Source organism: Bacteroidetes bacterium SB0662_bin_6, assembly GCA_009839485.1.
Lineage (GTDB): Bacteria > Bacteroidota > Rhodothermia > Rhodothermales > VXPQ01 > VXPQ01.
On sequence record VXPQ01000032.1, the window covers coordinates 1 to 57,671 of the forward strand.

A 57,671-nucleotide genomic window follows, 5' to 3' on the forward strand; every position below is an offset into this window, starting at 1 on the left:
GTGAGCGTGGTGGAGGATCCCGTAGCCACATCCCACAGCCTCACGGTTCCGTCATCGGACGCGGACGCCACGGTACTGCTATCGGGCGAAAAAGCCACCGAATTGACGTTCCCGGTATGCCCCGAGAGCTTTGTGGAGGATCCCGTAGCCACATCCCACAGCCTCACGGTTCCGTCATAGGATCCGGATGCCACGATGCTGCCATCGGGCGAAAAGGCTACCGAACTGACCCAAAATGTATGTCCCGATAGTATTGTGGAGGATCCCGTCGCCACATCCCACAACCTGACAGTATGATCACCGGACGCGGATGCCAGAACACCGCCATCGCGCGAAAAGGCTACTGAAAGGACATCCCCAGTGTGTCCCACAAGCGTTGCGGTGGTAGAATCGGTAGCCAGATCCCACAGCCTGACAGTTCCGTCATAGGACGCAGACGCCACGGCACTGCTATCGGGCGAAAAGGCTACCGAACTGACCCCGGACGTATGCCCCGAGAGCGTTGCGGTGTTGGCCCCCGTAGCCGCATCCCACAGCCTGACGGTATGATCATCGGTTCCCGAAGCCAGCATACTTCCATCCGGTGAATAAGCGACCGATAAGGGGATGATTCCGGGTCCGAACGTAGAGGTAAGATTTCCTGAAATCACATCCCACAACCTGACGGTTCTGTCATAGGACGCGGATACCACGATACTGCCATCGGGCGAAAAGGCCACCGAACGGACCCGATCCGTATGCCCCGGAAGCGTTGTGGAGGATCCCGTAGTCACATCCCACAGCCTGACGGTCCCGTCATCGGATGCGGACGCCACGATACTGCTATCCGGCGAAAAGGCTACCGAATTGACCCGATCCCTATGCCCCACGAGCGTTGTGGTGTTAGATCCCGTAGCTACATCCCACAGCCTGATGGTAAAGTCATAGGACGCAGTCGCCACGATACTGCTATCGGGCGAAAAGGCTACCGAACTGACCGAGTGCGTATGTCCCACGAGCCTTACGGTAGTGGATTCCGCAGCTACATCCCACAGCCTGACAGTAAAGTCGGTGGACCCGGATGCCAGGATATCGCCATCGCGCGTAAAAACCACCGAAGTAACCCAGGACCTATGCCCCGGGAGCATTGCGGTGATGGATTCCGTAGCCACATCCCACAGCCTGACGATCCCGTCATAGGACCCGGAGGCCACGACACCGCCATCGGGCGAAAAGGCTACGGAAAGGACCCCGGACGTATGCCCCAATGTTGCGGTGGTGGACTCCGTAGCCACATCCCACAGCCTGACGGTCCCGTCATCGGACGCGGACGCCACGATACCGCCATCGGGCGAAAAGGCTACCGAACGAACTTCGTGAGTATGCCCCGAGAGCGTTGCGGTGGTGGATCCCGTAGCCACATCCCACAGTCTGACGGTCCCGTCACGGGACCCGGATGCCACCATACTGCTATCGGGCGAAAAGACCGCCGAATGAACCCAATGCTTATGCCCGACACTGGTAGTAATCGGCCAGCCTCTTACCGGTTGCCCAAAGCTCCTTCCGTGTACAAATGGTGCAACCGCTAACAAAAGACCCACAAGCACATGCCTGCCTATCCTGGAAGCAGGAAGCACCGTATCATGCTTATGCTGTCCGGCGCGAAGGCAGCCTGCGCGAATCGATTGGAACCCGCAAATACGAAATGGAGGGTACATCATCCCCGAAACATAACAAGTTCAAAATTTATACACGGGTCTCATAACCAAAGTTAAACTTCCTGAATGAAAATCGCTCTTCTCGGTTTCGGTACCCGCGGGGATGTGCAGCCGTACGTCGCCCTCGGCAAGGCGCTGAAGGCGCGCGGTCACGACATCCTGCTGGGCGCTCCCGACAATTTCAATGACTGGGTTGAAGAGCACGGGCTGAAGTTTCACGGTCTCGGAATCGACATGGAGGCATTCCTCCAGTCTCCTGAGATCCGCCGCGTCATGGCCGGGAATTGGTTCGCGCTCGCCAAAATCTGGCGGCAGACGATTCACCCTATGGTGTTGAACCTCCTGGAGAATACCTGGGAAGCCGGAAAGGACGCAGATGTGATCGTCTACCACCCCAAAGTCGTCGGCGCCACAGATGTCTCGGAAGCCACCGGTGCGCGCCTCGTGTGCGCCGCCCCGATCCCGCTTTTCCCGACCGGAGAATTCCCGCTTCTCATGCCAAAGCGGAATTTCGGCGCCCGGCTTAACCGCTTCACCTACAACGGGTATTACCTGGCCCGACCCCCGTATCTGAAAATCATCAACCGCTGGCGCTCGGAGTCTCTGGGACTCGGCAAAGGACCGGCGCTCGCTCCCCTTGGGGGCCACAAGGGCGGCATGGCGACACGGATATGCGCCGTTTCCCCGTCCGTCATACCCCGCCCGGACGATTGGGGCGAGAACATGCACATGACCGGATACTGGTTTCTCGACGAGGGGCATGGCTGGAGCCCGAACCCCGCCCTCGCCGATTTCCTCAATGCCGGTGATCCGCCCGTGTATATCGGCTTCGGATCCATGACCACGCAGCGCCCCGGCCATCTCGCGCGACAGATCGTCGAGGGAGTGCGGCGCGCCGGCGTGCGCGCCCTTCTGGCCACAGGCTGGGGCGGCCTGGAGGAGCTCGATGTCCCCGGGACGGTGCATGTGATCGAGGGAGCGCCGCACGACGCCTTGTTCCGGCACGTCAGCGCAGTCGTCCACCATGGCGGAGCCGGCACGACAGCCGCCGGTCTGCGCGCCGGACGGCCGACTCTGGTGTGTCCCTTGTCCGTCGATCAACCTTTCTGGGGGCACCGTGTGTGGGCGTTAGGCTGCGGCCCTGAACCGCAGCGACTCAAGCGCCTGACCGCCGATTCCTTCGCGCGCGGATTGGAAGGACTGGTCCAAACCGATTCGTACCGCACCCGCGCCGCCGACATCGCCCGGTCCATTGCCAACGAAGACGGTATTGGCCGCGCCATCGAGATCATCACCGGCGGGTAGTCCATGTATTCTATATATTTAGCCCACCAAGGACGCGGCCTGCATCCCTTTCGATAGGAACCACGAGGCGCGCCCATGCATCATTTTCGCAAGCAAACCATCGTCCCATGCGTAATCCCGTTCACAAACCAGCACTCTTTCTGGCGCTTTGCGCCCTGATTCTGGCCGGCGGCTGCGCCGGAGAGGAAGACGCTCCGGAAGCTGCCGATACACAGCCGACTCCCGCCATACGCATCGTCTTCTTCGGGGACTCCATCACCGAAGCGGGCGTCTTTCCGGGAGGATATGTCACCCTGGTGTCGGAAGCCCTGACGGAACAATACCCCGGGGGCACGGTCGAGGTGATCGGCGCGGGCATAAGCGGGCATAAGGTGCCCGATCTGCAGGAACGACTTGATCGCGATGTGCTGGTCCACGATCCCACGCATGTGGTGATCTATATCGGCATCAACGATGTCTGGCATTTCTATGAATTCGATCATGTCACGGGCACGGAACGGGAAGTGTTCGAGGAAGGATTGCACGATCTGATCTCGACCATGCAGCGTGCGGGTGTGCATGTCTCCCTGTGTACCCCCAGCGTGATCGGGGAAGACCCGGCCAGCGACACGGAGGTCAATCAGGCACTCATGGAATACGCGGATATTTCACGCGCTGTGGCGGAGGCTTCCGGAGCTACCCTGTGCGACTTGCGGGCTGCGTTCGAGGATCATCTCGCAGCACACAATCCCGACAAACACTACGAGGGCGTGCTGACGACAGACGGCGTGCACCTCAACGAGGAGGGTAACCGGTTCGTCGCCGACCTGATGCTGCAACACCTCGAACGGCTACTCGAGCAGTGAGGCGCAAAGCCGGCCGGACTGCACGCTACCGGGGATACTTTTTCATGTCCTTGCGGGCCTGCACCAGTTCCGCCGAGTATTGCTTGCTGCGTTCCCGGAACGAAGCGATCCGGGCTGCCTGCGAGGCGTCCTCAATCAGGTTGCGCTCCTCCGCGGAATCGTTGACCAGATCGAACAACTGCTCGAAATCCGGCGCTCTCCCTTCGAAATCCACATCTTCCGCGGTGTACTGTGACGTATCGCTACGGAAATAACGGACATACTTCCAGTCCTTCGTCCGAACCGCCTCGATAAACGGTCCCGTACGTAACAGAAAGAGGCTTTCAAGGAATATCTCGTCCCGCCATGCCGCCTCGGGATCCTCGATAAGCGGGCGCAGGCTGCGGCCCTGCATGGTCTGCGGCACATCGAGACCGGCGTAGGAAACGATGGTCGCGGGCACATCGATGCTGAGTGCAAGCTCGTCGATTGTGGCGCCGCGCCCGCCTGCCGGTGTTCGGGGATCGTACACGATGAGCGGAACGCGCGTAGCCACATCGTAGAGCAGGGATTTGCCGCCCATCGAATACTCGCCCATCAACAAACCGTGATCGCTCGAAAAGATGATGATCGTGTTGTCCGCCAGACCCCGTCGCTCGAGGCTCTCGCGCAGTTTGCCGACCGCGATATCCAATCCATGGATCAACTGGTAGTAACGAATATGGTACTCACGCAGCACATCGTCGCCGGCGTAGCTATAGGAATACGTCGTCATCCGCCCTTCGCGCGGGTGCACGTCCAGCGAAATATGCTGCGCCGTATCGTCTCCCCGGGAAGCCGGAAGCACAATCCCCCGATCCCGGTACAGGGAGCCGTACACCGGGTGATCCGCCAGTTCGGGATGCGTGTTCGCAGGCGTGAACATACGGTTGAGACCCTGTTCGTCCGGATAAAGCATAGTGCCGGAAATGGATCCGTGCGGGGCCGAAAAACTGACCGATAGCATAAACGGACGGTCGGCGGGCGCCTGATCGAGAAAACGCTCGATGCTCTCGCTCATAATCGGGGTCACGATCTCGCCTTCCGAGTCATGGTAGATGGCGAGATGATCGAATTCCCTGGGCCAGAACCGCGCCCAGTCGTCATGGCCCCGCCAGAAATCGAACTTTTCGAGCGGGCTGCCGCGAAACGAATACTGCTGGAGACCGATTTTCCCGACGAATCCGACGTGATAGCCCGCTTTGCGCAAGAGCGCGGAATAGGTCTGATTCCACTGGGTTTCCGAAAGCACATTTGGCGACGAGAAACCGATCTGATGCACGCGCTCGTACTGGCCGTTCATGAAACTTACGCGGCTCGGCATGCACACCGGCGCCACGACATGGGCTTCGGTGAACCGGGCGCCGTCCCGCGCAAGCCGGTCGATGTGGGGCGTCTCAAGCACAGGGTGACCGGCAATCCCGAGAGCGTCTGCCCGCTGATCGTCGGTCAGAAGAAAAATGATGTTCGGGCGAGATGCCTCGGGTGCAGACGAAGGCGTTTGCGCCTGGCAGAAAGCGGGCGACCCGGAGAAAAAAAGCAGGGCAAAGCCCGCAAATAGATAGACTGAAAAAAAACAGGTGAAACGCATAGCGCATTCGCTTTTATGACGATACCCGGACAGGCAGATGGAACTATTACCCTTGAGCGCCGGACCAGGAAATAAACTACACAGGGAGAGTATTAATAATTAAAGTTATGTTTGCGGCGGTGCAAGCGCCGGAAAGGACTGCGGATCCATAGAGAAAACCCGCCAGTGAATGGCCGGGAGCAAACTTCAATCTGGTCCATATAGCATTTTTTTGTAATTATGCATTCGAAATGCATAATTGCAACGCACATATAGCTGGCATCCCTCGTCGCTGATGACCCCGCTCCGCTTAGGTATACTCGCACCCATCGTTTCCTTTGTCGCCTTCGCATTCGTCGGCTGTGGCAACGCAAACGACCCTTCCGGGCCGAATCCGGCCCCGCTCCCCAATATCGTCTGGATCATCTCCGACGATCAATCCTTTACCGATTTCGGCTTCATGGGGCATGACGTGGTGCAAACCCCGCAGATCGACGACCTCGCCGCGCAATCGCTGGTCTTTCGCCATGGCTACAATCCGACCAGTCTGTGCCGTCCCAGTCTGGCTACGATGATCACGGGCAGGCACCAGCATGAGCATGGACTGACCTTCAACGACCCCGAACCCGGAGTACGCAGAGGCATAGCGAACCAACTCCTTCTGCAGCAACGCCCCGCCCCCTCGCTCCTGGCGGAAGCAGGCTATGTAAGCCTGCAGACCGGCAAGTTCTGGGAAGGCTCCTACCGGAACGGCGGCTTCAGCGAAGGCATGACCGTCGGAGAACGCCACGGCGACCTCGGGCTCACCATAGGCCGGGAGGGGATGGAGCCGATTCGCGATTTCGTGCAGCGGCACAAGGACGAGCCCATGTTCATATGGTATGCGCCGTTCCTGCCGCACCTGCCCCACAACGCCCCCGCCGAATACGAGGCGCCGTTCGCCGACCTCGGCCTGCACGAATTAACGTTGCACTACTATGCGAGCATTCTCTGGTTCGACACGACCGTGGGCGAACTGATCGACCTGATGAAAGAGGAAGGCGAATATGAAGAAACGATTTTTATCTTCATTGTCGACAATGGCTGGGTGATCGCGGAAAACGAAGCGGATCGGTTGGTCGACCGCAGCGATGGGACCATCCGCCCTCCACACTGGAAAAGCAAGCAGTCCCAGTACGACCTGGGCGTGCGCACACCCGTCCTGCTGCATTGGCCCGGCCATATCGCACCCGGAATTTCCTACGAACTTGTCAGCTCGATCGACTTATTACCAACAAGCCTTGCAGCGGCAGGACTCGATATCCCCGAAAGCCTTCCGGGATTGAACCTCCTGCCGAGAGCCTTGCACGGCGAGCCGCTCGCGCGCAACGCCGTATTCGGCAGCATTTTCAGACATACGGCCAAAGAATGGGACCGTCCGGACGCCAACCTGTTCTTTCGCTGGATCCGTGCCGCAGACTGGAAACTCATCCTCCCGGAAATCGAGAACGAGCCGCTGGAACTCTACCACATAGCGGAAGACCCGCTGGAAAACATGAATCTGGCGCATCATCCCGAACAGGCCGAACGGATCCGGGAGTTGCGGGTTCGCTTGGATGCCTGGTGGAGCCCTGTGGCGGAAAGTAAAGACAAATCCAATAAATAAAGAAACCCCTTACATGCCGTTCATGCCTTCGCGCCAGCGGCGGACCCCGTGCCGCGTACTTTGCATCCTGCTCCTTTGGGGGTGTCTTGCCCTCCCTGCCCCACTGGCAGCCCAGGACATCTCGGCCGATACGTTGCATGCCGCCCTTCCGGCAAGCAATGCGTTGCGCGTTTATCTGGATTGCGACCGCTGCGACTTCAATCACATCCGCAGCGAAATCACCTTCGTGAACTACGTGCGCGACCCGGAACAGGCCGACGTGCACGTATTCATCACCGATCAGCGTACAGGCAGCAACGGGAGGCAGTACCAGTTTTCGTTTCTGGGGCGCGGCGATTACGCCAGCGTCGAGTACACGTTCGAGCACACCATAGACCAGAACGCAACGAACGACGAGGCCCGCGAGGCTGTAAATTCAGCGATCCGGCTGGGCCTCGTGCCGTATGTCGCGCAAGCGCAATCCATCTCCGGATTCTCGCTCGACTATTCCAGAGAAAATATGGGAGCGGGCGACACGCAAACGCACGATGCCTGGAGGCACTGGATCTTCACGGCCTACGCAGGAGGCATCGAACTGGAAAAAGAATCCAACCGGACGGTGTTCGACTCCCGCTGGGGCTTTTTCGCCGATCATGTAAGCGAACAGTGGAAAATACGCCTGCGCCCCTACTTCAACTACGATCTGGTGAAGATCAAGCGGGAGGACAACCCCGATGTCAGAAGCAGCATCTCCCGGCACGGCTTCGACAGCTACGCCATCCGGAGCCTCGGCCCGCACTGGTCGGTGGGCCTCTTCGGGGACTACGTGACCCGCAACGACCGGAATCTCCGGCACTGGGGCGAAGTAGCGCCGGGCATCGAGTACAGTGTGCTGCCCTACGAACAGGCCACGCGCCGCGCCATAACCGTCGTGTACAGACTCGGGGCCTCCTACGTGGATTACTTCGAGCGAACCATCTTCGACGAAACCAAAGAAACGCTCCTGCAACAGCGACTGGAAGCCTCCGTGGCGATCCGGCAACCGTGGGGCGATATCTACGGAGGCATAGAAGGGTCCCATTATTTCCACGACACAACCAAGCGCAGCGCCGAATTCTTCGGGTACGTTTCGGTGCGGCTGCTGGAGGGGTTATCGCTCCGCATACAGGGAGATTTTGAAATGATTCAGGATCAACTGGCGCTCCCGGCCGGTAATGCCTCTCTGGAAGAAATCCTGCTGCAACAACGTGAACTGGCGACGGACTTCGAACTCTCCGGGTCCATTGCCCTTTCGTATACGTTCGGATCCGACTTCGCCAATATTGTCAACACGCGATTCTGAGCCGTTTCGCGCAAGACCGCCATGGAGAAGCGCACACATCCTGAAATGCGGTACATTATGCGGAGTATGTGACCGTCACCGATCATGTCATGAAGATCGTTCCGGGCAATATGCATAAACGTCCGCTTGCGATAACACCGGAAAAGGTACCATGAGCGTCCAGCACGACACCTCCGGCCGCCGATGGATCCAGGTCGAGGTGGAGACACCGGGAAGCGCAGTGGACGTCTGGAAGGCTGTCGCCACCGGGCCGGGAATTTCTTCCTGGTTCCTCCCGAACACGACCGAGGAATGGGTCGGGGGCTTGATCAGTTGGGACATGGGACCGGAACTGGAAATGAATGTCGTCGCCACCGTGACCGTCTGGGACCCGCCGCACCGGGTCGTCAACCTGGAAAAAGACTGGCGCCCCGGAGCGCCGCCCATGACCAGCGAGTGGACGATCGAGCCGCGCCCTTCGGAAATGTGCGTGGTGCGCGTAACGCATAGTGTGTTTGCGGACGCCGACGAGTGGGACGAGGAACTCGAGGGCATCGAAAACAACTGGCCCTGCTGCTTCCAGGTGCTGCGAAGCTACATGGCGCATTTTCGCGGGCAGCCCGCGTCGATTGTCCGGGTCACCAGTCCGGCGCCCGGCTCACTGGACGATGCCTGGAATGCGGCATGCAATGCGCTCGGCATTGCGGGCATATCCGAGGGAGAGCGTTTCCGTGCTCCCGATGGTGCGCCGGGGCTTGCGGGTATCCGGGAGCGCGTCCCGAAAGGACCGCTGCCCTATGCGATGCTGCGGCTCGACGATCCGGAACCGGGCATTGGATCCGTGACCGTTTTTCCCTTTGAGAATCAGGTGCTGGCTTCCGTCGGAATCTACCTGTACGGCGACGAGAGATCCGCCATCGCCGCCCGCGACGACCCCGCGTGGCAGGAATGGATAAACGTCTGCCTCCAGTGACGCTGGAGCAGACATCATGAGACATCAGAAACGTATCGAGCAAACATCATGAGCGTCAAACGCGATGCATCCGGCCGCCAGTCGATCCAGGTCGAGGTCGAGGTACCCGGCGCCGTAGAGGAAGTCTGGAAGGCCGTCGCCACCGGACCGGGGATCTCTTCCTGGTTCTGCCCCACCGAAATCGAAGAGAAAACGGGGGGCGTAATCCGAACCATGATGGGGCCGGGAATGGAAAGCCTGGCCAGCGTCACCGTGTGGGATCCGCCGCGCCGGCTTGCCGCCGAGGGACCGGGCGCGGGCCCGGATGCGGCGCCGATGATCACCGAATGGATCGTGGAACCCCGGTCCGGAAACGCCTGCCTCGTCCGGGTAATCCACAGCATGTCCGGGGGAACCGACGAGCAGAGAAAACAACTCGAAGGCATCGAGTGCGGCTGGCCGTACTTTTTCGCTATACTGCGGGTCTATCTCGCGCACTTTCGCGGGCAGCCCGTTTCGATCATACGGACCATGCAACAGGATTCCGGTCCGGTAAACGATGCCTGGAGCGCCCTGACCGGCACCCTCGGGATAACCGGCCTCCGGAAAGGCGCCCGCTGGACCTCGCCCCCCGGTACGCCCTCCCTGACAGGCGTCGTGGAACAGGTGGACGGTGACAAGCAGCCGTACGCCGCGATCCGGCTGGACGGGCCGATCCCCGGAATCGCCTCGGCGTCCGCGTTCGCGATGGGCGACTGCGCCATAGTTACCATGGGCATCTACCTGTACGGCGACGAAGCACCCGCCATCGCGGCCCGCGACGAACCCGCGTGGCAGGAATGGATGAAAGAACTTTTTTCGTAGCCGGCAGCCCGCAGCCCATACACTACCGCCGGGTCGTTGCGACTGTTTTGGAAATATCCTGATCCATCCCGGACACACCGGCGTGCAAACGCAGCACCTTGACCGTATCGTCGCTGCGGGCGACGAAAAGAAGCAGACCGCGCTCGTGCGGAACGAGGCGCAAGGCGCGCACTTCCCCCTCCAGCAACAGGTGGCTCTCGACAGGATCGACCGCCTCGAAACCGCCCTTGCCGTCTCCCCGGAGCAGGAGGCCGTAGCTGGCGTCGTATCGTCCCCGCGAGGGCCGCACCCCGTAAAAATTGCCGCCGAGGATCAGGTCCTTGTGCCCGTCCCCGTCGAAATGACCCGGGAGGATGGCGTATACCGGCGAAAACTGGGCCTCTTCGGGCAGTTCATGCAATGTGAATGACCCGTCGCCGAGGTTTTCCGCCCATGCGCTGGCGAAGGTGTTCGCCTGCCTGACAAGGGCGTCCGCTCGCTCGTCCTCCGTGAACAGGTCCTCATAGCGTCCTTCCCCGAAATCGGCATACGTGGGAAACGTGCGCAACAACGAAGGGATATGGAGAATGATTTCGTCGCGGGTGGCAATGGGGTATCTGTCCCCGTCCCGCATGACCGTCAGGATATGATCCGTATTCCCGTCGCCGTCGAAGTCCCGGATGTACATACGCGCCGGCGCTTCCCGATCCGCCCGCACGGACGAGTTGCGTCCGAGGTTGCCCAGGATCAGATCGGGATCGCCGTCGTCGTTCATATCCTCGACCGAAATGCTCTGCCACCAGCCTTCGGAACCCTCTAATCCCGGGGCTTCCTGTTCCACGAACCGTCCGTCCCGCTGCGCAAACACGCGCACGGGCATCCACTCGCCCACTATGATCAGATCGTCCCGCCCGTCGCCGTCGTAGTCGGTCCAGGCGGCCCCGCTCACCATACCGGCTTGCGAAATATCCGGAGCCCAGGTCTCCGTGACATCGGCGAATACCCCGGACCCGTCGTTCTCCAGAAGATAACTGCGCGGAATCGCCCCGTAATTATTGGCCTCTACCCGACCCCCTGTAAACAGGTCCATATCTCCATCCCCGTCGAAATCGCCGGGCGCCACGCAACATCCGTTGACGTACGTAGACGGCAGCGCCCCGGAGTCACGTACAAAGCCGCCCGTTCCGTCGCCGATATACAGACGGTCGAGCAGCGCCTCGGCCTGTCCCCAGTATTCGTTGCCCCCGCTCACGACGTACAGGTCCAGAGCCCCATCCCCGTTCGCGTCGAAAAAAGCGGCATCCACGTCTTCATGCAGGCTGTCCGCCCGCCACACCGCGTCGGAAACGGAAGCAAAACGCCCGTCGGCCTGCTGCAGGAAAAGGCGCGCAGCCTGCCTTTTGGCGCCGCCTGCGAAAATATCCGCGCGCCCGTCCCCATTCACATCGCCCACGGCAAAGGCGGGCCCTTCCGTCGAGATTTTGTGGGGCATCAGCCCTTCCCGGTTGAAATCGAAGTACACATTTTCTTCGTGCCGGAAGTCAACATCCAGCGACGAGGTCACGTCTTCGAAAAGCGGAGCGGGCTGCGGGGCGGGGCGACAGACTTCCGCAGCATCCTCCTGTCGGAGCACAATCATCCGGTCCGCCGCCACGTCGGTCAGGGTCTGGCGGCGGCCGTCGGGCCAGACCACAAACAGACTGTCCACGCGCGTTGCGGCGCCGAGGCCTATGTGCAGGCGGGGATCCACAGAAGATTGCCATCCCCGGACCGGCATGTGCTCGCGCACCTGCATGCCGCCCCCAGCGTAGAGCATCACTTTCGCCCCGATGCCCGCCGTATTCGGTCCCTGCCCTTCGAGGCGCACCTGTATATAATGCCGATCGGACAAACGATCCGCACGATTCTCGTAGACCGCCGCAGGCTCATCGATATTGTTGACGACAAGATCGAGGTCACCGTCGTTGTCGAGATCCGCGTATACGGCCCCGTTGGAAAAACCCGGGTCCTCCAGGCCCCATGCGCGCGTCCGGTCGGCGAAGGCAAGCCCTCCGTCGTTCCTGAAGGCGTAATTGGCAATGCGCACTTCCGGCATGCGTTCGACCAACGCATACGTTTCCGGCGTGATTTCTCGCGCAAGGGCGGCCTGTACCCCCGGAGCCGCCGCGAATTGCGCATAATCCATGTCGTTCGGACGACGCGGAATGCCATTGGTCACGAAAAGATCCTGCCTGCCGTCGTGGTCGAAATCGGCGAACAGGCTCCCCCAGCTCCAGTCGGTGGCTTCGATCCCGGCCAGATAGCCGATTTCGCTGAAGCGGCGCAGACCCCGATTGAGTTGCAGCGTATTGCGCACCACCTGGTGATGGTATCCGAAGCGGCGCTTGAGATCGTATATCTCCCGGGACTCTCCGATATCCGACCGGTTGCGGTATTCCTGGCGCGCCGGCAGCATGTCGAGCACCACGATATCGATCCGTCCGTCGTTATTGAAATCGGCTGCATCGTTCCCCATGGAAGCGCGGCTGGTATGCCCCATGGCTGTCCGGATCGACTCCGTGAACGTGCCGTCGCAGTTATTGTAGTACAGGTAATCGTGCTCGTGAAAATCGTTGGACACGAAGAGGTCCGGACACCCGTCGTTGTCAAGATCGCTTGCCACCACGCCCAGCCCGTAGCCGATCCGCCCGCCGTATATGCCGGCCGAATCGCTGACGTCGGTGAAAAAGGCTCCGTCGTTCCGAAAAAGCTTGTCCCCCGCCCGGGGATGGCGTTCGTATCGAAGCGTGTCCGGGCCGTAGGTGTCCTCGACATGCAGGGAATGATTGAGGAGATACATGTCGAGGTCTCCGTCCCCGTCGTAGTCGAAAAAGACCGCCTGCGTGGAAAATCCCTCATGCGCCAGGCCGTATGCGGCGGCCTGATCCGTAAACGTGCCGTCGCCGTGGTTGATGAATAGTTCGTTTCGCCCTTGCTTGTCGAGAAAAGCCACGTTGGACACGTACAGGTCGAGCAACCCGTCGCCGTTCATATCCGCCATGGCGACCCCTTTCGTCCAATCCCCTTCGCCCGCTACGCCTGCCTGATCGGTCACATCTTCGAACCGGAAATCGCCCCGGTTCAGGTACAGTCGGTTGGGCAGCGCACTCGCCGTGAAATACAGATCAACGAGACCGTCTCCGTTCACATCGCCCGCAGCCACGCCGCCGCCGTCGTAGTAATACAGATAATTGAGAATGTTGAACGACGTATCCGCAGGCAGATCGTTGCGGAACCCGATGCCCGTATCCTGTGGCGAAAGCCGCTTGAAAAGCGTATCCCGGGTACAGCCCGCAAGCAGGACGGCAAGGACGACCGTGATCCATGCGCCGGAAACCCGAGCGGTCGCACCTCCATGCATAAGCGATCGTATGAATACCGCAGGGCGCATCAGCGTACCGAAATCACCTGCACGGGGCCGTCGTTCACAGCGATCGCAATGAGGCGGTCAGCGACCAGGGCCATGTCCCGCGCCTGCCCCGGCACGCGAAAACCGCTGTCCGCGATCGGAACCGGAGCGAACGCCCCCGTGCCGTCGCCCCGAAGAAACAGGCCGTACCCCGCGTCCATCCGTCCGATCTCGGGCTTCGCGGCATAAAAATTGCCGGCCATGAGGAGGTCCTTGTACCCGTCCTCATCGTAATCTCCGGAGAGCAACGCATAGACGGGCGTAAGCTGCGCCTCGAACGGTAGAGGGTGCAGGGAAAACGTCCCGTCGCCCCGGTTCTCGATATACGATGTGGCCAGCGTGTGGGCATGCCGGACCACCGAAGACGAGCGTTCCTCCGGCGTAAAAACCTCTTCAAGGGGCGTGCCGGCATAGTCCGCAAAACGGGGAAAACGCGCCTCGAGCACCGGGAGCTGCCGGAATAGATCCTGGCGAAGAGGCATCGGGTACAGCACCCCGTTCCGGTACAGGGAAATGACCTGATCAATGCGCCCGTTCCGATCGAAATCGTTCACATGCATCGTGAGCGGTTCCTCGTCCGAAGCATGCAATACGGTGTTCAGCCCGAGGTTGCCTGCTACAAAATCCATATCACCGTCCCCGTCCATATCCCCGGCAAGCAGGCGGTTCCACCACCCGTGACTCTTGTCCAGGCCGTTTTCCGATTGCGGAACCAGCCCTCCTTCGTTCAGAAATATGGTGATGGGCATCCATTCGCCCGCCACGACAAGGTCCGGCCTCGCGTCGTCGTTCACATCGGCCCACACGGCGTCCGTCACCATGCCGACGCGCTGCAAAGCCGGAGCTACCTCCTCGGTCACGTCGGTAAAGCGCCCCTGCCCATCGTTACGGAGCAGCACGCTCGAGGGATCGAGCCCGTACTGCCAGGGAATCAAACGCGCCCCCACAAACAGATCCATGTCCCCGTCCAGGTCGTAGTCGGCGGGGACCACACAGGCGCTGCTCGCATACAGGGAGGGTAACGCATCCGGCGCTTTGACGAAACGCCCGGCGCCGTCGTTCAGATACAGACGATCCCGGAAAGCCGGGGCCAGTTCCGAATATTCGCTGCCCCCGCTCGCCACATACAGATCGAGATCGCCGTCTCCGTCCGCATCGAAGAAGGCGGCATCGACATCTTCGGAGATGGCGTCGGCGGCAAACGGCGTACTATCGGAAGCCGCGAAAACGCCCCTGGGCCGCTGCCTGAAAAGCCCTCCCGGCGAGTCCTTTGCGCCGCCCACATATACGTCGTCGAGGCCATCCCCGTCCACATCGCCCACGGCAAAGCGCGGACCTTCGGTGGAAAGCATGCGAAGCGGGAGTAATTCCCGGTCGAAATCGACGAAGTCGTTTTCCGCATGCACGAACGCCAACCCGGACGTTTCCGTCCCATCCGCAAAACGCGGCGGCGTTCCAGTGCGCGCAACAGGCGGTACGGCGCCCGCTTCCTCCTGCCGCAGGGTGAGCAGGCTGTTTATCGCGGGCTGTTCGAGGACCTGCCGCCGGCCATCCGGCCACCGGACCTCCACCGAATCGGCCACACCTTCCCCGAGCCCGAAGGTCAGCACATGGTCCACCGTGGACTGGAAGCCGCGCGAGGGCATCTGCTCCTGAACGAGAGGCGTTTTGCCCTGCCATACGGTGACCCTGGCGCCCACGCCGAAGCGGTTGGCGCCCTGCCCTGTTAGCGCAATCTGCAAAAAACGATGCGCATGCAGCGTATCCGCTTCGTTCCGGTATATGAAAACCTCTTCATCGATATTGTTGATCACCAGATCCGGATCGCCGTCGTTATCCAGATCCCCATATGCCGCCCCATTGGAAAAAACAGGCGTATCCAGACCCCATTCCACCGTCTTGTCGGTGAACGTGCGATCCCCGTTCCCCTGGAAAACCACATTGGGGATCGGCTTCGAAGGCATGCGTTCCAGCAATTCGAGGTAATCGAGTTTGTCGGTGCGCTCGCGCACCATACGCTGGATTTCCGCGGCGAAGAACGCCATGAAATCCTGATCGATCACGTCCCGGTATACCCCATTGGTGACCAGGATGTCCTTGTGCCCATCCATATCCAGATCAACGATCAGGGTGCTCCAGCTCCAGTCGGTGGCCGCCACGCCCGCAATGGGGCCTATATCGCTGAACGCGCCGTCGCCGCGGTTGTACTGCAACGTATTGCGGGTGAACTGGTGATAAAATCCATTCTCCACCTTTTCCCGGTAGATATTCCAGGACTCGTGGCTCCCCGTGGTCTTGAGCCGGTAATCGTCTGCCGGAAGCATATCCGTCACATACAGATCCGGACGGCCGTCGTTGTCCATGTCGGCGGCGTCGTTTCCCATGGAGGAAAGACTGATAGAGGGAAAATGCCCCTCCAGCGCTTCGGTAAATGCGCCGTTCCCGTTATTCCGGTAGAAGTAATCGCGTTCGAAGAAATCGTTGGACACATACAGATCGAGCCAGCCGTCCCCATCGAAATCACTGGCTATCACATCGAGTCCGAACGCGATTTCGCTTCCGTACATACCCGCTTCGACGCTCACATCGATAAAAACCTCCCCATCGTTCCGATACAGTTTGTCGCCCCCGCCCTCATGGCGGCTGTCGCGTATGTTGCGCAGGCCGAAACTGCTCACTTCGCGCGGCGAATTGTTGACAAGGTACATATCCAGATCCCCGTCCCCGTCGTAATCGAAAAACGCCGCATGGACGGAAAATCCCGCGTCGTCGAGACCATAGGCAGCGGCCTGCTCCTCGAAACGGGGTACGCCGTCGTCGTTCGGTCCCTCGTTGATAAAGAGAAGGTTGGCCCGATCGTCCCTGGATGCATCGCCCGCACGGCAGATATAGATGTCCGGCAAACCATCCCCGTTCACGTCGGCGATGCTCACGCCGGTGGACCAGCCGCGTCCGCTTTCCATCCCGGCCCGGCCCGTCACCTCTTCGAACCGGAACGCGCCCCTGTTCAGATACAGCCGGTCGTCCAACTGATTGGCGGTCAACACCAGATCGCGCAATCCGTCGCCGTTCAGGTCGGCAATGCCCACTCCACCGCCGTTGAAATAATTTCGATACGTAAACACATTGAAGGATTCGGTGGGGCGCAGTCGGTTTTCGAAACGGACGCCGGACCAGGAAGAAGGGATCAGGGTGAAGAGACGGTTGCCCGAAGGCACTTCCTGCGGGCCGGAACACCCGGCGAAAAAGCCTGCGGCGACAAAAATAACAAAAGCAAGTGCGACGCGTACCTTTCTGTGGATATGTTTTATCATGTACAAGTATTGAAGAAGTGCGCGCGCACAAAAATTTTCCCGTACATGTCCCCGTACGAGACGAAAATATAACCTCCGGCATGTACATTACGTTGCCCTGAAAATACGAATCGTCTCCTAATTCATACACCATTGCGGAAACATGGAACGGACGGCTTGGATGCTTGCAGCCATCCTGTTTCTCTTCGTATTCGGAATCGGGACGGTTCGCGCGCAATCTTCCTCCGTTTCATCGAACCGAAACGATAGCGAGGGGACCGTGCGCGGGATAGTCACCGACGCCTCGAACGGATTGCCCCTCCCCGGCGCCAATGTGCTTCTCCGGGACAGCACAGGTAGCACAATGGGGTCCGTGTCGAACCGGGACGGCTTTTATCTTATCTCCGGACTGGCGCCCGGCGCGTATCGCCTCCAGGCAAGTTTCATAGGCTTCGAGGCGTATACGGATACGCTGATCGTCGAAGCAGGAGCAAGGATAACCCGCCATATCGCGCTGGTCCCCGCCACGGGAGAACTGAATGAGGTCGTCATCGCCGCCGAAAGCGGAGCGGGGCGCATGAGGGCAGGTTTGCAGACAGTCCGGGCCGCAGGGATCCGGCGAATCCCCGCACCCGACGCGGGCGGCGATCTGGCCTCGTGGCTGCAAAGCCTTCCGGGCGTCGTAGCGCTCGGAGACCGGGGAGGGCAACTGTTTGTCCGTGGAGGCACACCCGCGCAGAACCTGGTGCTGGTCGATGGCCTGCCGGTCTGGCAACCCTTTCATATCGTCGGATTCTTTTCGGCGTTTCCGCACGACCTCGTGTCCAACGCCGATTTTTATGCGGGGGGATTCGGAGCGCGCTACAGCGGGCGTATTTCTTCCGTGGTCGACGTAACCATGCGGGAAGGCAATGCACAACGCTTCGCAGGAGCTGCTTCCATCAGCCCGTTCCTTGCAAGCATGCGCATCGAAGGGCCTCTCCGCAAGGAAAAGGTGTCCTTCCTCGGATCCGCCCGGATGTCCGTCATCGAACAAGCCGCTCCGGTGTTCCTCGCAAAATCGCTGCCTTTGCGTTTCGGCGACATGTTTTTGAAACTTACCTCGTCGGGGAGCACGAACAGCCGGTGCAGTCTGTCGGCGCTGCATACCTTCGACCGGGGGGCCATAGATGTGGACAACGACGATCCGGGAGATGTTTTTCGATGGAGCAATACGGTCGCAGGAGGACGCTGCATCGCGTTTCCTGCAAACACCTCCTCCGTTTTCGAACTGGTCGGCGGCGTGTCGTATTTCAACAACGCCGTGGAGCAATCCATGACCCCTGAACGCGCATCCGACGCCGTACAGATAAGCACGAAGGTCAACCTGACCACCCCCGTGCGGGGCAGACAACTTCGGGTAGGGGCATTCGCCCGGGCAAACTGGCTGGAGTATACGCTGGGCGAACAGTTCCAGAACGTACGGGCGGACAGCGATCTGCTCATAAGCGCAGGGGCGTATGCGGAACTGGAAACAACGATCGGCAACAGCATATCCGTCACGCCCGGCCTCTCCGCCACATTCTATCCCACTCCCTACAAATCCGTCGTAGAACCCCGACTACGCTTCTCCTGGCGCCAGCATGCAGACCAAACATTCCATGCAGCACTGGGCCTCTACCGGCAGACGATCACGGGCATAAACGACGAACGAGACGCCGGATCGGTGTTTACGGCATGGGTGCCGGCCCCCGTGGACGGCGCACAGGCGAAGGCGGTGCATCTGCTGATCGGCTGGGAACGCCAGATCGGGAATGCGCTCCGGCTGGCCGCGGAGGGATATCACAAGCGATTGCGCGACATACCGGTGCCCATCCTGAGTGCGATCGCCCGCTTCACGACGCCGCTCACGCTTGCCGATGGAACCGTGTACGGCACGGACATCCGGCTGGAGTTCCAGCGCGGCCCGCTCTACGGATACGCAGGCTACGGACTGGCGAATACGTCCTACCATGCCCCGGACGGAAGCTTCGGAACATGGTTCGACGAGAATATCGCGCGCTACAATCCGCCCCACGACCGGCGCCACCAGGTGAGCGCGGTCCTCGGCATGGAGATACGCAAATTCACCGCGAACATCCGGTGGCAATTCGGATCCGGGCTACCCTTTACCCGCGTACTGGGCTTCGACGACATTATTGCCTTGCGCACCCTCGTGGATGTGCGTGAAGCGGCCCGGCGTCCCCGCGTGCTCTTCGAACGCCCGTGGAACGCACGCCTGCCCACGTACCACCGTCTGGACCTGTCTCTGGAACGGCGCTTCGATATATCGGGCGCCCCGCTGAGCCTGCAGGCCGGCGCCATCAATGCGTACGACAGAACCAACCTGTTCTATTTCGACGTATTCAGAGTACGCCGCGTCGATCAATTGCCGATCGTCCCGTTCGTAGCCCTGAAGATCGAGCGTTTGTAATGCGAACGAATATCCGGAACTTCTTACTTGCCGCGTGCCTCGCCGGAGGCCTGATCTTCGGAGGATGCACCGAAGCCTTCGAGCCTTTTCAGGAAAACGATCTGTACTTTTCGATCTACGGCTATCTGGACGCAGCCGCCGATACCCAGTTCGTCGCCGTAACCCCCTTGCGAAAGCTCGTGTCCGCCGATGCGGGGCCCATCGACGCCGCCGTTATGCTGGAGCACCTGGAAACGGGCCGGACGACCAGTTGGCGGGATTCGCTGTTCCGGTTTTCCAACGGCAGCATGGGGCATGTCTTCTGGTCGAAGGAGCCGGTGGAGCCGGGTCACAATTACCGTTTTACGGTAACCCGTTCGGACGGGGCAACCACTGCGACGACCGTTCGGATGCCTGCATCCTTTCCCGACCCGGAACTCCGCACCAACCTTATTCCGTTTTCTCCGCTTCCCCCGCCCCGGCTGCAGAACATCGGGCTTCTCGGAATAGAAAAACTGGTCGATCTCCGCATCGTGTACACGCTGCGTACGGAAGAAGGGGGCGTCAGCGATCCGGTCACCCTATCGTACGTGGACAAGATGCGCCGCAGTTCCGAAAATCGGCTGGGCCTCGCGTTCGACGCCTACGAAGACGTCAACTCGCTTTTTGCGGGGAGCTGCCCGCAGGTACTGACCGCCACGGTCATCGTAGGCGGCGGCACCTCCGACTGGCCGGATTTCTTTCGCCTGGACGACGAGATGCTGGCCGATCCCGATCTTACCGGCGACATCCGGAATGGCATGGGCTTCCTGGGCGGCGCGATCCGATGGGAGCGGCCGTGGTCGGGCCTGGTCGTGCTGTTGGGCGGCAGAAGAGGCCAGTGTCTGAGCCGAAGAAGGTAGCGACGCCGCATATCCAGGCGTCCTTTCGCTATCTGCCTTTTTTCGTTTTGATCTCGATCACTCCGTTCGCCCCCCGCGACCCGTAGATTGCCGTGGACGCCGCATCCTTGAGAACATTGATCGACTGAATGTCGTGGGGATTGATGTACGACATGAACGGATCGATGGCGAGAGGAATACCGTCCAGCACAATGAGCGGTTCGTTGCTGCCCTGAATTGAACTCACCCCTCGAATCCTGATGCGCCCGTTGATAACCTGCACGCCCGCCACGCGTCCCTGAAGCATCTCTGCAATGGTCGCCGTGGGATTATCCTGCAGAATTTCAGAAACGTCCAGCGTGGTCACAGCCCCGGTAGACGCCTCTTTTGCAGAATCTCCGAGCGTACCACCGTCCTGCGCACCTCCCGAAGCAGCACACCCACCTATACCCAAAGCACCCGTCAAAAATAGAACGAGCACTGTGTTCGTTCTTATTGCCATGGTTTCGCCTCGTATGTGACGCAAAGCTTTTGCAACACTATCAGGATACGCTGACTAAGCCCACTTCGCTCAGAGTATCCTGTACCATTGAGACGTTGATGCGATCATAAGGTTGTCTAAAAAAACAAAAAAACGCCAACGAACGCACGAATGCCCCCAAATGCAAGAAGCCCACCCGAAGTGACTCCGGATGGGCTTCCGCCTTACAACCTGACTGCCAAAGCGTTTAGTAACCCGGATTCTGCGTCAGATTCGGATTCGCATCGAGCTGGGTCTGCGGAATCGGGAAAAGCACGAGGTGCCCGTCAAGCCTCTCCTTGAAATCCCAGGGGGCGGTAAACTTGCCCGCGCGGACCAGATCCTGACGGCGACGCGCCTCGTAGGTCAACTCGAAAAGCCGTTCGTTCATGATACGATCGCGCATGGACGCCTTGTCCGGATAATCGCTAAGCGCAATGGGCTTATCCGGGTCGAAGGCGCGCTCGCGCACGAGATTGATCAGATCGACGACCTCCTGAGTCGGGCCGTTTATTTCGTTGAGCGCCTCGGCCTTGATCAGATACATCTCGGACAAACGCCACCAGGCATAGTCGTGGCCATGATTTCCGCCGTCGTTATCCACGTCGAAGGGGAATTTCAGGATGCGAATGCCCTCTCCTTCCGTGGCGTTGGTGACATCATTGATTTCCGGCGTGAAAATTAGCGGCTCGCCCTGCCGGTTGTCCACCTCTTCGCCCGTTTCGTAATTGACGGCCTGCCCGATCAGGAAGATATCCCTCCGCGCATCGTCTTCGTCGAACGCATTGTACACATGGGCAAGCGTCGAGAAGCCGTTCCATGGACTCGGGCTGCCCTGATTGTAATGCAAGGCGCGGTGCGGGAAGTTGACGCCCAGCCCCGGCTGGTTCAGGTGCTGCACTTCCATCACGAACTCGGGAGAGTTTGCGTTCGCCACCGCGAAATTTCCGTGGAAATCGGAAAGCAGGCTGTACAGACCCGAGTTGATCACCGCGTCCGCCGCGGCGATCGCGCTCTGGCAATCGCTCTGACCGCAGGGATTCGGGCCGGACGTGTTGATCTCGGAACTGTTGTTCGTGAACACGTTCGCATTGAGATGCAACGTCGCCAGCATAGCGTTGGCGGCGCCTTTCGTAAGGCGTCCCTGATTCGAGCCGCTCCACTGGGCGGGCAAATCGGGCACGGCAGCCGTCAACTCGCTTACCACGAAGCTATGCACCGCGGACCGGGATTCGGTCGCAGGCGGATTTTCCGCATCGATCACGAATTCGTCGTCGCCTACGATGGGCACATTGCCGAAAAGGTCGAGAAGCACGAAATAATAAAACGCCCGGAGAGCGCGGATTTCCGCATTGAGCGCCGCGTCCGTATTGCCTGCTTCTTCCAGAATCTGGAGCAGGCCGTTGGCGCGGGCGATGCCGGTGTACGTATCGATCCAGGCGCCGTTCAGGTCGGAAAGGCCGGGATCCCACGTGTGCCGGTGTATGGCGAGCCAGCGTCCGCCGTCGAACCAGTCGGAGCCGCGAGTGGGCACCAGCGTTTCGTCGGAACTGACCTGACTCAGGTTGTGGTAGCTCCAAAGCAAGGACCGGAACTGGGAATAGACGGGCGCAAGCGCCGAGATGATCTGCTCATCCGTCTCGTAGAACTGATCCGGCGTGACGATGCCGAACGTATCTTCGCCGAGGTCCGTACACCCGTGCAGCACAAAGGATGAGGGAATAAGGAGCGCGAGCACCAGGATTCCCTTAAGCAGTCGTGGTCTGCGGGAAATGAAATCTTTCATCGGTATTCGGTGGCTATGCGTAGTAAAAAGATGGACATGGCTGCAATCGACCGGGGATTGCAATCACCGTGATGCTCAGAACCCGAGCGCTACACCCACTGTAAAGGTGCGGGGCCGGGGGTAATTCGTGTAATCGATGCCGATCGTGGCCAATCCGGCGTTTGTATTCACTTCCGGATCGTATCCCTCGTAGTCGGTAATGGTCAGCAGGTTGTTGGCCGAGAAATAGATCCGGGCGCTGGTCAACTGACTCATCATCTGCGCCGTATCGATCGTGTAACCGATGGTCACATTGTCGACGCGAATGAACGAGCCGTCTTCGATCCAGCGCGAGGAGTATTTGGCGGCTTCGGTCGTTCCGTCGGGATCGTCGAGCGCTGCAGCCAGGAAGTTTTGCCCCTGGGTAACCGCGCTCTTCGTCTCGTAGACGAGTCTCGTGTTATTGAAGATGTCTACGCCCTGAACGCCCCGGATAAAGAGGCTGAAATCCCAGGATTTCCAATCCACGTTGGCGCGAAACCCGTACGTGAAATCGGGCTGCGCATTCCCGAGAATAGCCCGGTCGTCGCCGGTCGGCTCGATCTGGCCGTCTCCGTCAACGTCCTGGAATTGCTGTACTCCACCCTCGACGCCGGTAAAGATCGGACCGTAAAACGTGCCGAGCGGCTCGCCGGGAAGAATCAACTGGGCGAAGGCGTCGGATTGCCCGCGTCCGCTGATCGCGCCCGTGATGATCTGATCCCGAGTGCCCAAACTCACCACTTCGTTCTGGTTGGCGTTGAAAACGCCCCCGAAGGTGACATTCAGATCGGTATCCTGAATCGCCGCGTAATCCAGCGAAAACTCGATGCCCTGATTCTGTGTCTCGCCCACATTTTCGATGCGGGTCGGCACGGGAGCCGGCTGCGGCACGGGGATTTCCAGCAAAAGGTTGCTGGTGTTCTTGACATAGTACTCGACGGAACCCGAGAACTTGCCCGACAGCAGGCTGTAATCCAGTCCCACGTTGATGGAGGAGGTCTCCTCCCACTGCAGGTCCGGATTGGCGAAATTGACCGGCGCAACTCCCGTAATGGGCACTCCGCCGAGCACCGCGCGGTTGCCCGGATCCGCGCCAAGCTGCGCAAGTGACAGGTAGTTGGCAATTTCCTGGCTGCCTACTACACCCCAACCGGCCTTCAGCCGCAAGTCGTCGAACAGATCGTTGCCGGCAAGGAACGATTCCTCGCTAATCCGCCAGGCGCCGGAAACAGCGGGAAACATGGCCCACTTGTTGCCATCGCCGAACCGGGAAGACCCGTCACGGCGCAGCACGCCGGTAAGGTAGTACCGCTGGCGATAATTGTAGTTGACCCGACCGAAGAAGGAAATCAGACGGCTGGTTTCCTTTTGCGAGGTCGGCGGAATCAGCGAGGCGCCGGCTTCCAGCGAATTGTAACTCAGGGCGTCGGTTACGTAATCCCTCGTCTCCGCGCGAAATTCCTCGAACAAAAATTCGTTGTGCTCATAGCCTGCGAGAATATCCACCGTATGGTCGTCGGCGAAAATCTCGTTGTAGGTAAGGTAACTCTGGAACGTCTGCGAGGTGCGTTCCCTGTTGGCCTGAATCGCACGCCCTCCAAATTCGTAGCCGACCGGGCTTCCTTTCGGCAGGTACGTCCGGCGCGTGGCTTGCGACCTGTCCGCTCCGTAATTCATTCTGAACGTCAGGCCCTCGACAAGATCGATATCCGCCGATACGTTGCCGAGGGTTCGGGTCATCTTCGAGAAGTCTTCCACCTGATTGGCAAGCGCTACCGGGTTTCGCACGGACTGCCTGCCGGCTCCGGTTTCATACCAGGACCCATCCGAATTGGTAACGGGAAACGTGGGGTTGTACGCAAATACGTTGGTGAAAAGCGCACCCTCGAATCCGCCCGTCTCACTGTACTGCACGAAATCGTCCTGATTGAACGAACTCGTCAGATTGATGCCGAGACGAATCCGGTCGTCCAGCACCCCGGTATCGGCGTTGAGACGCGCCGTCAAACGCTCGAGGCCCGAACTGATCACGGCGCCCTCCTGATTCAGGTAATTGAACGAAGCGCGATAATTCGTGCTGTTCGCGCCCCCTGCGAAGGACAAATTATGCGAATGCGAAACGCCCGTCTGCGTAACCTCGTCCTCCCAATTGGTATCGCCGCTGCCGAGTGCGTCAAGATTGGTCTGGTTAAGTACGCCGGCGCTGACCTGTTGCTGCACGAACGACCGGTACTCGGAGGCCGAAAGCAGATCCAGCGACCGGGAAGCCTGGGAAGCGGAAACGTACCCCTCGTAATTGACGGAAAGACGTTCGGAAGAACCGCCTTTCGTGGTAATCAGCACCACGCCGTTGGCCCCGCGCGAGCCGTAGATCGCCGTGGCCGAGGCATCCTTCAGGATGGTGATGTTTTCGATATCCCCGGGATTGAGCATGTTGAGCGGGTTGCGGCCCGGAGCGGGAGCGCCCCCCACGCCCACGCCTCCCGGCGTAATGGGGCTGTTGTCGATGGGCACGCCGTCAATCACGTAAAGCGGGTCGTTCGAAGCGCTGATGGATGTCCCGCCGCGAATACGGATGTTGAACCCCGCGCCCGGCTCCCCGTTGTTCTGCGTAACGTTCACGCCCGCCACGCGGCCGCGAATGAGCTGGTCGGGGGCCGTAACGAGGCCCTTCCGGGCATTGGTCACATCAATGGTGGCCACCGAACCCGTTACGTCCTCCCTGCTCTGCGTGCCGTAGCCCACCACGACGATTTCTTCCAGTAGAATCTCGTCCAGTTGCAACTGCACATCGATTACGGTAGCGTCACCTACCGGAATGGACTGGGAAAGGTATCCGACAAAGGAAAAAACGAGCACGTCTCCCGAGCCGGCCTCGATGCTGTAGGAGCCATCAAGTCCTGACGTGGTGCCCGTAAGCGTTCCGTCAACGACGATATTGACGCCCGGCAAGGGAATATCCGTTCCGGCTTCTGTGACGGTTCCGGTGACCTGTGCAAAAGCAATGTTCGCTCCAAAAAGCGCCAATGCCATCGACAGCAGTAGTTTCCTGAACATGTTTCTACGCAAACCAGTTGGGAAGGAATACAGGTGAAGGATGCAAAAAACTGCAGGGCGCAATATACGCATTGGCGGGGTTCTCTCACAATCACACAAACATACCCCTTTTTTTCTTTTGACAAAAATTTCATGCATTTTCGCCCGCTTCCGCATGAAGCCGCTCCTCAAGCGCTTCCAGCTCCGCTGTGCCGATGCCCAGTTTGACTTCCAGTTCTTCCAGCGACAACCCTTTCGTTTCAGGCATTATCTTCACGGCAAAGAACAGTTGGAGCACCATCATGGCGCTGAAAAAGGCGAAGGCGAACCCGCCGGACGCCTCGGCCACCACAGGAAAAGTCCAGGAAACCGCAGCAGCCATGAACCAGTGCGTGAACGAGCCGAGGGATTGCCCTTTCGACCGCACTCGGTTCGGGAAAATCTCCGTAAGGAACACCCAGATCACCGCTCCCTGAGACAAGGCGAAGAAGGCAATGAATCCGAGCAGGCCGATCAGCACGGGAGTCCCCATCTGGTCGCCCCCGACGAAAAACGCCCAGGCCACCAGCGCAAGGCAGCCCGCCGTGCCCGCGGAGCCCACAATCATCAGCGGACGGCGCCCGAACCGGTCGATGATGAAAAACGCCGCAATGGTGAAGATGAGGTTGGTGCCGCCCACAGCCACTGATCGCAACAGCGCGTCATCGACGCCGGCCCCCGCCATGCCGAAGATGCGCGACGCGTAGTACATCAGCGCGTTGATCCCGGAAAGCTGGTTGAACATGGCAAGCCCCCACGCCAGCAGAATCGGAAAGGTATAGCGCTTCTGGAACAGTTTGCCGCCCGTCTGACCGGTCGCGGTCTTCAGCGAAGCGACGATTTCCGCCATTTCGTTATCTATCTCCACTTCTCCAAGGCGCTCCAGTACGGCCCGGGCTTCCTCTGAACGCCCTCGCTTGACCAGCCAGCGGGGGCTTTGCGGAATGAAAAAGAGCAGCGCGAAGAACAGTGCGGCAGGAGCCGCCTCCACGCCGAACATCCACCGCCAGGCCGTCGCATCCGCAATGATCTGGGCCACCACGTAATTGGAGAAAAAGGCCAGGAGAATCCCCGTGACCACGTTGAGCTGGCTGACGGCCACGAGCCGTCCGCGCAACCGGGCCGGGGCGATTTCCGCAATGTACATGGGGGCTACCACGGATGAACCGCCGACGGCCAAGCCGCCGAGAAAACGGTACAACAGAAAGGCAATCCAGTTATCCGCCGTAGCGCTCCCCAGCGCGGAGACGAAGTAAAAGACCGCCAGCACAATGAGCACACGGTTCCGCCCGTAGCGGTCGGCGGGAATCCCGGCGCCGAATGCCCCGACAATGGTGCCGATAAGCGCGGAGGCCACCGTAAAGCCCAGCCAGAATTCGTCCAGTCCGAACACCGATTCGAGCGCCTCGGTCGTGCCGGAAATCACGGCCGTATCGAAGCCGAAAAGAAGGCCGCCGAGGGCGGCCACGATGGTGCTGAAAAAGACGGTGCGACGGTTCATAATGGTCAGAACTCTATGGCTCGTTGATCGAAATACCGTTAAAGGGAGATGAAGCGGATAAAACCCGGCGGGGCCAGTCGATTACCAGACGGAAGCCAGTGTCCACATGTCGAGCGACACGAGGCGGGCGGCGCCGCCTTCCGCATAGATACTCACCCCCTCACTGTCCGGAGACGGAAACACCTGGCTGGTGAACACAATGGCGCCGTCATCGGCAAAAACCTCCACGGACGACCAGTCCACGAACACATGCAGTTTTACGCGCCCCTCCGGCGCTTCCATAGACGCCTCGAAGAGGTCTGCATAGGTCGGGTGAAATTCCTTTTCGCCGGACCGATACCGGTCCACGAACACCTCCTTGCGAAGCACGTCATACCCGATCACCGTTTCCTCCCCTTCGCCCTGACGCACTTTCAGGCCGACTTCCGCGGCGTCGCCGACCTCCAGTTCCACCACGAGTTCAATCGCCTTGCCGGCGATCCCTTCGCCGGTCAGGTCGTGTTCTCCTTCCGCAATGGCGCGTACGTCGAGGCGGCGATGCGTTTCGCGCAGCGTCTTCAATTCCTCGACAGGCTTCTGGACCAGCCACACATCGCCGAGCGCGTTGGCCCGCAGCGACAGGGCGCGCGGCAGACTCTGCGCACTGCGCCAGGGGTCCGTCGGAATCTCTCCGGCATACAGCCAGTTGTTCAGCCAGCCCACCCACAGGCGGCGGCCGTCTTCTTCCGGTACGTCGGACCAGGAAATGGCGGCGTAAAAATCCTTTGCGTAATCTACCCAGCGGGTATCCGCGTGCTCGGCAACAAAGGTGGTTCCGTCAAAATGCCCCACGAAGTACTGCCCGCCCGAGCCGCCCGCGACGGCGCCCCCTCCATTATCCACGTCCAGCACCCAGCGTGTCTCCCCGGGCCGGTTCTCGATGGGCAGTTCGAACAGATCGGGACATTCCCAGATGCCGGTCACGTTCCCCGCAGGGCCGAACTCGCTCAGAAACGTCCAGGATTTCAGGTCCTTCGAGGAATAAAAATGCACCTTCCGGTCCACGGACAGCGCCACGACCATCACCCATTTCTCTTCCGGCGCATACCAGAACACTTTGGGATCGCGAAAATCCGTAAGACCGAAATCGAGCACGGGATTGCCCTCGTAAGGCGTCCAGGTGCGCCCCCGGTCGGTACTCCATGCGATATACTGCGCCTGCAGGCGCCGCTCCCGGTAGTGCCCCGTATAAATGGCGATCATCGGGGGGTTCTCATCGGTTCCGAACCCGCTCGTGTTGTTCCAGTCCACCACCGCGCTCCCGGAGAACGCCATGACGCTGTCCGTCTCAGGAATAGCGACGGACAAGTGCTCCCAGTGAAGCAAATCGGGGCTCACCGCATGCCCCCAGCTCATGTGGCCCCAGCGCGTACCGAAGGGGTTGTACTGGTAGAACAAGTGGTACTCGTCGTCGAACCAGACCAGCCCGTTCGGATCGTTCATCCAGTTGACGGCGGGCGTAAAGTGGTATTGCGGGCGGTAGCGCTCCGTGTAGGTGGGTTCGGGCTGCGCACTGGCGCGGTGCGCCGGGACGGTGGCCAGCAGCACGGCAAGGAGAACCGGCGCGGTCCATACAGCGCAGCGCAAACGCAGGGAAGAAAAAAGCATGGGTTTATCCGACATGATCACAGGGCTGGTTTGGAACGCATGAAATATAGGATATTCGAAGAAATACGATATCGCTCGATACCCATCCCGGTACAGGGTAAAGGGATCATGCCCCTTGCCGATACGTAGCATGCTGGTTCCATGACAAATGTCGCTCTGAGAGAAAGTATGCGGCATCTTCCACGCCATTCGCAAACCGGCACGCCACGGCGCTCCGTTCCCCACCCTCTTCCGCAACGATGAATACAGGACGCATAAGGCGAATCCTTTTGCTTGTTGTCCTTGCCTGCATCGCGGGCGGTTGCGATACCGGCATCAACGAAGAACCGCCCCCGGTGCTCGTTCTGCTGCCGCGCGAGGTAGAAGAAGACGAATACATAACGACCGGGAGCGGTTTGCAATATCACGATTTCGTGATTGGCGACGGCGAAGAAGCCGATTCCACCCACCGCGTCATAGTACATTATGCCGGATGGCTTACGGACCAAAGACTGATAGGAACTTCGTACCTTACGAATGCGCCGATCACTGTCACTCTTGGTTCCGATACGATCATCGACGGATGGAGCGAAGGGATTCCGGGCATGCGCGAAGGAGGCGAACGCCAGTTGGTTGTTCCCCCGGAACTCGGTTATGGAGAGGACGGATTCGACGGAGCAGGCATTCCTTCGAACGCCACGCTTATCTACGAAATCGAACTCCTCAGTATAGAATCCGAAGAATCCGATCAGTAGCCGACCGGTTCGTCATCCGGAGCCCTGACCTCTGTCCCCTCCCTTCATGATCGAAACAAGCATCATCGGCAGTTACGCCTGGCCATCCTGGTTTTTTACCAGCCTGGAGGCCATGAAAGAGGGCAGGTACGGCGTCCGGGATATCGAAGAAACACTGGATGACGCCGTCGATCTGGCGATCCGGGACCAGGAGGATGCCGGCGTAGACGTGATTTCCGATGGCGAAATGCGCCGTATCGGCTTCTTCACCGCCGGTTTCTACGGGCGGCTGAAAGGGCTGGGAAATATCGAACCCAGCCCCCGGCGCATCGGCCCGGCGGGACACGACCAGCGGGAACGGTACGAAGCGCTGGAACCGATTACGGCGCCGGACGGCTTGGGCCTCGTCGCCGAATACCGGTATGTCCGCAAACGCACGCAACGGCGGATCAAAATGCCCTGTCCCGGCCCGTATACGCTGGCCGGACGCATCAAAACCCCCGGAAAACACTATCGGGACCGCATGGAAGTGGCCCACGCGTTTTCCGATCTCATCCGGGCCGAATTACAGGAATTGGTCAAGGAAGGCGTGGATTTCATCCAGTTGGACGAACCCTCCTATGCGGTCCATCCCGACGCGCCGACCGAATTCGTCGACCTCTTCAACCGGACCGTCGAGGGCGTCGACGCCCGCATAGGCATTCACCTGTGTTTCGGAAATTTCGTGGGGCGGCCTGTGGCGCACCGTACATACGCTCCGTTGTTTCCCCATATTCTGGATATGCATGCGGACGAATTCGCCATGGAATTCGCAAACCGCGAGCTTGCCGAAATCGAACTGACTGCACGCCTTGTGGAAGCCGGAAAAGATGTGGCGGCGGGCCTCGTGGACGTGAAGAACTACTTCGTCGAACCGCCGGAACTGGTGGCGGAACGCATCCGGGCGCTTCTTGCATACGTTCCCCCGGAGCGTCTTTCCATCACGCCGGATTGCGGATTCAGTCAGACGGCGCGCTGGGCGGCCCGCGCCAAACTGCACACCATGGTGAAGGGGGCGCATATCGTGCGGGCGGAACTGGGGTAACGAACCGCTACCCCATCAGATCGCAACTCCACCGCCCCCCGGCGGCAAGCTGCACTGTGCGCAGCCCAAGGCGCGCCGCCTCCTCGAAAAACGGCTCCGGTGAAGCCGTATTGAAAGCAAACATCTCGTAGTGGCACGGGATGGCTGCCCGCGCCCCGATATCGTGCGCCAGATGCGCCGCTTCCTCGCCGGTAAGGTTGCCGGGCACGCCGCGCGCCGGATCCCGCCCGTTGACGGGCAGCATGCAAACATCGATATGGAACGGACGCAAAAGATCGGCCATGCCCTCGTACCGGATCGTATCGCCGCTGTGATACACGGTCCACGGCCCGAATTGCACCACATACCCGAGGTGCGTATGACGCCCCGCTCCGTCCGTTGCGAGCGTCTCGTGCGCTGCCGGCACGGCCATGAACCGGAACGGCCCGACTGTATTTTCCGCCCCGACCGTCATGCCGACGGGCCATGAAGGATCGCACCGAAGACGATCCGCCACAAAGGACCGGTTCGCCTCCGGAATGACCAGTTGCAGCGCATCGTTCGCCTGCATCAGCGGCAGAAGGGTTTCCGCATCCAGATGATCCGTGTGGTTGTGGGTGGAGGTCGCCGCATCTATGAAATCAAGGCGCTCCGGCGCGATGACGCGTTCCGTGATCCGTACATGCGGCTTGGAGGTGCCGTCATATTTCTTCGTCAGCGAGTCGGACAGGTACGGGTCGAACAACAAGTGAGCGCCCTGCCATTGCAGCAAAAAACCGCTTTGCCCCAGCCACCAGAGGTGGAAGGGTTCGGAACGGCGATGCGCTGCGCGCACATCCGCAAGAAAGTCGTCGCCGGATCGTTCGGGTTGGATCATGGAATACGTACTACAGAATGACACGGATCGGGAATGGCAGGCCATGCCCGACAGCAAAAATAAGCCGCCTGTATTGTCGGCACATCGACTGGCGTATCTTTCCAGGCGGATACGCCCCCAAAGGTACGAAAAGACGTTTTCCCGCTGCGAAATTTCCTACATTGGCAACCTTCTCGCAGTACATAGTAACCGCAGCGGTTTTGCCAACCCCCATCCCCTCCTCATGCGACGACGCACAATCTTCCCGATGCTTTCCCTCCTGCTCATGGCTTCCTGTACCGGCGCGCCGGATGAGGCGGAAGCGCCGGAACCTGTTCCCGGCGTACAGGTCGCCCCGTTCGGCGAGGTGGACGGCATACCCGTAGAGCTCTTCACGCTGGCGAATGCCCACGGCATGGAAATCCGCCTCACGAACTATGGAGGCATCGTGACCCATCTGTTCGTGCCGGACGCAGAGGATACGCCCGGCGACATCGCGCTTGGTTACGACACGCTTGAAGGGTATCTGGAGCAGTCCCCATACTTCGGCTCCCTCATCGGGCGGTACGGAAACCGGATCGGCGGAGCCGCCTTCACCCTCGACGGGGAAACCTGGACGCTTGCCGCCAACAACGGCCCCAATCACCTGCACGGAGGCGAACGGGGATTCGACAAGGTGGTCTGGGCAGCGGAACCCTTTGAGGAAGCCGGCCGGCGCGGCGTGCGGCTCGCCTACACCAGTCCGGACGGAGAGGAAGGCTACCCGGGCACGCTCGATATGGAAGTGACGTATACGCTCACCGACGAAAACGCCTTCGAAATCGACTACCACGCCACGACGGACAAGGCAACCCCCGTCAACCTGACGCAGCACACCTATTTCAATCTGGCCGGAGTGGGCAGCGGAGACATCCTCGGTCACGAACTCACGCTCCATGCGGACCGGTTCACGCCCGCTGACGAAACGCTGATCCCCACCGGAGAACTGCGACCGGTCGCAGGAACCCCCTTCGACTTCACGGAACCGACCGCCATAGGCGCGCGCATCGACGCGGATAATCTCCAGATCGAGTACGGGGGCGGCTACGACCACAACTTCGTACTGAACGGAGAGCCCGGTGTCCTGAGACTCGCGGCCCGGGTCGCGGATCCTGTCACCGGGCGCGTCATGGAAGTGCATACCACCGAGCCGGGCATACAATTCTACACGGGGAATTTCCTGGACGGATCCATTACCGGCAAGGGCGTATCCTATGAGAGGCGCAGCGGCTTCTGTCTCGAAACGCAGCATTTTCCGGATTCGCCGAATCAGGACGCGTTCCCGTCGACGATTCTGCGACCGGGCGAAACGTATACTTCCCGCACCATCTATTCCTTCGACGTATTACCATGATGGAACAGGCTACGCTCGGAGGAGGCTGCTTCTGGTGTCTTGAAGCCGTCTTTGAGCCGCTTCGAGGGATACGCAAAATCGTCCCGGGCTATGCCGGCGGCCATGTCCCCGACCCGACCTACCGGCAGGTATGCACCGGACGTACGGGGCATGCTGAAGTCGTGCAAATCGACTTCGATCCTTCCGAAATCTCCTACCGGGATGTTCTTAATATTTTTTTCACAATGCACGATCCGACGACACCGGACCGGCAGGGTGGAGATGTCGGACCGCAATACCGCTCCATCATCCTGCACCATGACGAAGCCCAAGCAACCGCGGCGCAAAGCGTGCTGGCCGAGTTCGACGGCAAGGGTATCTGGCACAACCCCATCGTGACCGAAATAGAGCCGCTGGACACCTTCTATCCTGCGGAAGAGGAACACCATGCGTACTACCGGGACAATACCCGGCAACCTTATTGCCGCATCGTCATTGCTCCCAAGGTCGCCAAGCTGCGCAAGGAATACGCGGCTCGCCTGAAGTAACCCGTATGAAGTAGGACCTGTTAACACTATGTCTCTCGATACACGCCCCCTCGGATATACCGGAGAACAACTTACCGGCGTCGGCCTCGGCACCTGGGCCATCGGCGGCGGCGACTGGCAATACGGATGGGGGCGCCAGGATGACCGGGACTCCATCGCCGCCATCCGCCGTGCGCTCGATGTGGGCATCAACTGGATAGACACAGCCCGCATCTACGGCCTCGGACATTCCGAAAAGATCGTGGGGGAGGCCATTGCAGGCCGCCGGGACGAGGTTTTTCTGGCCACGAAATGTGGACGCCTATGGAACGACGACGGCGCCATCTACGGAAGCCTGAAGGCCGCCGATGTACGCATGGAATGCGAATCGAGCCTGAAACGCCTCAAAACGGACGTGATCGACCTGTACCAGATTCACTGGCCCGATCCTCTCGGAGAAATCGAGGAAGGATGGACCGAAATCGCAAAATTGGTCGAGGAGGGCAAGATCCGCTATGCCGGCGTATCCAACTTCACGGTGGAACACCTGCGGGCCGTGCAGACCATTCACCCGGTGGCGTCACTCCAGCCGCCCTACAGTATGTTGCGGCGCGGCGTCGAGGATGCCCTGTTGCCGTATTGCGCCGAAAACAACATCGGCGTGATTGTCTACAGCCCCATGGTATGCGGTCTTCTGACCGGTAAATTCTCCAAAGCCCACCTTGCCGGGCTGCCTGCAAACGACTGGCGGCACGGGAATGTCGAGTTCCGGGCGCCGGCCTTCGAGGCGAATCTTACCCTGGTCGATGGCCTGAAACCGATCGCCGAGCGCAACGATCTGACGCTTTCTCAACTGGCCATCGCATGGGTGCTCCGGCGACCCGAGGTGACCTCCGCAATCGTGGGCGCCCGGAAACCGGACCAGATCGAGGAAACCGCCCGGGCAGGCAACGCAGCGCTTTCAGAAAACGACGTGCACGCCATAGAAAACCTGCTGGCGCAACGGCAGGAAACGATCGCAGCGGCGGCCTGATTCCAGGCGGATCGCGACTCCATCCGCCCGAGGTCTGCGCGCCGACCGGACAGGCTACCCTTCTTGCGGAACCGGCAATCCCAACTGGTCGGCAGCATCGAGAATCAGCGCATGAGCGCGTTCCGGCGTTTCCGCTTCGGCATAGACGCGGAGCAACGGCTCTGTCCCCGAAGGCCGTACCAGCAGCCAGCCCCCTTCGACATGGTGCTTGAACCCGTCGAAAGGATCCACCCGCAGCACGGCAGAGCCTGCAATCGCTTCCGGCCCGTCGCCCTTCCGGAGCCGCTCCAATATGCCTGCCTTTTTCGCATCGGTGGTGCGAAAATCAATGCGGCGGTAGGCTTGTGCGCCGAACTCGTCGTGTAACTCCGCTACAAGTTCCGACAGTTGTTTGCCCCGTTGCGCCATCATCTGCATCACAAGCAGACCAATGTACAGACCGTCCCGATCCGGAATATGCCCCTGTGCGGCAATGCCCCCTGATTCCTCACCTCCCAGAAGCACATCCCCCTTCACGATATGCCCGGCAATGTACTTGAAACCGATCCGGGTCGTCTCGACGGGAAGCCCGTATGCTTCCGCCATGCGATCGATGATCGAGGTGCTTGAAAAGGCTTTGACAACCCGGCCCGACATCCCAAGATCCTTGTGAAGATATCTGACGAGCAACGCCAGGAGGGTATGCGAATCCACAAACCTTCCCCGTTCGTCAAAGAGGGCCACCCGGTCCGCATCTCCGTCGTTGGCAATGCCCGCAGCGCATCCCTCGGCGACAACAGCCTCGGAAAGCATTTCCAGATTGCACTCGATCGGTTCCGGCGGCTGCCCTCCGAACCCCGGATTGTGTGTACTCCGCAACGCCGCCACCTGCCCGGCGCCGAGCAATTCGGTGAAAACGCCCTGCCCGGCGCCGAACATGGCGTCGTGTGCGACACGCAGACCGGAAGCGCGGATCGCCTTGATATCAAGGCGGCTCCTGAGGCAATCCAGATAGCCTGTCGTGAAATCCTGCGCTATAATTCCTCCGCTTCTCCGCAACATATCCAACGGCTTCGGAGCAGGCAGAATATCATCGTCGGCAGGTATCCGGGCCTCTACCTCAGCGATGCCGTCCGGCAGCAGGGGTCCGCCGAAATCCGCCTTCAATTTGAACCCGTTATATTCGGGCGGATTATGACTGGCCGTAATGACGATACCGGCCGCACACCCGAATTCCCGTGTAGCCCAGCTTACGGCGGGAGTAGGTACGAACGATTCCGGCAACAGCACCTCGATGCCCGCCGAGGCCAGTACGCGGGCGGCGTATTCCGCGAAGGAACGTCCGAGAAACCGCGTATCGTACCCGACCACGACCTTTGGGGCTGCAGGGGATTGTGCAAGAACCCATTCGGCAGTCGCATGGGCCACTCTGTGCAGATTGCGGAACGTGAAGTCCTCTCCGATCACGGCGCGCCAGCCGTCTGTTCCGAAACGAATATCCGCCATTATGCCCCTCCCTTGCGGCTGGCTTCCATTAAATCCTGTGCGCTTTGCAGCGCCGCATCCGTAACATCGGCCCCGGCCATCAGTCCGGCCAGATGTTCTGCCCGCTGATTTTCGACCAGTCGCCGTATGCGCGTTTTCGTACGATCCCCTTCTACATATTTCTCGACCACAAAGTGCGTATCCCCTTGCACCGCAATCTGGGGCAAATGGGTAATCGCGACAATCTGATGGTTTGCGGCCAGCACGTGCAGGCTTTGCCCTACCTTGCTGGCTACCGCTCCTGAAATGCCTGTGTCGATCTCGTCGAACACCAGAATCGGGAACGCCTCGCTTCGCGCCAGTACGGTCTTCAAAGCCAGCATGATGCGGCTGATTTCCCCGCCGGAAGCCACACGGGCAAGCGGCCGCAACGCTTCCCCCCTGTTCGTCGAGATGTAAAACTCGACGCGATCCATGCCCGAGGCATGCGCCGCCATGCGCCGATCCCCGGCAAGAATCCAGCCCTCGGGGTCCTCGTCCACCGAAAACCGGACCTCGAACCGGCAATCGACCATGCCGAGTTTGCTGCACTCCTCCTCCACTGCTTCCCGGATAGCATCGGCCACCTCCTGGCGCCGGGCGCTCAGGCGTACGGCGGCTCCCGACAAAGCCTCCTGTGTCGTCGTTATACGATTCGCCAGGGCATCGAGCGCTTCGTCGAAACGCTCTGCCTCGTCTCGGGCCTCACCGATCCTGCGCCGGTGTTCAAGAACCGCTTCCAGCGTACCTCCGTATTTCCGGGCCAGTCCCCGTATATCGACGAGCCGGGTTCTGATTTCTTCGAGCCGCTCCGGGTCGAACGCCGCCTGCTCACCATACTGCTTCAGAAACGAAGACGTCTCCGCCGTGACGATACAGGCGGAATCGATCTCGCCAAGTATTTCCTCGAAACGGAGATCGATCTCCGCCAGTTCGCGCAGTTCGTCGCGTACGGCAACCAGTTGGTCGTGGATGGAATCCCCGCCTTCATACAAGGCGGAACTCAGCCGGACGGATGCCTCGTGCAGACGTTCCGCATGCTCCAGCACCCGCCGCTCGTTTTCGAGAAGTTCTTCTTCCCCTTCCCGGGGCGATATCCGATCGATCTCCTCGATCTGAAACGCATGGAGCGCCCGCTTTTCCTCCATATCGCGCTGCCGGGCCGTCAGCACGTCCCGTTCGGCAAGCAGCGCCGAGAAACTTCGGAAATGATCCGTGTATGATTCGCACGCCTCTCCGAGCCGTCCAAAATCATCCAGCAGACCGATATGCGTGGAAACATTCAGCAGCGACTGATGCTCATGCTGCCCATGCAAATCGATGAGGCGGGAGGCAACGGCTCGCATTGCCTGTAGCGTAGCGGGGGAGTCATTGATGAAGCCGCGGCTATACGACGGCGTGATTTCACGGCGCAGGATAATCACCGGGGCCGGATCCACCGCATATTCCTGAAGCAAAGACGCCACGGACGGATCGTCCGCCTGGTCGAACATCCCCTCTATTACCGCCTTTGCAGCCCCGGATCGGATGGCGGAAGGCGATGTCCGCTCTCCCAGAATCGCCTGCAGCGCCCCGATCAGAATGGATTTGCCGGCGCCCGTCTCACCCGTAATGACCGTAAGCCCCGCATCGAACTCGACACGGAGCTCCTCGATGAGTGCGTAATCGCGGACGTAAAGAGACTTCAGCAAGGGAGCGCGAAATGCTTAAACGAGGATCTCCGCAGAAACAGACAAGAAAACACCCCAGAACATAACCCCGGTTCAGGAAACCAGCACCCATCCCTCTGCAATTTTTCGCTCCGCAAGTTTGTACTTGAGCGTTTGCGTTTGCCCGGTAGACGGATTCTGGATGGTCACTTTCTCATTGCGTCCGATTTTATGATCCACTACGACGGTTTCCTTTCGGGCGGTCGGGTCCCGGTCGGCAGATGCTGTCTGCCCCCCACCCGACTTGACGCCGTAGGTGGGCTCCATGGAATCGTGGCGCGCCCGCGCCCGCTTCGGATCGAGACGGCGACGTGCAGGAGCGGAACGGGCAGACCGGGCGGATTGCTCAGCGACAAGCGGCCCCGCCTTGAACACGAAAGAAACAACCTCTTCGTTGATCGTCTCCATCATCTCCGCGAAAAGCTTGAACGCTTCCATCTTGTACTCGACGAGCGGATCCCGCTGTCCGTACGCGCGAAGCCCGATCCCCTCCTTTATTTCATCGAGTTCCCGCAGGTGCCCCATCCACTTCTCGTCGATGATATTGAGCATGGCGGTCCGCTCGAGGGTATTGTTGATGATACGCCCTTCCGTACCTACCGCCTCCTCCACCTTCACCACCGCCCGCAGCAAACGGCGCCCGTCCGTGAAATCCACGAATACGCGGGCCGGGCGGCGCTCTTCATCCTGCTCCATCACCTGTTGCATGCCCTTGTGGAACGGGCGCGACAAGGCATCCTGTTTGCGCCGGTAAAACGAGATGGCCTCATCGTAGATCAGCTGCCCCACGCCGTCTTCCCCAAGTTGCACGAATCTTTCCCGTTCGAGCTCGAATTCGAACGCCAGTTTGCGCAGGATTTCCTCATGCAGTTCATCCAGCGTGCCTTCCCCATAGTGCCTTTCCACCACCTTCGAGATGACATCCTGAAGCATTTCCAGAATCTCCCCGTGAAACCGCTCCCCCTTGAGCGCATGCAGGCGGCGGTCGTAGATCACCTGCCGCTGCGAATTGAGCACATCGTCGTATTCGAGCTGGCGCTTGCGAATGGAGAAATTGTTTTGCTCGACTTTCTTTTGCGCCCGGGTGATACTCTTGTTCACCCACGGATGCGTAATGACGGCGCCCTCTTCCATGTTCAGGCGGTCCATCACCCTGGCAGCGCGATCCGAACCGAACAGGCGCATCAGATCGTCTTCGAGGGATACGTAAAACTGGCTTTCGCCCGGATCCCCCTGCCGGCCCGATCGGCCCCGCAATTGCAAGTCGATCCGCCGACTCTCGTGCCGCTCGGTACCGAGAATGGCGAGTCCTCCAGCCTCGAGCACGCCGGGCCCCAGTTTGATGTCCGTACCGCGTCCGGCCATATTCGTGGCGATCGTCACAGCCCCGCGCTGCCCGGCTTCGGCCACAATATCGGCCTCTGCTTTCGCCCGGTCGCGGCGCGCATTCAACACATTATGGCCAATGCCCGACCGCTTGAGCATCCGGGACAGGGTTTCCGACACATCCACGGAGGTGGTTCCCACCAGGACAGGCCTGCCTGCCTGATTGTACTCGGAAATTTTTTCGATGGCGGCGCGGTACTTCTCACGCTTCGTTCTGAACACCAGATCGTCGAGATCGTCTCGCGTGATAGGCCGGTTCGTCGGGACGACCACCACATCCATCTCGTAGATTTTCCAGAACTCCTCGGCTTCCGTTTCGGCGGTGCCGGTCATGCCGGAGAGCTTGTCGTACATCCGGAAATAATTCTGAAGCGTGATGGTGGCGTACGTCTGCGTCGCCGCCTGCACCTGCACCTTTTCCTTGGCTTCGATCGCCTGGTGCAACCCGTCGGAATACCGCCGACCGGAAAGCACCCGGCCGGTATGTTCGTCCACGATCTGAACCCGTCCTTCCTGTACGATGTATTCCACGTCTTTCTCGTACAGGGTATAGGCCTTGAGCAACTGCTCGATGGCGTGCAGGCGCTCCGCCCTTTCCGAATACAGCGTGTAGAGCGTGCGTTTCTCCTCCTCCTCTTCCTTGGCGAGAAGACGCACATCGTTCATGCGTTTGTTTTCCTTCTTCTCCTCATCCAGTGAATCGTCCGCCTCGATGTGCTCCTCTACCTTCCGCCGCCGTTCCGCGTAGCGGCCTTCTATGGAAGCAATCTTGTCGCCCATGTCCGGGAGCACGAACAGATCGGTATCTTCCCCGGCTGTCCGCGCCGCAAACTCGCGCCCCTGCTCCGTCATTTCGATAGCATGCTGCTTCTCCTCCAGGGCAAAGAACAACGGCTCATCCACAAGCGGCATATGCTTGGCATTATCCTGCAAGTAGAAGAACTCCGTCTTGCGCAGCAACTGCGCCACGCCCGTTTCCTGAAGCAGCTTCTGGAGCTTCTTGTTGCGGGGAAACCCGCGGTTGGCGCGCAGGAGAGCAAGGCCGGCTTCGTTCTCGATCTCCGAGGCCGTCTTGCGGTCGCCGGCCTCTTCGGCCCGGTCCCGTTCGCGTAACCGCCGCTCCGCTTCGGACGCAAATCCGGCTACAGCCTTCTGCTGGGCATAGACCAGCTTTTCGATGACGGGCTGCAGCTCCATAAAACGGCTGTCGTTCGCCTGCGGTACGGGACCGGAAATAATGAGCGGCGTGCGCGCCTCGTCGATCAGCACGGAATCCACCTCGTCCACGATCGCAAAATGGTGGCCGCGCTGCACCAGTTGCTCCTGCTCGGATACAAACGAATTATCCCTCAGATAGTCGAAGCCGAACTCGTTGTTCGTGCCGTACGTGATGTCGGCGCGGTATGCCTTGCGGCGGCCTTCCGAGTGCGATTCGTACTTGTCGATGACATCCACGGTCAGACCGTGAAACTCGAAGACCGGGCCCATCCATTCCGCATCGCGCTGCGCCAGATACGGGTTGACCGTCACCACATGCACGCCGCGGCCCGCCAGCGCGTTGAGATAGACCGGCAGAACGGCCACGAGCGTTTTCCCCTCGCCCGTTTTCATCTCGGCAATACGCCCCTGGTGCAGCACCACGCCCCCCAGCAACTGGGCGTCGTACGGGACCATATCCCAGGAAATGCGGGTGCCTCCGGCTTCCCATTCCTTGCCTAACAGGCGGCGGCACGTTTCCTTGATGACGGCAAACGCTTCCGCAACCATACTGTCGAGCACTTCCTCGACAATCTCCAGCCATTCTTCTTCCAGCCCATCGAGTTCGTCGAAGAGCACCCGATGTTCCTGCGGTGAAAGTTCCTCGCTTTCATCGGTCCCGACCCCGTTTCCCGAAAATGCAGGAAGCGTCGTTTCGTCTGCAGCGGATGGATCCTGCTCCGGCACGGGTACGGCGCCCCCCAGACGGGCGCGCAGCGCTTCCTGGCTTGCTTCGTTGTCTGCTACGGCTTCCCGGATGCGTTGCCGGAAATCGTCCGTTCTGGCCCGCAGTTTCTCGTCCGAAAGGTCGGACAGATCCTCACAGGCATCGTTGATGCGCTCGACAACCGGCCAGAGCCGCTTCAGCTCCCGTTCGTTCTTGTCGCCGAACAGCGATTTGAAGAAATCTATCATGGTGCGCAGGGCGCGGAAATAAAGGGAATAATCGGTTTGCCGGAAGAAATGTCCGACAGACTGGCAGGGAACAGAATATCACGCCGAACTGCAAAAACCGTTCCTTGCCAAGATGATGACAAAAGCCCCTGCTTTCGTATCTCCAAAGGCAACATCAGACCGCAATCTCCGTTCATGTAGTATGCGTACTCCTTATGTCCGCCCCTTCCTCCTTGCGGCAATCCTTGTCCTGACCGGGACGGGCGCCCTTCCGGCGGCGGCCCAGTCCGGATCGGCCACCACCTTCTCATTCCTGCGGCTTGCCCCTTCCGCACGGGCCGCCTCGCTGGCCGGCGCATTCTCCGCCGTATACGATGAAGACGTCAACGCCCTCTTCTATAACCCGGCCCTGCTCAATCCGGACATGCACCGCACGCTCTCCGTCACCTACCTCAACCATCTGGGGGGTATCCATGCGGGATTCGTATCGCATGCCCGGCATTGGGAAGGCATCGGCACACTTGGCGCGGGACTGCGCTACGTAACCTGGGGCAACATCGATGGATACGATGCGACCGGCAACGCTACGGAAAGCTTCGGAGCAAACGACGCGGCGCTCACCGCATCCTGGGCCCGCGCCCACGACGAACGCTTGCGGTACGGCGCAAACCTCCATGCCGCGTTCTCCAGGATTGAAACAGCCAGCGCCTCGGCCTTCGCCGCAGACGCCGGCGTGCTCTACCATTTCTCCGAACAGCAACTGGCCCTGAGCGCCTCCGTGCATAACATAGGTATTGTGGTGGATGCGCTCGGCTCGTCCAGGGATACGCTGCCGCTCGATCTGCGCATAGGGGTCTCGAAACGCTTGCGGCATCTGCCGCTACTCATCGCCTTGTCGGGCTATAACCTGAACCGGATAGGCGAAGAAAGCGAAGGCCGAAACGCGGTGTCGGGCGTGCTCCGGCACGTAGCCCTCGGGTGGGAATTCTTTTTCAGCGATGCGTTCCGGCTCCGCCTGGGATACAACCACCGGCAGCATCAGGACCTGAAAATGAAAAACAGGCTGGATCTGGCCGGTGTGGGCGTGGGATGCGGAATCAGGGTGGCAAGCTTCCGCTTCGACTATGCCTTCAACTCCTGGTCAACTCTCGGAGGCCTGCATCAGATCACCGTACGCACGAGTATCTGATTCTATACGATCTCCTTTCCCTATTCAGGATTCTCCTGTAGCAGGCTTTGCTTCCTGGAGTAAATCAGGGTCGTGTCGCGCGTACCGTGCCGCATGCGCTTCATGACCTCTTCGATACCCATGCCCTTGTTCAGCCAGATGAGAGGCGCCGTGTGCGTGAGGCTGTGCGGACTGACGCCGCTTCGTTTCAGGTTGGCCGCCGCCAGACACCGGTTGATCCGGCTTCGGACGGAACGCGTATTCAGGCGTTGCCCGTTCGATCGATGGCCGTGTGACACGAATAACGGATGTTCGGGCAGCACGGAATCGCGCGCTTCGAGATAGCGCTCTATTTTTTCGATCACCGGAGGATCCAGTGGCGCCTGCCGATCCTTGCCGGCACGCCCCTTGCCCTGCACCCGCAGGAAGGTTCCGTCCAACATGCGGTCGATGTCCCGTACATCGGCCCGTACGACCTCGATCTCGCTGAGCCCTGCGTACAGCATCAGGTACACCATGGCCTGATCCCGTTTCCCAAGCAGGGTCGTATCGTCGAGCACACGCAATAACTGCCGGATGTCCGCTTCCGTAAGCACCGCGCGGGAGTGCGACAACGGACGGCGGTTCCCCTTGACTGCCAGAGCCGGGTTCTTGTCCATCAGCCCGATGACGACAAGATATTGACAGAACTGCCGGAAAGCGGTGAGATAGGTGGATACGGACGCTTCGCTCAGCGAGCGCGTCTCCATCAGATAGGTTTTATACGCCCGGACCCCGTCCTCCGAGAAACGAAATGTGTCCGCCTGTTCGGCAAACCACCGTTCGAATTCGCGGAGCGCCCTGCTATAGGTCCCCACCGTATCGGCGCTCTTTTCCCTGAGGTACTCCCGCTGAAAATCCTGCAACCGCTTTGCAAGCTCACCGGTTGTCAGTTTGAGGGGTTCGATGTGTGACAAAGCCATTATTGCCCATGATGAAGTATCCTGCGATACACCACAGAATAGCCTCCCGGAAGATTAAATGCAATAACGGAATTATAGAGATTTCAGGAACCGGAACCCATCGATTCCACAATGCGGACAAAACTGGTCAGAAATGAAGAGGCCATGGCCCCGTCGATAATGCGGTGGTCGTAGGAAAGAGACAACCAGGCCATCTGCCGCACGGCGATCACGTCGCCGAGCCTGGGATCTTCGATCACCACCGGACGCTTCTGAATTCGCCCCACGGCAAGAATAGCCACCTGGGGCTGGTTGATGATGGGTGTCCCCTTGATCCCCCCGATCGGGCCGATGTTCGTGATGGTGAACGTGCCCCCTTGCAGATCGTCGGGTTGCAGCCGTTTGTTGCGCGCCCGGTCGGCAACATCCGCCACCGACCGCGCCAGATCGGCGAAAGACTGACGCCCTGCATTGCGAACGACGGGAGCGACCAGCCCGGTCTTGCCGATAGCTACCGCCACATTGATATGGAAATCGTCCCGCAGCACGATCTCGTCTCCATCCACGGACGCATTCAGAACCGGATGCTCCCGGAGCGCTTCTATCGCCGCATGGACAAAAAACGGGGTGTAGGTCAATTTGGCGCCTTCCCGCTCCAGAAACGCCTCTTTTTCCTGCTGGATGAAGGCGACAAGGTCCGTCATATCCACCTCCGCAAAAGAGGTCACATGCGGAGAAGTCGCCTTCGAGCGCACCATGTGCTCCGCAATGATCTTCCGGGTGCGATCCATTTTAACAACCCGCGTCTCAGGCCCTTCGGCAGGTTCGACAGGTTGCAGTTCCGGAAATCCGGGTTCGTCCACTGACCGGTTGGCCACATAATCGAGCACATCTTTCTTCGTGACTCGCCCATCCCGGCCCGATCCCGTAATAGATTCGAGTTCGGCAGTGCTTACCCCTTCCTGTTCGGCGATGGAGCGCACCAGCGGGGAGAAAAACGAGTCGCTTGTTCCCTCCTTCGGAGCGGCAGCGCCCCTCGGTGCAAACGCCGCAGCCTCTGAGGCATGGTCGGACGACGGATCCGGCGGATCGGGCGCCACCGGAGCAGGAGGTTCGGGTGCCGGTTCCGGCTCGGGCTCCGGCTCCGGCGCCTCGCTGACCGGTTCAGGGGTATCGGGGGCTTCCTCGTTTTCGTCGGTAATTACGGCAAGCAGCGTGCCCACATCCACCGTCTCGCCCTCCGCCACCAGAATCTCAGCCACAACGCCCCCGACAGGCGACGGCACATCGGTGTCCACCTTGTCGGTCCCTATCTCAAGCAGCGTTTCGTCCTGCTCAATGCGCTCGCCGGGCTTCTTGTGCCATTCGACCACCGTGCCCTCGGTGATACTTTCGCCCATTTGGGGCATGGTAATTTCAACCCTGGCCATATCCGCTTTGCGATGATTGCTTTCGGGAACCGCAACCGTATTTTATGCGATGAGCGGCGCAATTACCAGTGCCACTACCGCAATCAATTTAATCAGAATATTCAAACTGGGCCCACTCGTATCCTTAAGCGGATCGCCGACCGTATCTCCTACTACCGAAGCCTTGTGGGCGTCGCTGCCCTTTCCGTACATGGTCCCACTGATAGAAATGTTCCCTTCGATCAACTTCTTGGCGTTATCCCAGGCGCCGCCCGCATTGGCCTGAAAAATAGCGAAAAGCACGCCGGAAACCAGTACGCCGGCCAGCAGCCCGCCCAGCATGCTTTTGTCGATGAACCCCACAATGACCGGCGCCGCGATAGCCAACAGACCCGGCGCAATCATTTCGCGAATGGCCGCCTTCGTGGAAATATCGACGCACCGGGTGTGGTCGGCCGGAACCGTACCTTCGCGCAGCCCGGCAATCTCCCGGAATTGTCGTCCTACCTCGACAATCATGTGACCGGCTGCACGGCCCACGGCACCCATCGCCATGGCGCTGAACACGTACGGTAACATGGCCCCGAGCAGCAATCCGGACAGGATGCGCGGATTGGCCACATCGATGTTGGGTACTTCCGCCTGCTGCAGGTACGCCGCGAAAAGAGCCAGCGCCGTCAGCGCAGCAGAACCGATAGCGAACCCCTTCCCGATCGCGGCCGTCGTGTTCCCGACCGCGTCGAGTTTATCGGTGCGCGCCCGGACCTCTTCCGGCAACCCCGCCATCTCCGCAATGCCGCCTGCATTGTCAGAGATAGGCCCGTATGCGTCGACCGCAAGCTGAATGCCGGTCACCGACAACATGCCCACCGCCGCAATGGCGATACCGTACAGCCCGGCAAAATGGTATGCCCCCAGGATCGCCATAGCCAGAATGACTGCCGGAAGACCCGTGGAAAACATACCCACTCCGAGACCGGCAATGATATTCGTGGCGGATCCGGTTACGCTTTGCCTGGCGATGCCACGCGCCGGGCGCCCCTGCGTGGATGTGTAGTACTCCGTGACAAGACCGATGGAAACCCCTGTAAACAATCCGATCAATACGGTCCAGAACACGCCCAGCGAGGTGTATTCCACGCCCGCAGCCTCCCATTGCGCCGGCAACATACCCCGGATAATAAAATACGCCAGTACGGCCATAAGGCCTGCTGCCCCGAATCCACCGGTGTTGAGCGCTTTCTGAGGATTCCCTCCTTCTTTCACTTTGACCGCCAGCGAGGCGAGGATCGAAACGACCACGCCGACGCCCGCAAGCGCCAACGGCAGCGTAACGCCGCTGAGTTCCGCCACGCCGGCCTCTGCAAAGGGGCCGACGAACATGGCTCCCAGCACCATTGCCGCGATAATGGAGCCGACGAACGACTCGAAAAGATCGGCCCCCATACCGGCCACATCCCCTACATTATCTCCCACATTGTCCGCGATCGTGGCGGGATTGCGGGGGTCGTCCTCAGGGATGCCCTCGTACACCTTACCTGCCAGATCGGCGCCCACATCGGCGGCCTTCGTATAGACTCCGCCGCCCACGCGCGCAAACAGTGCAATGGAAGAAGCCCCCAGTGAAAAGCCGGAAATGACCTGGATAATCTTCGCAGCATCCCATCCAACGCCACTGTACACAAGAAAAAGCCCGCCCAGTCCCAGCACACCCAATCCCACCACGCACAAACCCATGACCAGGCCGCCCGAAAAAGCCACGTTGAGCGCAGGGGCCAGACCGGTCCGCGCCGCATTGGCCGTGCGGACGTTGGCGCGCGTCGCGACGGTCATCCCGATAAATCCGGCCAGGCCGGAAGCCAGCGCACCCGTCACGAACGAAACGGCAATGAGCCAGGATGTATCCGGCGCAGCCATGTTCACCACAGCCAGAAATACGGCCACCACTACTACAAAAACCGAAAGCACGCGGTACTCCCGGCGCAGAAACGCCCGGGCGCCATCCGCGATATACCCGGCGATCTCCACCATCTTCTCCGTACCCGTGCTCTGGCGACCGATCCAGCGTGTCCGCAGAAAAGCATAGGCCAGCGCCAGGAAGCCGGAGGCAAGCACAAGAAAAACAATCGTTTCGGCAGTCATCAGGTTACGTCTCTGTTGAATCGGTTCATGGCGATCGAAATGCCCTCGCACACGAACGCCTCTACAGCATCCCGAGCCCGGATCACGGCCTCGTCCATGGATAATCGCTCTCGGGGAGAAAACGGGGACAGTACATGTTGCACTTGTCCGCCTCGAGAAAAGTCGTTGCCGACGCCGATGCGAAGCCGTGGAAAATCGTGGTGGCCCAGGCGATCGACAATATCCTGCACCCCATTGTGTCCGCCGGCGCTTCCCGAAGCGCGCAGACGCAACCGGCCCGGCGCAAGGTTGATGTCGTCCACGATCACGAGCATTTGCCGGGGGGCCATGCGCCAGATACCAAGCAATGTACTAATGGCTTTGCCGCTGCGGTTCATGAAGGTCAGCGGCTTGGCGATTCCGACGGGATAGCTGCGAATACGCCCCCACCCCAGCAACACATTTCCGCGCCCATGCTCGAAGACCGCTCCGGCACGTTCCGCCACCGCATCGGCCACCTCGAACCCGATATTGTGCCGCGTCGCTTCATATTCCGCGCCCGGATTCCCAAGCCCGACGATGAGGCGCTTCGATTTTGACATGGCCGGCTACGACGATTAGGCATCGCCCTCTTCCGTCTCCTCTGCGGAATCGACCGCCTCATCTGCATCGGTCTCTTCCGCTTCCTCTTCAACCTCCTCAACTTCTTCTACCACGACGCGCGGCTGTACCACGGTAACGACGGTCTGTTCGGGACGCCCCTGAAAGGTAAGACCTTCCCATTCCAGATCACGGATATGAATAGCGTCTCCGATGGACAACTCCGAAATGTCCACCTCAATGTGCGAGGGGATGTCTCTGGGAAGACAGCGTACTTCCAATTCATGCGTAATGACCTGCACGTTGCCGCCTTCGCGCTGCCCGATGGGTGTCCCCTCGAAATGGACAGGGACCACGAGCGTCAACATTTCGCCCGTCTTGAGCGCCATGAAATCGGCATGAAGGGGACGATCCGTAACCGGATGCAATGCCGCATCCTTCAGAATGCATCGAAACGTTTTCCCGTCCAGCCGCACTTCCACAATGTGCGTCTCCGCCGTATAAACAAGCTTTTTCAGGTGCTCCTCAGCCAGCTGGAAAATCACGGGCTCCATATGATGCCCATACAACACGCACGGTACATTGCCCGCGCGGCGAACGGCGCGAGCCGCCGACTTGCCGACTGCGCGCTTTTCAACGTCAAACGTAAGAGTATCCATGATCTATGGAATACGATGAATCGTACAATGAATGCGAAAACCGCCCGCCTAATCCGCGAACAGCGTCGAAATGGAATCTTCCGTGTAAATGCGGCGAATAGCATCCGAAAACAACTCGGCGACACTGACGACATCGATGCGCTCCGAGGAACGCTTCAAGGGTATTGTATCCGTCACAACCACCTTGGATATTTCCGAGTTTTCTATCCGCTCATAGGCCGGTCCCGACAGCAGCGCATGCGTACAGGCCGCAACGATTTCCTTGCATCCCGCTTTGCGGAGCGCCCCGGCTGCCCTGGTCAGGGTCCCCGCCGTATCGCACATATCGTCAATAAGAATCACGTTTCGCCCGGCTACTTCACCGATAATGTTCACCACTTCGGCTTCGTTCTGTCGGGGACGCCGCTTGTCAATAACCGCAAGTTCGGCGTCGAGCCGCCTGGCGTACGACCGCGCCACCTTGATTGCGCCCACATCAGGAGCTACGACTACGACATTGTCGAGTTGCAATTTCCTGAAATAGCTGGTTAGAACACCGGATCCATATAAATGATCCACTGGCACATCGAAGAAACCCTGAATCTGCGGAGCATGCAAATCCATCGTAAGAATGCGATGAACACCGGCCGTTGCCAGCATATCCGCCATCAGCTTCGCGGCAATGGAAACACGGGGCTGATCCTTCCGATCCTGCCGCGCATAGCCGAAATAGGGCATGACTGCCGTGACCCGCTCCGCGGACGCCCGCTTTGCCGCGTCGATAAGCAGAAGCAACTCGAGCCAATGGTCCGCACCGGGCTGCGTGCTCTGGATAATGAAGAGATCCGAACCCCGTATGGATTCGCCATACCGCACGTAGATTTCCCCGTCTGCAAAATCCTTGATCGTCAGCTCGCCGAGTTGTTGTCCGTACGCGGCGGCGATTTTCTCCGCCAGCGGCGGATTCGAACGCCCGGAAAAAATGGAAATAGGGGTATCCCTGACAGATTTGTTCATAGTTAACGAATCAGCTTCAACCGGAAATGTTGTTCATTGTCTGCCGGATGCATCGTTGCCCGGGGAGGACTCGAACCTCCACATACGGCTCCAAAGGCCGCTGTCCTGCCATTAGACGACCGGGCAAGAAGTCGGAAACAAGGGAATGAAAATTATCGCGCACATGCGGCCTAATCAACGACCGCTGCCCACAGTGGTTTCTGCAACAGATGGACGAATTGGATCATATAACGGAATATGGGGTTCAGCAGTCGTGTTTTCGTCCTGTTTCTTCATTCCCACGGCATTGCATGCTCAGTCAGGCCGTTGAAGATTACATCAAGGCCATTTACCGGATCCGGCAAAGCGGGCAACCGGCGTCCACCAGTGACATTGCCCGGGCCCTGAACGTCTCCGCCGCATCCGTCACGAACATGGCCAAACGGCTGGCGCAACTCGGTCTGGCAGAGTACGAATCGTACCAAGGCGTCCGGCTCACGGAGACGGGAAACAAGGTCGCTCTTGAAATCATCCGCCACCACCGCTTGCTCGAACTGTATCTGCGCAATGTGATGGGTTATCCCTGGGACAAGGTGCACGAAGAGGCGGAGTTGCTCGAACATCATATTTCCGAAGAATTCGAGCGCAAGATCGATGAAATGCTGGGGCATCCGACCCACGATCCGCATGGAGATCCCATTCCAACGCGCGAAGGCGAAATAGCCGAACGCAACACGAATCCCCTCGCCGCTGTGGAGCCCGGAACCCATGTCACGATCGAACGCGTGTCCGACGAAGATCCCAAATTACTGGATCACCTCGAAAGCCTGGGGCTGTTGCCCGGCGCTGCGCTCGAAGTCATCGGGAAAGAGCCTTTCGAGGGACCCCTGAAGATCCGCCTATGCGATCGGGAGCATATTCTCGGATACCAGCTCGCCAACCATATTTTTGTGGACGTTTCGACCGAAAAGACCTGAAACGTTCATCCCGTCGCGTCTGCAAGCGCCTCCAGCACCACATCGTGCAAAAGCCCGTTCGTGGCCACAATACCCATGTTCCGCTCGAGTTGTGCACCGCACCGGAAATCAAGCGGGCGGCCTGCCATGTCCGTAACCATGCCGCCTGCCTCCTCCACAATGAGCGCGCCCGCAGCATGATCCCATATATTCTCGATATATCCCGAACGGGCAGTCAGACGGAGGTAAATATCCGCGTCCCCGCGGGCCAGTACGCCATATTTCGCCTGACTGTCTATACGGAGCGAGGCGGCTTCTACGCCCAAATGCGTCGCCACGGCAGCCACATCCCGGCGGGAGCCGTGATTTGATTCGAAAGGCTCGCAAAGCCGGGCTTGCGCGCCGGTGGCTACGGTACGCACCCGGATGGACTGCCAGACCGTATCCCCGGTGTCGTGAAGGGGAGCCTGAAACGCCCCTTCCCCCCGGTGCGCCGCAAACACGGCCCCCTTCTCATTACCCCCTTGCGCATCGCAGGGTAAATCGGGACAAGCCATGGCCGCCACGGTGATCCGCCCATCCATGATCAACGCCAGGGCCACAACATACTGATCGCACCGCAGAAATCCCTTCGTACCATCGATCGGATCCAGGGTCCAGAAACGTTCGGTGTATCCGGTCGCAGTGCCCCTGTCGATCCAGGCGCATACCGACTCGTGTGTTGCGCCGGGAAGCACCTGCGCCACCTCGGTGGTCACCTTGTCAAGCACGCTCTTGTTTTCCGGCAGGCGCAAGACAGCCGAATCCTCCTCGCCAATTACAGGGTCATGCGGAAACGCTTCCTGCAGCGCATGGCATACGACCGCCTGACTTCCAAAATCCGCAACCGTAACCGGAGAACGATCTTCTTTCCTGAGCGCGGATTGTCCCAGCGTTTTCTGAACGGACATGCAGACACGCGCCGCCCTGCGCACCGCATGGACGGCGACATCGAACTCTGCCTGGTATTTCATAGGGTTGGCTGGGTATCGCTTGCAGGATCCCCTGCAGAAACTGCTTCGAAAGGCGGAATGCAATCCATAAAATCGTCCGGGCGATCAGACGGCCAGCAGTAATGGCGCAATCCGTTGGTTACGGCAAGATAACGCGCCCCGACGACTCTGTTATATTTCGCGATCTGCTCAAACGCCGCGGATCCTATGCGAACCTCCGGCGCCTTGCATTCCACCATCAGGGACGGGATGCCCTGCCGATCATGCGCGACAATGTCGGCGCGACGGGACATGCCCTGGTATTCGAAGTGCATCTCAACGGCAATAAGAGCCGGCGGATAGCCGCAATCCCGGATGAGAAAATGCAAAAAATGCACGCGCACCCATTCCTCAGGAACAAGGCGCACATACTTTTGGCGTACGGGATCGAATACGTATCGGGAATCTTTTTCCGCCCCCGATCGGATGCGAAGAGGGCAGGCCGGCAGATTCAGCCGCGGAAAGCCATCTGCTCCGGTCAATCTTTCTGAATAACCGTTATGTCCGGCATGGTCTTGGGCCGGCGATAGAGCGACCCCTTCGAACCGTTGATGGAAACGTTTTGCTGAACCATATCCCAGTTTTTCTCAATCTCGGCTTCGTCCCCGTTGAACGGGGCCGAGCCGGTTCCGGACCGGCCAAAATCGAAAACGTAGAGGTTATTGGGAATTCCCAGAAGGACTTGTGTCGGCATCTGCATAACGCAACAGGAAAAACTTGTTGAGGCAAAACCGGAAAATGCACGGGGTGGACATAACACATTTTCCGGTAACAAACTAATGGTAGACCGCCTTTCCTGTAAAGTTTCCTTGAAGATGCGTTTTTTCGGAGATTATGTACGTACGGGGGCTATATCCGCCCAGGCCATTCATGTCGTCTCGCGCTCCACCCCCCTTATACCTGGTCGTGTTAGGGCCTGTTAGCACTATACAGCGATGCTCTGTTCCGTCAGGCACGGGGTCAATCAAGGCGTGAGGAGTGAAGTTTGGTGGTTCCAAATGAGCGACGAGCAACGAAGAGTGACCCCGTGACCGGCGGAACCCGAAGGGCGGGGCCTATTTTCCCGCCATGCGGCGTTGCCGCTCGCTTATGTGGCTGGCCACACTGCGCTTGCGCGCTCAGATCGGGTTCCTGATTTGAGCAACCCGGAATTTCAACTTTTTGTTGGGGGCAGATGTCGGAAACGGATTGATTCCGAGCTTGTAGTCTGCGGGCGCCACTTCCAGTTTCAGGTGGTACGCGATGAGCAGGACATTGACCGCCATCTGAAGTTCCACCCAGCGGCTTCCAAGACACATGTGCGTGCCGAGGCCATAGGGAGCGTAGGCGCCCGGCGTCGTATGCTCGGATCGCTCCGGCAGATAACGGTCTATGTCGAATTCCAGGGGGTCCTTGAACAATTCTTCGGAGTAGTGCGGCGCCGTCTGGCAAATCAATAACACCGTCTTGGCCGGTATCTGGTAGCCGTTCACGATGCACTCGTTCATAACCATTCTCAACTGCCAGGGAATCACCGGATGCACACGCAAGGACTCCATGTAGAGGCGGGCCGTGGCGTCGATGGCGTCGTGAGTGAAATCCTCCGGACCCGGCTCGCGCCCGTTCCCGAAAAGCGCCTCGGCTTCTTTACGGATCTTCTCGTGCAAATCCGGGTCGCGAATCATGGAGTAAACCGTAAAAGCAAGCCCGCTTCCGAGATATATACTGGCGACCATCGACGCAACGAACGGAAAAGTGAGGTCCGTTTCCGGCAGGAACTGCGGATCGCTCTTGTGCAGTCCGAGGATTGCATCCGCAAGATCCGGTGGCTTGCCCTTCCTCTGTCCCGGCGTGTGCGATGTGGTGATCGATTCCTGGAACTCCCGGACGCGCTTGCTGTACCGTTTCATTTTCGGTGTCCGCAACATGAATTTCGGCAAGGCGCCCTGCACCTGCGTCACCAGCGCCCGATGTTCATATTCAAGCAATTCGTCGACGTAATGGCTGCAATCCACCCCCATCGTGAGGTGCGAGATTTGACTGCTGATGTGATTCTGGAACTCCTTGGTGGCGCGGAGCACGTCGCCTTCGCTCCACCGACTCAGCGATTGCCGGCAGCGGTGGACCAACTCAGGTAACCGTCGTGCAAGCGCGGAACGGGAATAGGCGCTCTTCAACTCCTTACGCATCCTGTAGTGTTCAGCCCCATCCATCCCCGGCAGCGTTCGGGATGCGCCGAACGCGCTCTCCAGATCCTTGATGTAATCCTTCGAGCGAAGATAGAACCGCCCGTGTTTGTTCACCCACTGATTGGTATCCGGGCCCATCAGGGCGATTATGCGTGACTTACGCATCTTGAAGGGCAATTCGAGGACCGGCCCGTGGTTCCGGAAAATGCCGTACATCGCCTTGGGAATATTGCCCGAGCGAAAGTCACGCTGCCGCAGGATATCAATGTACCGGAGCTTCGGGATGGGTTTGGCCTGAATAACGCGGCGGGTCCTCGGTGTGGCGGTGCTGTCTCTCACCGCAGTCGCAACCGTCCGCCCTATCAGATCCAGCTTGGCGACAAGCTCGATGCGCTCGAGCCTGTCCTCGTAGTCTTCCGGCTCGAGCAACAGCTTGAAACCGTCGCACGTATGCATCAAGGCTATAAGAATGGCATCGCGCGGATCCGGAATGCTGTCGTCGTTCAGGATGACGCTCAAAATTCTCGCTTTGGCCTCCTGGCGAACCTTCAGATCCGAAGCAGGATAGGTGCCCGACCGGGAAACGGAGCGCGAAAGCCCCCAGAATCCCCCGCTCTCGTAGTCGAGAATTTTCCTCTCCACCAGACGATCGAGCGTGGCCGTAACGATTTCGTCGGAACGACCCGTGTTTCGCTCGATCCAGTACTGCGTGTCCTGGGTCTCCCCGGATTCGGCGATTTCCTTGAGCGTCGGGTCGAGCAGGTTGTCTCCCGTGGGGTGGGAATCAACCAGATACAGCGCCTTCAGGTCGGTGTCGATCCGATCCTCCAGTGCAAGATCGGCAAGTACGGCTCCCGCCATAACACAGGAGAAGTTCCAGCCTGGAACCATTTCCAGATACCCGCTCTGTTCGTCGAGCATCAGAAGAATCAGTTCTTCCGCAAGACGTATCGGAAACTGTACCGACGTACTCTCCATGCCAAACCTTGTCAAATGCCGGGTCGATAGGGACAGGACCAGAACTGCACAACGACCTGATGTCGCATCCGGAATGTAACCTATCGGTCATCGCATCGGTTTCAGCCTCCGTCTCATCACACCGGGAAACAGCCGCATTTACGCCTTCCTGAGACGCCAACCGTACATCAGGCGCCCGTAAAAATTGAACCACTTCCTCGCTTCCGCATCCTGAAACGGGTAATCCGCCCCGATCTGTCTCGCCGTAACCAGGCCGGACACGAAACAGGTCTCCTGACTGTTGATCAGCGTGTGCGCGCCGCAGTGCCACGTTCGCCTCCTGCCCTGAACATGGCGAAACAAATGGACCAGAAAGGCCACATGGCGCACATCGTGTACTATGTGCTGAAACCACCACTTCCTGATGATCTTGCCTTCGTCGATGCGGCTGATCGGATTGTAGGTCACCAGGCACGGCTTATCCGAGCGGCCCACCCAGGGCTGCTGATTGTGCATGATGTAGGTGATTTCGTAGTTGTCGGGTCGTACGCCGTACTGCGCGATGTGATTGCTCCGGGTGGAAAGTGCCCTGACGTCGTTGTCCGGTAGAATCGAGGCGTCCGAATGGACGACCGTATGGTTGTGCAGTTCGCTTTCGTAACGTATCGAAGACAGCAGGTAGCTCTCAAGAAACGTCGGTTCATCCAGCATCATCAGCGTTTGATTCGCATTGCACGCGAACACCACGTCATCGAACGTTTCCCGCTTACCGTCCCGGTCCTCTACGACGACCTCGGATTGGCGACGGTACACCTTCCGCACCGGCCGGTTAAGGTATATCTTGTCCTGAAAGGCGGCCGCCATCTTCTCATAGATGCGCCGCGTGCCCTGATCCCATGTTTGCATCGGCGTCGCGGTTTCGATATCGAAGAATTCCAGATACCGGCAAAACAGCGATGCAGGCATATCGAACACGTTCGTGGCCATCAGGAAGTTGACGAACATGGGCTTCAGGATCTTGTACCTGAAATCTCCGGAAAACCTGCCCAGGTTGAGCACCGCACCCATACTGACGTAATTGAGCGGGTTAAGCGCATTGAGTAATCTGGACCTGGTACGGTTCAGCCGCCCAAACCACTGTGCACGTCTCAGAAGCTTCTGGAATTTCTTGATCTCCGGTTGCAACTGCTTCCTGATATCGGAATCAAAATCGTGCGCATAGATGCCGCCGCGATACTTCACGCTGTAGCTGAATCGGGTATCGATCAACTCGATGCCGTGTTGCTGCATGAAGAGAAGGATATGATGGTATACCGAGGGAATGCACGCGGTGACGGAAATGTCGAATGGAATCGACGTGCCATCGTCCTGCGGCATATCGGCCGTAATGGCGTTGCCTCCGACCTGAGCCTGCGCTTCGAACACGCGGAAATCGAATCGATCGGGCTGCTTGTGCAATGCCCAGGCCGTCCCCAATCCCGACACGCCTGCGCCGATAATAGCAACCCTTCTGGGCGACGCGCCTCGCTCCGCTGACCGATCCTCTTCGGGTGGTCCGGATATGTTCATGTGATACCGTCCCGAAAGTTGTTACTCATGAGGATGTCCGCGCCTCATTTTGCTCCGCGCGCTCAGCGCTACGATCGGGTTGCCCGTCTTTACCGGAAGCCCGAGAATCCGGATAGAACTGTTTGCAATAGCGCCGATACCTGCCGATATCGCCGTCAGCCCGACACAGTCTGGGATAGGGTACGTACCGTTTTCGCCCCCAGATAATCACATCCTGCAACACATCGTGCTTTTGATAAGACAGAATGATGCTGTTCATTACCCTGGTGCGAAGACCCGGTGGAAGAAATCCCAGACCGACGATCGGACGTTTCGGTTTACGGATCTCGCGTATCTGACTGGCCAGGACCAGTTCGATATGCTTGCCGTCGACAGGAGTTGCGAGCACCCACAAACGCCCATGCATTTCAATGGATCGCTCGTGAATTTCCACGTACGAATATCCCAATCCGAAGATGCGCGCGACAGCGGAGACATCCAGAACGATATCCCTTATCCCCATAACATTCTGGGTGCGTCTGAATTCAAACTTGCTCGTCAGACAAGCGCCGTCGATGCTTACCGGTTCAACCATGCGCGTATTGCCATAACCATGCACGTACTGCAGATGCAGGAAGTCCACAGAGTTCTCGGTGGTTTCCTGGGGGTGTCCCGGAAATCGAAGGGTCCGAAACCCCACTTCGCCCCAGTCTGCCCCGGCCACAGGCTCCTCGGGAAGGCTCCATTGCGGCGGCCGGCCGTCTATTCCCCACCACCCGAATACCATGCCGAGGATTTCCCGCGTTTCGAATACCTTCAGCCGCGCGGCCCTGGGCGGCGGGGCAAAAGGAGTGGCGACACACTGGCCGCTTACATCGAACTCGAAGCCGTGAAACGGACAAACGAGACAACCGTCCCGTACCCGGCCACCGGCTTCGGGTCCCAGGTCGGACCCGAGGTGCGGACACACCGCCAGAGCCACGCAGATGCGGCCTGCGTCGTCGCACCACGCGACAATCTGTTCACCCAACCAGGTTTTTTCAATCAGTTTCGCTTTCAGTACGGATTGCCGGCTGGCAACGAAGTACCAACCCTCCGGAAACGGGGGAGGCGACGGGAGATTTTCTAACTCGACGCGTCTTGCTGGCATCTTAACGGTGATATTGCGAATTGGCGCGCAGATAGATGTCCATAATAGTCCGGATTTGCGCAAAAGGGAGGCTCAGGACGCGGGCTCCGCCCCCCGGCCGGCCAGGAGATACAACACGGCCATACGTACGGCAACGCCGTTGGTCACCTGATCCAGAATGACGGCCCGTTCGTGATCCACCACATCGCCCGCCAACTCCACACCCCGGTTCACAGGCCCCGGGTGCATGATGCGAAGATCGGGATGACGTTCCATATGTTCGAGGGTGATGCCGAACCGCTCATGGTATTCCCGCACCCCGGGGAAAAGCATCGCTCCCTGTCGTTCAAGTTGTACGCGCAGCGCCATCGCCACGTCGCAACCCTCCAGCGCTTCGTCCAGACGGTCCGTCACCCGCACACCCATTTCCTCGACACCCACCGGAGTCATCGTGGCGGGTGCGCACAGCGTTACGTGGGCGCCCAGCGCCCGCAATCCGTATATATTGGAACGGGCCACGCGGCTGTGCGCAATATCCCCGATAATAGAAACGTTTCGTCCTTCAAGAGACGGGTGGATATCCGTCAGCGTAAGCAGATCCAGCAAAGCCTGGGTAGGATGTTCATGGGCGCCGTCTCCGGCATTGATTACCACGGCGTCCACGCAGCGCGTCAGAAAAACAGGCGCGCCCGGCGACCGGTGCCGAATCACGACCATGTCCACCTTCATCGCCTCGATATTGCGGGCAGTGTCCTTGAGGGTTTCTCCCTTGGAGACCGACGAGCCGGAAACAGAGAAGTTGACCGTCTCCGCCGACAACCGTTTTTCGGCCAGTTCGAAGGAAATGCGCGTTCGCGTGGAAGGCTCGAAAAAAAGATTCACGACAGCCACGTCGCGCAATGTAGGGACGCGCCGAAT

General features: G+C 59.5%; 41 protein-coding genes and 1 tRNA gene (1 of these 42 running past the window's edge). 15 read left to right on the forward strand and 27 right to left on the reverse strand.

The features are described 5' to 3' along the window. Positions 1–1,700, reverse strand: a 1,700-nt coding sequence (locus tag F4Y00_04810) for a WD40 repeat domain-containing protein (GenBank protein MYE04276.1), incomplete at its 3' end; no start/stop codon positions are given. Between the two features lie 63 nt (positions 1,701–1,763). On the opposite strand from F4Y00_04810, the gene F4Y00_04815 reads away from it, so the two are divergent. Both F4Y00_04815 and F4Y00_04820 read left to right on the forward strand, forming a co-directional pair. Continuing rightward, positions 1,764–3,002, forward strand: a complete 1,239-nt coding sequence (locus F4Y00_04815) for a glycosyltransferase family 1 protein (GenBank protein MYE04277.1) — start codon at positions 1,764–1,766, stop codon at positions 3,000–3,002. A 107-nt stretch (positions 3,003–3,109) separates the two neighbouring features. Next, complete coding sequence (locus F4Y00_04820; protein MYE04278.1) at positions 3,110–3,847, forward strand: SGNH/GDSL hydrolase family protein; 738 nt, start codon at positions 3,110–3,112, stop codon at positions 3,845–3,847. Positions 3,848–3,872: 25 nt separating this feature from the next. Here F4Y00_04820 and F4Y00_04825 read toward each other — a convergent pair whose 3' ends face one another. After that, complete coding sequence (locus tag F4Y00_04825) at positions 3,873–5,456, reverse strand: sulfatase-like hydrolase/transferase (GenBank protein ID MYE04279.1); 1,584 nt, start codon at positions 5,454–5,456, stop codon at positions 3,873–3,875. A 274-nt stretch (positions 5,457–5,730) separates the two neighbouring features. Here F4Y00_04825 and F4Y00_04830 point away from each other — a divergent pair, with 274 nt between their 5' ends. The 4 genes from F4Y00_04830 (at position 5,731) to F4Y00_04845 (ending at position 10,196) form a co-directional block, all read left to right on the forward strand. Beyond that, positions 5,731–7,080: a sulfatase gene (locus tag F4Y00_04830; GenBank protein ID MYE04280.1), complete on the forward strand. Its 1,350-nt coding sequence runs from the start codon at positions 5,731–5,733 to the stop codon at positions 7,078–7,080. A gap of 13 nt (positions 7,081–7,093) precedes the next feature. Further along, positions 7,094–8,401, forward strand: a complete 1,308-nt coding sequence (locus F4Y00_04835) for a hypothetical protein (protein MYE04281.1) — start codon at positions 7,094–7,096, stop codon at positions 8,399–8,401. A 151-nt stretch (positions 8,402–8,552) separates the two neighbouring features. Continuing rightward, positions 8,553–9,353: an SRPBCC domain-containing protein gene (locus F4Y00_04840; protein ID MYE04282.1), complete on the forward strand. Its 801-nt coding sequence runs from the start codon at positions 8,553–8,555 to the stop codon at positions 9,351–9,353. A gap of 48 nt (positions 9,354–9,401) precedes the next feature. Then, positions 9,402–10,196, forward strand: coding sequence for an SRPBCC domain-containing protein (locus F4Y00_04845; GenBank protein MYE04283.1), 795 nt, complete (start codon positions 9,402–9,404; stop codon positions 10,194–10,196). A gap of 22 nt (positions 10,197–10,218) precedes the next feature. Here the strand turns inward: F4Y00_04845 and F4Y00_04850 are convergent, their stop codons facing one another. Continuing rightward, on the reverse strand, positions 10,219–13,605 hold the full coding sequence (locus F4Y00_04850; protein ID MYE04284.1) for a VCBS repeat-containing protein: 3,387 nt from the start codon (positions 13,603–13,605) through the stop codon (positions 10,219–10,221). Next, positions 13,605–16,937 carry a VCBS repeat-containing protein gene (locus tag F4Y00_04855; protein MYE04285.1) on the reverse strand — a complete coding sequence of 1,111 codons (3,333 nt, stop codon included), beginning with the start codon at positions 16,935–16,937 and terminating at the stop codon, positions 13,605–13,607. Before F4Y00_04855 ends, F4Y00_04850 begins: the two co-directional genes overlap by 1 nt. A gap of 142 nt (positions 16,938–17,079) precedes the next feature. Here F4Y00_04855 and F4Y00_04860 point away from each other — a divergent pair, with 142 nt between their 5' ends. Further along, positions 17,080–19,368 carry a TonB-dependent receptor plug domain-containing protein gene (locus F4Y00_04860; GenBank protein MYE04286.1) on the forward strand — a complete coding sequence of 763 codons (2,289 nt, stop codon included), beginning with the start codon at positions 17,080–17,082 and terminating at the stop codon, positions 19,366–19,368. Next, the gene (locus F4Y00_04865; GenBank protein ID MYE04287.1) at positions 19,368–20,249 is read left to right on the forward strand and encodes a hypothetical protein; all 882 of its coding nucleotides are present in this window, start codon (positions 19,368–19,370) and stop codon (positions 20,247–20,249) included. The genes F4Y00_04860 and F4Y00_04865 overlap by 1 nt, the downstream gene beginning before the upstream one ends. Before the next feature lie 28 nt (positions 20,250–20,277). On the opposite strand, the gene F4Y00_04870 is transcribed toward F4Y00_04865, so the two are convergent. The 5 genes from F4Y00_04870 to F4Y00_04890 all read right to left on the reverse strand — a co-directional run bounded on the left by F4Y00_04870 (position 20,278) and on the right by F4Y00_04890 (position 28,967). Next, a complete protein-coding gene (locus F4Y00_04870) occupies positions 20,278–20,730 on the reverse strand; it encodes a TonB-dependent receptor plug domain-containing protein (protein MYE04288.1) in 453 nt (150 codons plus the stop codon). A 226-nt stretch (positions 20,731–20,956) separates the two neighbouring features. Further along, positions 20,957–22,534: a RagB/SusD family nutrient uptake outer membrane protein gene (locus F4Y00_04875; GenBank protein MYE04289.1), complete on the reverse strand. Its 1,578-nt coding sequence runs from the start codon at positions 22,532–22,534 to the stop codon at positions 20,957–20,959. A 75-nt stretch (positions 22,535–22,609) separates the two neighbouring features. Next, positions 22,610–25,768: a TonB-dependent receptor gene (locus tag F4Y00_04880; protein ID MYE04290.1), complete on the reverse strand. Its 3,159-nt coding sequence runs from the start codon at positions 25,766–25,768 to the stop codon at positions 22,610–22,612. Further along, the gene (locus F4Y00_04885) at positions 25,743–27,131 is read right to left on the reverse strand and encodes a sugar porter family MFS transporter (protein MYE04291.1); all 1,389 of its coding nucleotides are present in this window, start codon (positions 27,129–27,131) and stop codon (positions 25,743–25,745) included. The genes F4Y00_04880 and F4Y00_04885 overlap by 26 nt, the downstream gene beginning before the upstream one ends. An 81-nt stretch (positions 27,132–27,212) precedes the next feature. Beyond that, positions 27,213–28,967, reverse strand: coding sequence for a glycoside hydrolase family 32 protein (locus F4Y00_04890; GenBank protein ID MYE04292.1), 1,755 nt, complete (start codon positions 28,965–28,967; stop codon positions 27,213–27,215). A 50-nt stretch (positions 28,968–29,017) separates the two neighbouring features. Between F4Y00_04890 and F4Y00_04895 the strand changes: the two genes are divergently transcribed. Further along, a complete protein-coding gene (locus F4Y00_04895) occupies positions 29,018–29,512 on the forward strand; it encodes an FKBP-type peptidyl-prolyl cis-trans isomerase (GenBank protein MYE04293.1) in 495 nt (164 codons plus the stop codon). Positions 29,513–29,558: 46 nt separating this feature from the next. After that, positions 29,559–30,575, forward strand: a complete 1,017-nt coding sequence (locus F4Y00_04900; GenBank protein MYE04294.1) for a methionine synthase — start codon at positions 29,559–29,561, stop codon at positions 30,573–30,575. 7 nt (positions 30,576–30,582) lie between these two features. On the opposite strand, the gene F4Y00_04905 is transcribed toward F4Y00_04900, so the two are convergent. Further along, positions 30,583–31,431 (reverse strand): MBL fold metallo-hydrolase, encoded by an 849-nt coding sequence (locus F4Y00_04905; protein ID MYE04295.1) that lies wholly within the window; start codon positions 31,429–31,431, stop codon positions 30,583–30,585. A 223-nt stretch (positions 31,432–31,654) separates the two neighbouring features. On the opposite strand from F4Y00_04905, the gene F4Y00_04910 reads away from it, so the two are divergent. The 3 genes from F4Y00_04910 to F4Y00_04920 are packed head-to-tail and all read left to right on the forward strand — an operon-like array spanning position 31,655 to position 34,342. Further along, entirely contained in the window at positions 31,655–32,803 is a 1,149-nt protein-coding gene (locus tag F4Y00_04910) for a galactose mutarotase (protein MYE04296.1), read from the forward strand. Further along, on the forward strand, positions 32,794–33,330 hold the full coding sequence (msrA, locus tag F4Y00_04915; GenBank protein ID MYE04297.1) for a peptide-methionine (S)-S-oxide reductase MsrA: 537 nt from the start codon (positions 32,794–32,796) through the stop codon (positions 33,328–33,330). Before F4Y00_04910 ends, msrA begins: the two co-directional genes overlap by 10 nt. A 28-nt stretch (positions 33,331–33,358) precedes the next feature. Next, the gene (locus tag F4Y00_04920) at positions 33,359–34,342 is read left to right on the forward strand and encodes an aldo/keto reductase (protein MYE04298.1); all 984 of its coding nucleotides are present in this window, start codon (positions 33,359–33,361) and stop codon (positions 34,340–34,342) included. Positions 34,343–34,396: 54 nt separating this feature from the next. Here the strand turns inward: F4Y00_04920 and F4Y00_04925 are convergent, their stop codons facing one another. The 3 genes from F4Y00_04925 to secA form a co-directional block, all read right to left on the reverse strand. Further along, complete coding sequence (locus F4Y00_04925; protein ID MYE04299.1) at positions 34,397–35,827, reverse strand: phosphoglucomutase/phosphomannomutase family protein; 1,431 nt, start codon at positions 35,825–35,827, stop codon at positions 34,397–34,399. Continuing rightward, positions 35,827–37,536 carry a DNA repair protein RecN gene (gene recN / locus F4Y00_04930; protein MYE04300.1) on the reverse strand — a complete coding sequence of 570 codons (1,710 nt, stop codon included), beginning with the start codon at positions 37,534–37,536 and terminating at the stop codon, positions 35,827–35,829. Before recN ends, F4Y00_04925 begins: the two co-directional genes overlap by 1 nt. Positions 37,537–37,608: 72 nt before the next feature. Next, the gene (gene secA, locus F4Y00_04935) at positions 37,609–41,112 is read right to left on the reverse strand and encodes a preprotein translocase subunit SecA (GenBank protein ID MYE04301.1); all 3,504 of its coding nucleotides are present in this window, start codon (positions 41,110–41,112) and stop codon (positions 37,609–37,611) included. 112 nt (positions 41,113–41,224) lie between these two features. On the opposite strand from secA, the gene porQ reads away from it, so the two are divergent. Next, on the forward strand, positions 41,225–42,280 hold the full coding sequence (porQ, locus tag F4Y00_04940) for a type IX secretion system protein PorQ (GenBank protein MYE04302.1): 1,056 nt from the start codon (positions 41,225–41,227) through the stop codon (positions 42,278–42,280). Between the two features lie 20 nt (positions 42,281–42,300). Here the strand turns inward: porQ and F4Y00_04945 are convergent, their stop codons facing one another. The 7 genes from F4Y00_04945 to F4Y00_04975 all read right to left on the reverse strand — a co-directional run bounded on the left by F4Y00_04945 (position 42,301) and on the right by F4Y00_04975 (position 49,111). After that, complete coding sequence (locus F4Y00_04945; GenBank protein ID MYE04303.1) at positions 42,301–43,221, reverse strand: site-specific integrase; 921 nt, start codon at positions 43,219–43,221, stop codon at positions 42,301–42,303. Positions 43,222–43,304: 83 nt separating this feature from the next. After that, positions 43,305–44,630, reverse strand: a complete 1,326-nt coding sequence (locus F4Y00_04950; protein MYE04304.1) for a 2-oxo acid dehydrogenase subunit E2 — start codon at positions 44,628–44,630, stop codon at positions 43,305–43,307. 42 nt (positions 44,631–44,672) lie between these two features. After that, positions 44,673–46,751 carry a sodium-translocating pyrophosphatase gene (locus F4Y00_04955; GenBank protein ID MYE04305.1) on the reverse strand — a complete coding sequence of 693 codons (2,079 nt, stop codon included), beginning with the start codon at positions 46,749–46,751 and terminating at the stop codon, positions 44,673–44,675. After that, positions 46,751–47,332 carry an aminoacyl-tRNA hydrolase gene (locus F4Y00_04960; protein MYE04306.1) on the reverse strand — a complete coding sequence of 194 codons (582 nt, stop codon included), beginning with the start codon at positions 47,330–47,332 and terminating at the stop codon, positions 46,751–46,753. Before F4Y00_04960 ends, F4Y00_04955 begins: the two co-directional genes overlap by 1 nt. Before the next feature lie 15 nt (positions 47,333–47,347). Continuing rightward, positions 47,348–47,989, reverse strand: coding sequence for a 50S ribosomal protein L25 (locus tag F4Y00_04965; GenBank protein MYE04307.1), 642 nt, complete (start codon positions 47,987–47,989; stop codon positions 47,348–47,350). 48 nt (positions 47,990–48,037) lie between these two features. Then, positions 48,038–48,985, reverse strand: a complete 948-nt coding sequence (locus F4Y00_04970; GenBank protein ID MYE04308.1) for a ribose-phosphate pyrophosphokinase — start codon at positions 48,983–48,985, stop codon at positions 48,038–48,040. A 55-nt stretch (positions 48,986–49,040) separates the two neighbouring features. Further along, positions 49,041–49,111 (reverse strand) — tRNA-Gln (locus F4Y00_04975). A gap of 164 nt (positions 49,112–49,275) precedes the next feature. Here F4Y00_04975 and F4Y00_04980 point away from each other — a divergent pair. Next, positions 49,276–49,941 (forward strand): metal-dependent transcriptional regulator, encoded by a 666-nt coding sequence (locus tag F4Y00_04980; protein ID MYE04309.1) that lies wholly within the window; start codon positions 49,276–49,278, stop codon positions 49,939–49,941. A 5-nt stretch (positions 49,942–49,946) separates the two neighbouring features. Here the strand turns inward: F4Y00_04980 and F4Y00_04985 are convergent, their stop codons facing one another. From F4Y00_04985 to F4Y00_05015, 7 genes are all read right to left on the reverse strand, one after another. Beyond that, on the reverse strand, positions 49,947–50,933 hold the full coding sequence (locus tag F4Y00_04985) for a 3'(2'),5'-bisphosphate nucleotidase (protein ID MYE04310.1): 987 nt from the start codon (positions 50,931–50,933) through the stop codon (positions 49,947–49,949). After that, the gene (locus F4Y00_04990) at positions 50,930–51,406 is read right to left on the reverse strand and encodes a type I restriction enzyme HsdR N-terminal domain-containing protein (protein MYE04311.1); all 477 of its coding nucleotides are present in this window, start codon (positions 51,404–51,406) and stop codon (positions 50,930–50,932) included. Before F4Y00_04990 ends, F4Y00_04985 begins: the two co-directional genes overlap by 4 nt. Positions 51,407–51,429: 23 nt before the next feature. Then, positions 51,430–51,645: a hypothetical protein gene (locus F4Y00_04995; GenBank protein MYE04312.1), complete on the reverse strand. Its 216-nt coding sequence runs from the start codon at positions 51,643–51,645 to the stop codon at positions 51,430–51,432. A 424-nt stretch (positions 51,646–52,069) separates the two neighbouring features. Then, complete coding sequence (locus tag F4Y00_05000) at positions 52,070–54,097, reverse strand: cytochrome P450 (protein ID MYE04313.1); 2,028 nt, start codon at positions 54,095–54,097, stop codon at positions 52,070–52,072. Between the two features lie 138 nt (positions 54,098–54,235). Continuing rightward, the gene (locus F4Y00_05005) at positions 54,236–55,645 is read right to left on the reverse strand and encodes an NAD(P)-binding protein (GenBank protein ID MYE04314.1); all 1,410 of its coding nucleotides are present in this window, start codon (positions 55,643–55,645) and stop codon (positions 54,236–54,238) included. Between the two features lie 25 nt (positions 55,646–55,670). Beyond that, positions 55,671–56,774, reverse strand: coding sequence for a Rieske 2Fe-2S domain-containing protein (locus F4Y00_05010; GenBank protein MYE04315.1), 1,104 nt, complete (start codon positions 56,772–56,774; stop codon positions 55,671–55,673). 72 nt (positions 56,775–56,846) lie between these two features. Then, positions 56,847–57,671, reverse strand: the 3' portion of a protein-coding gene (locus tag F4Y00_05015; protein MYE04316.1) for an aspartate carbamoyltransferase catalytic subunit. It continues 150 nt past the right edge of the window; 825 of the gene's 975 nt are visible here — the last part of the coding sequence; the start codon falls outside the window, past its right edge; the stop codon is at positions 56,847–56,849.

Coding starts and splice junctions, on each gene's coding strand:
- F4Y00_04815 (MYE04277.1), top strand. CDS start 1,764: ATGAAAATCGCTCTTCTCGGTTTCGGTACCCGCGGGGATGTGCAGCCG.
- F4Y00_04820 (MYE04278.1), top strand. CDS start 3,110: ATGCGTAATCCCGTTCACAAACCAGCACTCTTTCTGGCGCTTTGCGCC.
- F4Y00_04825 (MYE04279.1), bottom strand. CDS start 5,456: ATGCGTTTCACCTGTTTTTTTTCAGTCTATCTATTTGCGGGCTTTGCC.
- F4Y00_04830 (MYE04280.1), top strand. CDS start 5,731: ATGACCCCGCTCCGCTTAGGTATACTCGCACCCATCGTTTCCTTTGTC.
- F4Y00_04835 (MYE04281.1), top strand. CDS start 7,094: ATGCCGTTCATGCCTTCGCGCCAGCGGCGGACCCCGTGCCGCGTACTT.
- F4Y00_04840 (MYE04282.1), top strand. CDS start 8,553: ATGAGCGTCCAGCACGACACCTCCGGCCGCCGATGGATCCAGGTCGAG.
- F4Y00_04845 (MYE04283.1), top strand. CDS start 9,402: ATGAGCGTCAAACGCGATGCATCCGGCCGCCAGTCGATCCAGGTCGAG.
- F4Y00_04850 (MYE04284.1), bottom strand. CDS start 13,605: ATGCGCCCTGCGGTATTCATACGATCGCTTATGCATGGAGGTGCGACC.
- F4Y00_04855 (MYE04285.1), bottom strand. CDS start 16,937: ATGATAAAACATATCCACAGAAAGGTACGCGTCGCACTTGCTTTTGTT.
- F4Y00_04860 (MYE04286.1), top strand. CDS start 17,080: ATGGAACGGACGGCTTGGATGCTTGCAGCCATCCTGTTTCTCTTCGTA.
- F4Y00_04865 (MYE04287.1), top strand. CDS start 19,368: ATGCGAACGAATATCCGGAACTTCTTACTTGCCGCGTGCCTCGCCGGA.
- F4Y00_04870 (MYE04288.1), bottom strand. CDS start 20,730: ATGGCAATAAGAACGAACACAGTGCTCGTTCTATTTTTGACGGGTGCT.
- F4Y00_04875 (MYE04289.1), bottom strand. CDS start 22,534: ATGAAAGATTTCATTTCCCGCAGACCACGACTGCTTAAGGGAATCCTG.
- F4Y00_04880 (MYE04290.1), bottom strand. CDS start 25,768: ATGCGGAAGCGGGCGAAAATGCATGAAATTTTTGTCAAAAGAAAAAAA.
- F4Y00_04885 (MYE04291.1), bottom strand. CDS start 27,131: ATGAACCGTCGCACCGTCTTTTTCAGCACCATCGTGGCCGCCCTCGGC.
- F4Y00_04890 (MYE04292.1), bottom strand. CDS start 28,967: ATGGCGTGGAAGATGCCGCATACTTTCTCTCAGAGCGACATTTGTCAT.
- F4Y00_04895 (MYE04293.1), top strand. CDS start 29,018: ATGAATACAGGACGCATAAGGCGAATCCTTTTGCTTGTTGTCCTTGCC.
- F4Y00_04900 (MYE04294.1), top strand. CDS start 29,559: ATGATCGAAACAAGCATCATCGGCAGTTACGCCTGGCCATCCTGGTTT.
- F4Y00_04905 (MYE04295.1), bottom strand. CDS start 31,431: ATGATCCAACCCGAACGATCCGGCGACGACTTTCTTGCGGATGTGCGC.
- F4Y00_04910 (MYE04296.1), top strand. CDS start 31,655: ATGCGACGACGCACAATCTTCCCGATGCTTTCCCTCCTGCTCATGGCT.
- F4Y00_04920 (MYE04298.1), top strand. CDS start 33,359: ATGTCTCTCGATACACGCCCCCTCGGATATACCGGAGAACAACTTACC.
- F4Y00_04925 (MYE04299.1), bottom strand. CDS start 35,827: ATGGCGGATATTCGTTTCGGAACAGACGGCTGGCGCGCCGTGATCGGA.
- secA (MYE04301.1), bottom strand. CDS start 41,112: ATGATAGATTTCTTCAAATCGCTGTTCGGCGACAAGAACGAACGGGAG.
- porQ (MYE04302.1), top strand. CDS start 41,225: ATGATGACAAAAGCCCCTGCTTTCGTATCTCCAAAGGCAACATCAGAC.
- F4Y00_04945 (MYE04303.1), bottom strand. CDS start 43,221: ATGGCTTTGTCACACATCGAACCCCTCAAACTGACAACCGGTGAGCTT.
- F4Y00_04950 (MYE04304.1), bottom strand. CDS start 44,630: ATGGCCAGGGTTGAAATTACCATGCCCCAAATGGGCGAAAGTATCACC.
- F4Y00_04955 (MYE04305.1), bottom strand. CDS start 46,751: ATGACTGCCGAAACGATTGTTTTTCTTGTGCTTGCCTCCGGCTTCCTG.
- F4Y00_04960 (MYE04306.1), bottom strand. CDS start 47,332: ATGTCAAAATCGAAGCGCCTCATCGTCGGGCTTGGGAATCCGGGCGCG.
- F4Y00_04965 (MYE04307.1), bottom strand. CDS start 47,989: ATGGATACTCTTACGTTTGACGTTGAAAAGCGCGCAGTCGGCAAGTCG.
- F4Y00_04970 (MYE04308.1), bottom strand. CDS start 48,985: ATGAACAAATCTGTCAGGGATACCCCTATTTCCATTTTTTCCGGGCGT.
- F4Y00_04980 (MYE04309.1), top strand. CDS start 49,276: ATGCTCAGTCAGGCCGTTGAAGATTACATCAAGGCCATTTACCGGATC.
- F4Y00_04985 (MYE04310.1), bottom strand. CDS start 50,933: ATGAAATACCAGGCAGAGTTCGATGTCGCCGTCCATGCGGTGCGCAGG.
- F4Y00_04995 (MYE04312.1), bottom strand. CDS start 51,645: ATGCCGACACAAGTCCTTCTGGGAATTCCCAATAACCTCTACGTTTTC.
- F4Y00_05000 (MYE04313.1), bottom strand. CDS start 54,097: ATGGAGAGTACGTCGGTACAGTTTCCGATACGTCTTGCGGAAGAACTG.
- F4Y00_05005 (MYE04314.1), bottom strand. CDS start 55,645: ATGAACATATCCGGACCACCCGAAGAGGATCGGTCAGCGGAGCGAGGC.
- F4Y00_05010 (MYE04315.1), bottom strand. CDS start 56,774: ATGCCAGCAAGACGCGTCGAGTTAGAAAATCTCCCGTCGCCTCCCCCG.